This is a genomic window from Amphritea pacifica (assembly GCF_016924145.1).
GTDB lineage: Bacteria > Pseudomonadota > Gammaproteobacteria > Pseudomonadales > Balneatricaceae > Amphritea > Amphritea pacifica.
Genome location: NZ_JAFFZO010000012.1, coordinates 57,672 through 115,029, shown reverse-complemented (window position 1 = coordinate 115,029; position 57,358 = coordinate 57,672). Strand labels below are relative to the sequence as shown.

Sequence of the window (57,358 nt, the reverse complement as noted above, 5' to 3'; positions counted from 1 at the left end):
ACCCTGTGGTAGAGAACGGGATTCTGGTGGGTGTGGTTAAGCGGGGGCAGGTGATGGCGGCACTGAATCAGCAACTGAAGCGTTGCAGAGTGGCCTGAAAATACAGCGCTCCTCCCTGCATATTATCAGGGGAAGAGCGCAGTAAAGATTCGCAATATCAGGGGCAGGGGTTTGAGTACTGAATCCCAATCTGATCGATCTGTTCCAGAACCTCTGCGGACAGCGTCAGGTCGATAGAGTCGACATTGCTTTTAAGCTGCGCCATGGTGGTTGCACCAATAATATTGCTGCCCACAAATGGACGGCTGTTTACAAACGCCAGCGCCATCTGTGCCGGGTCGAGACCATGATCACGGGCCAGCTGCACATACGCCGCGGTGGCTTTGAGTCCCTGTTCAGTAAAATAACGCGAGAAGCGCGGAAACTGATTGATGCGCGCATCAGGGCCGGCACTGCCGTCCAGATATTTACCACTCAGGGTGCCAAAGGCCAGCGGCGAATAGGGCAGCAGGTCTACACCTTCGCGATGCAGCACCTCGGTCAGGCCTACTTCATCTTTGCGATTCAGCAGATTGTAAGGGTTCTGTACCGACACCACCCGGGGCAGTCCGAGAGACTCGGCATAACTGAGAAATTTCATCACCCCCCAGGGCACCTCATTGGACAATCCGACGTGGCGTATCAACCCTTCATCCACCAGCGCTTTTAATGCTTCCAGCGTCTCTAGCAACGGCGTACCATCCCGCTCTGGTTGATGACAGTAATTCAGCTCGCCAAAGAAGTTGGTCGCCCGATCAGGCCAGTGCAATTGATAGAGATCGATATAATCGGTTTGCAACCGTTGCAGACTGGCGGTCACCGCCGCCCGGATATTGTTCCCATCCAGACACAGGCCGGAACGAATATGCTGGGCCATCTCAGCAGGGCCAGCCACTTTAGTGGCAAGTATCACCTGATCCCGATTACCCCGGGCCTTTAACCAGCTACCGATGTACTGTTCCGTACGCCCCTGAGTTTCAGCCATAGGGGGAACCGGGTACATCTCAGCCGTATCAATAAAGTTGATTCCCTGGGCGACAGCGTAATCCAGCTGCTGATGCGCTTCTGCTTCGGTGTTCTGCTGCCCAAACGTCATCGTCCCCAAACAGATACGACTGACATTCAGATCGCTGCTACCCAGTAACTTATACTCCATACCCTTTCCCCTCTTTTCGCTGCCTGCTCAGGTAACTGGCAACAGTCGTACAAAATATGATTTAAGATAATCGGTTTCAGGGATCGCCGGATGCACCGGATGATCGCCGCCCTGATGCCCCTGATCAAAGATCTGTGCCTGACGATCCAGTGTGCGGCTTTCCGAACGGATGATATCCACCAGCCGCTCTCGCTGCAGATGCATCGAACAGGATGCCGATACCAGAATACCGTTCTTGGCGACCAGTCGCATCGCCAGCTGATTGATCCGCTTATACGCCTGCTCACCATTCCGAATATCTTTGCGCTTCTGAATAAAGGCTGGCGGATCAACGATCACCACATCAAACTTCTCTTCCTCTTCCAGCAGCATTTTACAGCCATCAAAGGCATCGCCCTGAATAGTGGTAAAACGTTCCTCACCGCCATTCAGAACCGCATTCTCCTGGGCAATATCCAGGGCAAACTCAGAGGCATCCAGACAGGTAACATGCTCCGCACCCGCCGCCAGTGCCTGCACGCCCCAGCCACCGATATAGCTGAACAGGTCCAGCACCCGTTTACCTTCAACATGCTGCTGCATCCGCGCCCGGTTAAGACGGTGATCATAGAACCAGCCGGTCTTCTGACCTTTGTGTACCGGCGCCAGGAAAGACACACCATTCTCTTCAAACGGCACCAGCTCCGGCACTTCACCAAAGGCGACTTCGGTATAACTTTCCAGCCCCTCGGTCAGGCGCATCTTGCCATCATTACGGAACAAAATACCCTGCGGTTTAAACACCTTTTCCAGTGCCGCTACGATGTCTTCTTTCAGCAATTCCATACCCGCAGTCGAAATCTGCACCACAAAGACATCGAAGAAGCGATCGATCACCAGGCCAGGCAAACCATCACTGTCACCAAACACCAGACGGTAGCAAGGGGTGTCAAAGCAGGCTTCCCGCAGTGACAGCGCAATATTCAGACGATGCACAATCAGCGAGCGATCCAGCGGGATCTTCACACTGCGACTCACCAGACGACCACAGATCAGCGAGTTAGGATTGACACAGGCCAGCCCCAGCGGCTTACCTGAAGAGCTCTCCACCACCACCTGCTCGCCCGGGGTAAACTGCTTCAACGGGGTAAGCTTAGTGTTCACTTCATTGCTGTAGATCCAGACATGGCCACCGCGAAGACGCTTATCAGCGCCGGGATTCAAACGTAGTTGTTGCAAGGAGAGTTACCTTCAGAATTGCAGTTATTGTGTCGGGCAACCACAGCAATATCCTGTGTCCCCAGAAAACAGAAAGCCCCGCAGGGGCAGGGCTTAAATATCTATGATCAGAGTTCTGATCAGCTTTCAGCTTCGCACAGTTCAGCGTAGCCATCCGCATCCAGCAGGTCATCGGTCTCGCTCTCATCGGAGAGACGGATCTGTACAAACCAGCCATCGCCATAAGGGTCGCTGTTGACCAGCTCCGGCGCATCTTCCAGCTCTTCATTGATGGCAATCACTTCACCACTCAGCGGCGCGTATACATCCGAAGCAGCCTTAACCGACTCGACTACACCCAGATCATCACCTGTAGCAAATTCAGCGCCGACTTCAGGCAGCTCAACAAATACTACATCACCCAGCAGATCCTGGGCATGATCGGTAATACCAATAGTAACCACGCCGTCACCTTCGTCACGGATCCATTCATGGCTGGCAACATACTTCAGATCACTTGGGATATCGCTCATTTTCTCTTTCCTACAGTGAGAGTTTATGAAAACACTTTCGCGCCATTGCGCACAAATGACGGTTTTACCACTTTTACTTCTACCAGTTTGCCACGCATATCAACATGACATGTATCAGCAATTTCAGCTGAAACCCGGGCCATTGCGATAGAACAACCCAGGGTCGGTGAGAAAGTACCGCTGGTGATCTCACCCGCTTCCTCACCATTAATCATCACTTTCTGATGGCTGCGGAGAACACCCCGGCTTTCAAGTACCAGCCCCACCAGCTTCTGTTTTACACCAGCACTGCGCTGATTTTCAAGCGCCTGACGACCGACAAAATCGCGATCGGCCGGTTCCCAGGCGATTGTCCAACCCATATTAGCCGACAGTGGAGAAATTTTCTCGTCCATATCAGAACCATACAGATTCATACCCGCTTCAAGGCGCAATGTATCACGCGCCCCTAGTCCGCAGGGGGCTACACCGGCATCCGCCAGCGCCTGCCAGAAGTCTGCAACATACTCCTCCGGCACCATCACCTCAAGCCCATCTTCACCAGTATAGCCAGTTCTGGCAAAAAACCAGCCTTCAGATTCAAGTCCCTGAAAAGGCTTCAGATTCTCGATCAGTTTGCCTCTGGATTCACTCACAACCGAGATCACCCGGGCCAGCGCATTGGGCCCCTGAATTGCCACCATCGCCAGTTCCGGACGCTCGGTCAGCGCGACATTGTCAAAGCCCGCAGTATGATCAGCCATCCAGCGCAGGTCCTTTTCCCGGGTGCCGCAGTTAACCACTACACGAAACCACTCTCCGGCGACGTCCGGGTCGGTCATCAGATAGACAATCAGATCATCAACCACACCGCCGGTCTCATTCAGCATACCGCTGTAGAGCGCTTTTCCGCGCTCCTTCAAGCGTATCACATCATTCGCCAGCAGATAGCGCAGATACTCTTTGGCATCGGCACCGGTGACATCAACCACCGTCATATGGGATACATCAAACATTCCCACATCGGTACGTACTTTATGGTGCTCCTCAACCTGAGAACCATAATTTATAGGCATATCCCAGCCACCAAAGTCGACCAGCTTAGCATTCATCTGCAGGTGTTTCTGGTAAAGCGCGGTTTGCTGTCCCATATTCTTAACTCTTTTATCCTGAGCGACTTTGTCGCCACTCTGTAACTGACACTATTAATTGTTATTCAGCATTAAAGCTAAGGGCTATATCTGAAAAGGGCAGACAATGTATATAGAATTATCTGACAGTGCAAATTTTGCTCTCAGATTCACCCGGATCAATTAGTCTATATAACGTTTTTCCGCTATCGATGAGACTCTGCGGCTGCGCGATCGCTGTTACCAGGCGCAATTAAACCGTTTAATCCCTGACAGGTCTGCGAGCCAGACGAGGCAGATTACCACTGAGCCCCATCGCCTGCTGAACGATATGATTTTTCACCGGCGCCAGCGTATTCAGCAGGCTCATACCGCTATTACGCAGCAACCGGGGTAACGGATTATGGGTGTTAAACAAACGCTTAAAGCCCTCCATAGTTGCGGCCATCTGCAGGTTTTCACTCTGCCGCGCGCGCTGGAAGCGGCGCAGATGATATTCAGAATTCCAGGCCACTCCGTCCGCCACACCATCGATAATCGTTTCTGCCAGTGCAGCGGCATCCATCAACCCCAGGTTGACCCCTTGTCCGGCCAGCGGATGGATCGTGTGTGCCGCATCGCCGATAGCGGCGAAACCTGCTTTAACATACTGTTTTGCGTGGCGCTGGCGCAGAGGAAAGACAAACCGCTGATCGGTCTGCTGCACCACTCCCAGACGCTCTTCAAAAGCGCGCCCCAAGGCCTGACAGAACTCGGCTTCATCCAGCTCCATCAGCGCTTTGGCATGATCTGGAGAGGTTGACCAGACAATCGAACTGAGGTGCGGGTCAGGTAGTGGCAAAAACGCCAGCGGGCCATCCTCCGTGAAACGCTGCCAGCAGGTCGCCTGATTAGACTTTTCCGTGGCGACAGTGGTGACGATGGCGTGATGTCCATAATCCCACTCCCACATGCCGATCCCCGCCAGCCGACGGGTATTCGACAGGGCACCATCGGCCGCCACCACACAGCGTGCCCGGATCACTTCACCATTGCTGAGTGTCAGCGTGCGCATGGCATCTGCGTCGGGTTCAGAGAGCTCCTGCAATCGCACAGCCACAAACAGTTCACAGTTTTCCTGCCCCTGCACCCGATTCAGCAGTGCGGCCTGGGTCACCCGGTTTTCCACAATATGTCCGAGACAGGGTTCGTGCAGCTCAGCACAATCAAAGCGGATCGCCCCGCTACCCTCGCCATCCCAGACATCCATTGCCCGATAGGGCATCAAGCGCATCTGTTCGATCTGCTGCCAGGCACCCGCCGCTGTTAATACCTGCTGCGAGGCTACAGTCAACGCGCTCACCCTGGGATCATAGCCGTTTGCCCGCTGACTGTGCTCCCACGCCAGCGCATTCGCCGGATCGATCTCCCGGCTTTCAAGAATACGGATACGCAGACCGCTGTCTGCCAGTAGAGCCGCGAGTGTCAGCCCCACCATACCGGCGCCGACAATCACCAGATCTGTTTCGTTATTTTGTGTCATTCGAGTCCTCTTACACCGCTAAGCAGCAGGCAGATGCTGGGTAAATTAGCGCAGATCCGGGGTGGGCTGATCAAGTCCCATGGCACTGCGGGCAAACACTGTTTTCGCCAGCGGGCAGATATCCAGCAACTGTAAACCGGCACTACGTCCCAGCGCCAGCAGAGGATGACTGTTGGAGAAAAGTTTCATGGTTTTGTCACTGAAACCGATGGTTTTTTGCTGATCCTGACGCACCTGCCGGGCAAACCGGGTCAGGTGGTTGATATCCCCCAAACCGATACCCGCTTCCCGGGCCCGGATCAGCTCAGCCGCCAGAGACACCACGCCCCGTAACGCCAGATTATATCCCTGACCGGCGATAGGATGCAGCGCATGAGCAGCATTGCCAAGCACGATCAATCCCTGCCGCACCTGCTCATCGGCGACACTGAGCTTCAGCGGGTAACTGTAGCGTTCTCCCACTTTAACAAACACGCCGGCCCGGTAACCAAACCGCTCATGCACCCGCTCAATAAACGCCCGGTCGTTCAGCGCCATCAGCTCCTCTATCTGGTCATCGGGTACGGTCCACACCAACCCCATCCGGTGACGAACTCCGGTTTGTCCACTCGCTGAATCTGCGGGCAGGTCTTCAAGAGGCAAAAGCGCCATCGGCCCGGTGTCGGTGAAACGTTCATAGGCGATATGATGGTGGCTGCTTTCCGGGCTGATATTGGTGACCAGAGCATGCTGATGATAGCCCTGCTGTTGATAACCGATGCCCAGTTGCTCGCGCAACCCTGAGCGGCCACCATCAGCCATCACCACTAATTCAGCTGTCAGCGCGTGTTCAGATCCCGCGGTACTCAGTGTCACCGCCATATTCTGCTGCTGGTAGCTTACTGCGGTTACCTCAGCAGGACAGAGCAGATCAATATGCGCAGCATCCGGCTGAGCTAAGCGGTTCATCAGTACCCGGCCCAACCAGTGGTTTTCTACCACATACCCCAGCGCCGCGACGTTCTCATCCCCGGCATTGAGTCGGGAAACACCAAATCGTCCCTTATCTGACACATGGATATCAGTGATGGGAGAGAGATGTTCACGCAGTTGCTCCCAGATACCGATCTGTTCGTAGATCAGACGACTGCCATAGGCCAGCGCCGTCGCCCGGGCATCATAACTGGGCTGGTATTCAGCACTGTCGGCATCAGGCATCGGGAACGCTTCAACCACAGCGATAGACAGTCCCAGCCGTTTCCCGGCGGGGATCAGCGACGCAGCAAGACTGGCCCCTACCATACCGCCACCAATGATCAAAATATCGTAATGCTGCTTCATAGTCGTCCGGGTTATTAAAACGTAAGGCCGCCAGCAACGGGCGTAAAAAGATGTTTGTACATAAGGCTTAACGAGCCATTAACTGCTCGATCTCAGCCACACTTTTTGGCACACCGGCACTGAGAATCTCGTAGCCATTTTCGGTCACCAGCACATCATCCTCAATACGGATACCGATACCACGCCATTTCTTATCCACCTGTTCGTTCTGTGGAGAAATATAGATGCCTGGCTCCACAGTCATCACCATACCCGGTTCCAGTGGACGCCAGTCGCCATTCACTTTGTAATCACCAACATCATGCACATCCATACCCAGCCAGTGGCCGATACGGTGCATATAAAACGTTTTATAGGCGCCACTTTCAATCAAACCCTCCAGATCACCTTTGAGCAGCCCAAGATCAATCAGTCCCTGGGTTAATATCTCAACCGACAGATCATGGATACGGATCCAGGGCACCCCGGGGTGAATCGCTTCGATACACGCCAACTGAGACTTCAGCACCAGCTCGTAGACCGCTTGCTGTTCCGGACTGAACTTCCCGGAAACAGGAAAGGTACGGGTAATATCACCGGCATAGTAGTCCAGCTCACAGCCCGCATCGATCAGCACCAGATCACCGTTTTTCAGCTTATCCCGATTCTCGGTATAGTGCAGCACGCAGGCATTATCACCGCCCCCCACAATGGAGGAATAAGCAGGCAGGCGACAGCCGTTCATCGCAAAATGATGCGTTATCTCCGCCTCCAGCTGATACTCAAGCAACCCCGGCTGACACGCCTTCATCGCCCGGACATGGGCTTCAGCTGAAATCCGTCCTGCAGCCCGCATCACTTCGACCTCTTCCGCTGATTTAAACAACCGCATCTCATGCAGAAGGTGGTCCAGCATAACGATTTCAGACGGAGCAACCGCTCCCAGACGGGCTTTCTTACGGATATCGTTAAGCCAGTTACGCACCTGACCATCAAGCACTTCACGGCTTCCCATAGAGTAATAAAGCCGAGCCCTGCCCTCCAGCAACTCAGCCATCCGCTCATCCATTTCGGCTACCGGATAGGCCTGATCGGCACCATACTGTTTGCACACCCCTTCAGGTCCGGCGCGATACCCGTTCCAGATCTCCATCTCAGGGTCCCGGTCACGACAAAAGATCACCACCTGCCCCTCACTCCGCCCCGGTATCAGCAGCAACAGAGCGTCCGGCTCATTAAAACCGGTCAGATAATAAAAATCGCTATCCTGACGGAAGGGATACTCAACGTCCCGGTTACGTGGCACATCTGCCGCTGCCGGAATAACCGCAACACTGCCCGGTGCCATCTGATCCATCAACTGCTGACGACGGGCGGCAAAACCTGACTGACTGATTCGCATCTCGGTAGTCACTCCTGTTAGTGAAGGGTTGCACCCGGTGCAACCTCCTCCGGTGACGGCGGAGCATTAAACTCGCCAAAGATCATCATCGATGAGATACGGACATATTCCTGCAGCTCCATCAGATCCGCCTCACTCTCTTCGTCCGCTTCGGGTTCCAGCTCAATCTGAGCGATCTGTTCCATATCGGCAAGCGCTTCTTTCAGCTCATCCGAGAGCGATTCATTGGTATGTCCACCCTGCAGACCAAAACCGGTCAGATACCCCTGACACCAGCATCCCAGCGCTTCGGCCCGTTCGGCCATGGACAGATCATCATCGGGTAACAACAACTGAAAGCCGAAATCGCCCTGCTCCAGCTGCGCCACCACGCCGTCATAGAGGTCGGTAAATGCGAGCTTAGAGGACTCATGGCGAAATTCTGTAATATCAGTCAGCTCAGCGGCCAGCTTCAGCCAGGTTTCGTGACTGAAGCGGGCACCAGCGGACAGATAGCCGCACAACAAACCGTGCAACTCAGCGGCACTACTGGTCATACTGTCTTCGGCGACCAGCACATCGCACATTTCATAATATTCGGGGAGATAATCTTCGGGGGACTGCGTTTCGGGCATGGCGGAGCTACTCTGTATCGACTTAACTTTTCTGGATTCATATCCTAGCACTTCAACTACGGTGGCACCACGAAACAGCACTCGATTACCAACCATTTTCCGCTTATCATACTGTCTCTGATAACTGAGTCTTATACCTATGTCTGCGCAAGCGTTCGATAAACTGGAACAACAGATCAATGAGCTGATCCGGCACTGCCAGCAACTTGAGCAGTCAAACCGGGATCTGCACCTGCAAATCGCGGCACTGAAAGAGGAGCGCAACCAGCGCCTTCAGATCACCGGGCAGACAGAGCAGAAAATCGAAGCGATGATCAGTCGCCTTAAAACACTGGAGCAGCAGGCATGAGCAGTTCCCCGCGAAATATCTCCGTCACGCTGCTGGGCAAAGAGTATGTGGTCGCCTGTCCGGCGGAAGCCGAAGAAGAGCTACTTAAAGCAGCTTCCTATCTGGATAAAAAGATGCAGGAGATACGTGCCGGAGGACGCATCATCGGCTCCGAAAAGGTTGCTGTGATGGCGGCACTGAATATCACCTATGAGCTGCAATCAAACCAGGCGGCAGAACGCAACGAGACCCACTCCCGACTCAATCAGTTGAGCCATCTGATTGAGCAGACACTGCCGGATGCACCCTGATCCTGCCATGAATATTTTTCATCTTTAATTAATAAGCTTACTTTTCATAAGGTTACTAGCCAGCCAATTTATCTGTTAGCACAGTTAAGTTTTATTTCAAGGCTGACATTCCGTTTCGGAGCGGTATAATGGAGCCAGCTCCCTGAGGTTATTGGTAGTCTGATTTAGTCCCTTGAGCCGATAATCACACTTTTGGAAGCTTCCTGGTTAACTGATGTGCATGTCCGCCAGACGGAAAGCCTAATGTTCTCCGGAGGCTGCCACCTTGAACCTTCGGGTTCAGGGCCGATATCAGCGCCGCAACCCTGGGGAGTCTTTTCTTTTTCTGCTGCACCCAACCTATGAATAAAGCCACAGATTTTAAACAGAATCTGCGTCGCCAGATGCGCCAAGCGCGGCGAAGCCTGACTCCCGCTCAGCAACGTCAGCATGCGCACGGATTACTCGCAACCTTACGACGGCTAACTCAGTTCCGCCGCAGTCGCACTATCGCGCTCTATCTTGCCAGCGATGGTGAGATCAGTGCCGAACAGGTAATCGATTACTGTCGCAAACAGGGTAAACAGTGCTTCCTTCCCGTGCTCCATCCGGTTCGTCATAACCGTCTCTGGTTTATTGAATATAAAAAAGAAACGCTCTTAACGGATAACATCTACGGTATCAAAGAGCCTTCAATTATACGGGCGCCACGCCGCCCGGCCTGGGCACTGGACCTGGTGCTTTTGCCGCTGGTGGCATTTGATAATGAGGGGGGGCGGCTCGGTATGGGAGGGGGTTACTACGACCGTACCTTTGCATTTAAACAGAGCTGGCGTAAAAACAGGGGAACCCGCCTGATCGGACTGGCTCATGACCTGCAGAAAGTGGACCAGCTGACAACCGAAAGCTGGGATATACCACTGGAAGGAGTGGCCACCGAACAGCGCTTCTATAACGCTGCCCAATAACCGGATTTAGTTATTAAACACCTGCCCGACTATCGAGGCAAACTCGATATCGGCATGACTGACACCTGTAAAAACGGTTCCCAGTACAAACACAGCGATTAACACGACAACCAGATCGGGGCCTTTTTTCATTTTTTTACTGCTCGGAAAGTTTATTTCACTAAGTCAAAAGCGCGCACATTCTTCCATAAAAACTAAAAAACACAAGCATTTTTACCATGTATTTTTAAGACGTTACATACGCTTTATCGACAAATGCTTTAAAAGCTTAAGAGAAGACAGCAATTCCATGACATAAGTTCCATCTTTTTCCAGAAATTCACAGAAAAAGTGGGAAAATCGACAAAACCACCGGCATTATCAGCATAGAGAGCAGTGTTTGCCCGGTTATGATTGCAGACATCAGTACGGCATCGCCCCCCAGTTGCCGGGCCAGAACATATGCAGAAGGTGCTGTTGGCAACGCACTAAAGAGTATCAATACCTGAGCGACCTCGGGAGAAACAACAAACAACCGGCAGATCAGCAACATCAGACAGGGAAACAGCACCAGTTTAATGATGCTGCTATAGATAACGGCGCCACCCGCCTTGCGCAGTGCAGTAAGATTCAGTCCGGCACCGACCGCCAACAGCGCCAGAGGTAAAGCGATACCACTCAGCAAGCCAGCTACTGAAGCCACCATCCACGGCAGACCAATACCCGACAGATTAAGAAAAATACCGACAAAGCAGGCAACTATCAGCGGGTTTTTCACCACCGCCAGCAAAGCACTGAGATATCCGGCGTCCTTTCGGGTGTAGAGACTAAAAATCAACACACAGAGCAGATTTAACAGCGGCACCATCACCGCAATAATCACCGCCGCAACCGCCACCCCGGTATCCCCAAACAGAGCGGCGCCCGAGGCCAGCCCCACATAGGTATTAAAACGCATCCCCCCCTGATAAACCGAGGTAAAACTGCTGTTCGCCAGCGGTCTGAAACGCTGAATACCGAGCAGTATCAGCGTGCCACTGAATAGCAGCAGAATTACCGCCAGGGCAACCTCAGCAACCGGAACAGCTCCGACATCCGCCAGGCTCAGTTTATAAACCAGCAGTGTCGGAAACAGCAGAAAATAGATCAGCTTTTCTGCAGGCTCCCAGAAACCATCGCCGGGAAAACCAGTCCGGCGAATAATATGTCCAATACATAACAATGCAAAAACCGGCCATAAAGCCGTGAGAATCCCGCTCATCTGTGTATATAATCCAATAGATCCCTGTCCTACAGCTGCGGTTAGATGGCAGGCAATAAGAGCGACCAATACGAAAGTAATCAATAATCTGTGGAATTATGGGATGATCCCCCCTGGTTGTCAGCACTTTTTGCACGCGGCAGCTATTCTTCTGAATAGAGATCAGGAGTGTAAATCCGGTAGTATCCCGATCCGCTCTACTCGCAAAGTTTGATACGCCTGTACGTCACAGGCAGGCATGACGGCCGATATCAACGGGGACAGTGATCCGGCCTGGTATAATAAAGGAGTAACTATAATGACATCCCTCGTACTGACCGTGATCGCCCCGGACAAGCCCGGACTAGTAGAACAGCTGTCCCAGACCATCGCCAGCAATGAAGGTAACTGGCTGGAAAGCAGCATGTCCCGCCTGGCGGGTAAATTTGCCGGCATACTGATTGTATCCGTTCCGGAAAACCACGCAGACTCGCTGATTGAGGCGCTGCAGCAGTTGCAATCTCAAGGCCTGAAGGTGGTCGCAGAACGCAGCACTGAAGCACACAGTCCCGGCGAGAGCAATAGCATCACGCTGGAACTGATCGGCCACGACAAGCCCGGTATTGTCCGGGAGATCTCGCAGGCACTTAATCGTTACAGCATCAATGTTGAGCGGTTATCCACCGAGCTGGTCAGTGGTTCAATGTCAGCCGAGCTGCTGTTCAAGGCAGACGCCGAGCTGACTGTTCCTGCGGGAGTCGATCTGGACGACCTACAGCAGTCACTCGAAGCGATTGCCAACGATCTGATGGTGGATATCACTCTGAACTGATGCCGGTGGCGGTTGCATAAATAAAGCCCGTCAGAATCTGACGGGCTTTTTTGTTGCTCAGACTGGCCCGCTTATCAACTGATCGCGAAGCGTGCCAGCAAGGACTGCTGCTGACGGGCGACATCCAACAGCTCCTGACTGCTTTCAGAGGCGACTACAGCCCCCTGCGATGTCTCCGCTGCCGTGGCATTGATCGACACCAGTGTCTGGCTCACCTCAGCCACCGCCTGCGCCTGCTCAGTCGCCGCTGTTTCAATGAAGGCGTTGAGGTCACGGATATGGGACACTGCTTGATTCATCGCCTGCAACACCTGCTGTGACCGACCCGCTTGTTCAACACAATTCTGGGTTTGCTCGAAGCTCTGGTTCATCACCTCGGACACCCGGGTGATGGCATTCTGCATGTTACCGACCATATCCTGAATATCCTGAACCGAATCACGGGTACGCCCGGCCAGGCCCCGCACCTCATCCGCTACCACAGCAAAACCTCTGCCCTGCTCCCCCGCACGGGCTGCCTCAATAGCAGCATTCAACGCCAGCAGATTTGTTTTTTCAGCGATATCCTGAATCGTGGTCAGAATCATAACGATCTGGTTACCAAACGCTGCCATCTCATTACTCACCCCCATCGCCTGATCAATACCCTTTGCCTGTGTTTCGATACTGGCAACGGTATCCAGCATCTGCTGACTGACATCCTGACTCAGAGCTTCGAACTCATGCACCGCCTGCAGTGTTGTCTTACTATGACCGGCCACTTCAGAAACACTGTGCTCCATCTCTACCGCAGCCGAAGAAGTTTGCTCCAGCTTCATCCCCTGAGCGCTCATCGCATCAGTCGTTTGCTGGCTAATCGAGGCATTGCGGTTAGCCACACTGGATAAACGGTCAGCCCCCGAAGCGACTTTCTGCAAGATATCCCTCAGCTCCTCAACGACAGAGTTCAGGTAACGGCTCAGGTCACCAAACTCATCTTCGCGCTTAACCTCAAATACAACACTCAGGTCGCCCTTGCGGAATGCACTCAGCCCCGAATGAATATGCGCCAGTGGTACCCGGATAGTCTGCATCAGTATGATCGCCACGATCAGACCAGACACGACGGACCCCACAGAGAGCGCTAATATGCCCACCTGACTGAAATTAACCAGTTGCTGTGCTTCGTTCCGGGCATTCCCGGCCAGCTCATTATTGGCTGTGATAAACGCACTGACCGCAGCACGCGCCTGCGAAATCAGGCTATCGGTTTTTGTCAGGCTTTGCGCAAGCTCAGCCTCAGCCTTAGCCCTCTGCTTGTAATAGTCAACCAGCCCACCCTCTTGATAAAGATGGTTATTGACTGAATTGATGGTGCGTTTTAACAGATGGATATTGGGAACGTCAGAGCCGATCGCCGCCAGCGCCTGCTTCAGCTTTCCCTGATTGTCTTTCAGCTCTTTCTCCAGCCTGGTAATATCATTGGTGCGCTGAAAATCCACCAGATGAAAACGGTGCATACTGAACGCCACCATCAGGTCATCCGCTTTGTCCAGCACTCTCTGATCCACCTGATTCTCGTACAGGGATTTTACCCACAGGTTGAGAGTATTCCCCAGCCCCTGAAAATCAATCTCTGCCTGTCGGGTCTGAAACTCCAGAATGAGCGACTGCTTCCGGTCAGCCATCACTTTCTCGGTCACGGCAAAAAACTCTCTGCTGACGGTCTGAACCTTATCGATACTGGCTTTCAACTCTGGGTCACCAGCCGCTTTTTCAGCCACAACAACCTGCGCATCATTAAACTGAGCGATCCTCGCCTTGACAGCCTTCTTTTTCTCGTTGAGTTCCTTAATCCGGTCCTGTGACAATGCCGCAAACAGTTCAGAGTTAACCTCTTCCAGATAGATCAGCTGCTGAAAGCTACCGGACAGTGAAGGGATCACATTGTCAGAAACATTAAAGAAGTGATTCGAAATAGTTTTACTGCCAAACAAACCACCCGCTCCGACTACGATGATAAACAGCACCATTAAAGAGAAGCCGGCTGTTAGTTTGTGGGTAATATTCAGTCTCATGCACGCTCCAGCATCCAGCCTTTTATGCAGGCCAGTGATGATTATAGTTATAGTGAGGTATCGAATCAGTGTGGCAATTTACCCGGTTGTGCATCAGAGGTCATCGCCGCTCTCCTCAGGTTGGGTAGTTAAAGCTATGGGTAACCGCCCGGAAAAGTCCGGGCGGTTATAGCGTCACAGGAATCGTGTCATATAGAGAAACGTGCCAGTAACGATTGCTGCTGACGGGCAACATCAAGCAGAGTCTGACTACTTTCAGCTGCACTCTCCGCCCCTTTTGTGGTTTCTGCCGCAGCGTTACTGATCGAGACCAGCGTCTGGCTGACCTCCGCCACCGCATCCGTCTGCTCAGTGGCTGCGGTTTCAATGAAGGCATTGAGTTCACGGATATGCGCCACCGCTTCATTCATCGACTGCAGTACCCCCTGAGAACGCCCCGCATGCTCAACACAGGCCTGGGTCTGCTGATAACTCTGATCCATCACTTCAGTAACCCGCAGAATAGCACTCTGCATATTCCCCACCATGTCCTGAATATCCTGCACCGAGTCCCGGGTACGCCCGGCCAATCCCCTCACCTCATCGGCAACCACCGCAAAACCCCTGCCCTGTTCTCCCGCCCGGGCCGCTTCAATCGCGGCATTGAGCGCCAGCAGATTAGTTTTTTCCGCAATATCCTTAATGGTTGTCAAAATCATCACGATCTGATTGCCAAATGTAGCCATCTCCTGACTGACTCCCATCGCCTGATCGATTCCCCGGGCCTGCTTTTCAATACTGTCGACAGTGTCACGCATCTGCTGGCTGACATCATGACTGAGGTTTTCAAACTCATGGACCGCATTCAATGTCGTCTTACTGTGCCCGGCCACCTCAGAAACACTATGCTCCATCTCCACAGCGGCCGAGGAGGTCTGCTCCAGTTGCATACTCTGCAGGTTCATAGACTCCGTTGTCTGCTGGCTGATAGAGGCATTCTTATTGGCCACCGTAGACAACCGCTCAGCGCCATCTGCAACCTGTTGTAATATCGACTTCAGACTCGACACCACCTCATTGAGATAGCCGCTCAGATCACCAAACTCATCCTGACGGCTCACGTCAAAGGTGACATTCAAATTACCTTCGCGCACAGCACTCAGCGTCTTGCGGATATGCGCCAGAGGCAGGCGGATAGTCTGCACCAGCACAATCGCGACGATCAGGGCAAATATCACCGCGCCCAGCGACAAGCCGATGATCAGTAACCGGCCGGTAAACACTTCCTGACTGGCCTGTTCCTGGGCATCATTAAGAATCTGATTATTCTTCGTTATAAAATCTTCAACGGATGCGCGAGTCTCAGCGATCAGTTGATAAGTCTGCTCCAGACGGGCACTCTGCGCCTTTTGCGCCGCACTCATCACGCGCAGATAAGCGATCAGCCCATCCTCTCCGTAAAACTGCTGCTCAAAGACATTAATATCATCCTGCGCTGAGCGGAACGGCCCGCCTAAGCGGATAATTTTCTCATAATCCTTGCGAATATCCCCTTTTCTGGTGGCCAGTACTTTTTCCAACCGCCCCATCGCCTGGGTACGGCTGAAGTTCATCAGACGGGAACGGAAAATGCCTATGGTCTTGGCCAGTTCCTTACCCGCCGCGGCAATCGGCGTTCCGCTATAATCAACCTGAAGCCTGCTCAATGAGGTAGAAATCGCATTATCGGCCTTACGCAGCTTTATATCCGCATCAATGATATGCCGCTCGTTGTCGAGAATATTCCTCTGTTCAAGCAGCACGGTATCGGCCAGGGAGAAGTACTGATCAACCCGTGCAGCCACCTGATTTAGTGACTCGCTCAGCACCTCATCCTGTGCCACCCGTTCAGCTAATGCCTGCTGATCGACCCTGAACTGTTCCAGTTGCTGTTTAAATGATTCACGTTGCAGATTAAGCTCTCTGACACGCTTTTCCGACAGCGCCGCAAACAGCTCATTGTTCGCTTCCTCAAGCCGCACCAATTGTCGTAAACCATCGGTCAGCGAGGGCACTACATTCTGGGTAACATTCTCAAACTTCTGCGAGATCAGCTGTATCGCGCCTACCCCTCCAGCCCCCACAACCATGATAAAAACGACCATCAGGACAAAGCCAACAATCATTTTATGGGTGATATTCAGTCTCATGTGAACTCCGCCAGCCCGTTAATATTCCATTATTTATTATTTGCCTGTTAACTCGTGAAAATATAGTTCAGGGTCAACCCGATATCCGACTAATCTACCCTGTTATACAACTAAAGGCCTATCTGTATATCCCACGCTGGGTAATAAAACTACAAAAAACCCGCCAGGGCTCACCTTAGCGGGTTCGACAATACGGTATTTTTACTATTTGCTACGTTGTGACAGCATCTGTTCAGCCCGGTCGCAGGCCTGGCGTACCTGATTCGGAGCGGTACCGCCTATATGATCACGGGCACTGACAGAGCCATCCAGTGTCAGCACATCGAAGACATCTTCGCTGATCTGACCGGAGAACTGTTGCAGCTCTTCCAGGGTCATTTCTCCCAGATCCTTGTTCTGCTGAATACCGTAAGCCACCGCTTTGCCGACAATTTCATGGGCATCACGGAATGGAATCCCCTTGCGTACCACGTAGTCAGCCAGATCGGTAGCGGTGGAGAACCCCCGCAACGCTGCTTCACGCATATTGTCTCGTTTTGCTTCAATAGCCGGCACCATATCGGCAAAAGCCCGCAGACAACCTTTGACCGTATCGATCGCATCAAACAGTGGCTCTTTATCTTCCTGATTATCCTTGTTGTAAGCCAGTGGCTGAGACTTCATCAGTGTTAACAAAGACATCAGATGGCCATAGACACGACCACTCTTACCGCGCACCAGCTCGGGCACATCCGGGTTTTTCTTTTGCGGCATAATGGAGGAGCCGGTGCAAAAGCGGTCCGGCAGATTGATAAAGTTAAACTGCGCCGACGCCCACATCACCAGCTCTTCAGAGTAGCGGGTCATATGCATCATCAGCACACTGGAAGCCGCACAAAACTCGATAGCAAAGTCACGATCAGAGACAGAATCCAGGGAGTTCTCCGTCGGAGCGGTAAAACCCAGCAGTTCAGTGGTCATATGACGGTCAATAGGATAGGTCGTCCCAGCCAGTGCCGCCGCACCGAGCGGCAGAATATTAACCCGCTTACGACAATCGACAAACCGCTCATAATCCCGACTGAGCATTTCAAACCAGGCCATCAGGTGGTGCCCAAAGGTCACTGGCTGAGCCGTTTGCAGATGGGTAAATCCGGGCATCACAGTATCCGCTTCCTGCCGGGCAAGGCCTACAATCCCCTGCTGCAGACGACTGATCTCAGCCAGCACATTATCGATCTCATCACGTACATAGAGGCGGATATCGGTGGCAACCTGATCGTTGCGGGAGCGGCCGGTATGCAGTTTCTTACCGGTGATGCCGATCTTTTTGGTCAGCGCCGCTTCAATATTCATATGCACATCTTCCAGCTCGATCGACCACTCGAAGTTGCCATTATCAATATCGGTCTCAATCTCACTGAGTCCCTGAAGAATATCGGCACATTCGGCTTCGGTCAGCACCCCCACCTTAGTGAGCATTTTTGCATGGGCGACTGACCCCTGAATATCCTGCTTGTACATCCGCTGATCAAACTGCACCGACGCCGTAAAACGGGCAACAAAGGCATCCGTTGGCTCATTAAAACGGCCACCCCATTGCTGGTTAGTTTTTTCTTCACTCATGCTGAAACCTCAAATCTGTCATCCGCGCCGATGGCTGGCGGATCTTGTCCTGAATCAATGGCGGGCATTATACAGCAACCTGCCCCCCTCCCGCATGTCCGATCAGCTGTTACCTGCCCGCTTATCTGTTAAAATCGGTAATTATTTTGCGTAGTTGACCGGGCAAATGCCCTCCAGGATTCTGTATGACCGATAAAGTAGTCCGTATCGCCACCCGTCAAAGCCCCCTCGCCCTGTGGCAGGCGGAGTATGTTAAAGCTGAGTTGGAGAAGTTTCATCCCGGCATCAAGGTAGAACTCATGGGGTTTACCACCAAAGGGGATGTACTGCTGGACTCCCCCCTATCGAAGATTGGCGGCAAGGGGCTTTTCGTTAAAGAGCTGGAAGTTGCAATGCTGGCCAATGAAGCCGATATCGCCGTACACTCCATGAAGGATGTACCCATGGAGTTTCCTGAAGGTCTGGGGCTGGCAGTCATCTGCCCGCGGGAAAAGCCCACCGATGCGTTTGTTTCTAACCACTACAAAACAGTGGATGAACTGCCTCAGGGGGCAGTCGTCGGCACCTCCTCGCTGCGCCGGGAAGCACAACTGAAAGCCGCCCGTCCCGATCTGCAGATCAAAACCCTGCGGGGCAACGTCAACACCCGTCTGCGCAAGCTGGACGAAGGCCAGTACGACGCAATTATCCTGGCAACTGCAGGTCTGCTGCGCCTTGAGATGGCCGACCGGATCGCCAGCGAGATCACCCCGGAAGAGAGCCTTCCGGCCGGAGGCCAGGGCGCCGTGGGCATCGAGTGTCGCAGCGATGATGCAACCACTATCGAACTGCTCAAACCGCTGCATGATCAGCAAACCGCCTACCGCGTCACCGCCGAGCGGGCCATGAACCGTCGTCTGGAAGGCGGCTGTCAGGTACCTATCGCCTGTTATGCCACCCTCAATGAAGCCGGTGATGAACTGTACCTGCGCGGTCTGGTAGCCAGCACCGATGGAACTCAGGTCCTGCGGGATGAGTTACGCAACAGCCCGGATAATGCTGAAGCGATGGGGATCGAACTGGCAGAACGCCTGCTGGCAGCCGGTGCCGATAAGATTCTGGCAGACGTTTATCAGCAGAATGGCTAACCCCCGGATACTGGTCACCCGCCCCGCGCACCAGGCCGCCGGGCAGGCCGAGTTGCTCACCAGTCTTGGGCTTGACCCAGTTCAGTTGCCATTGCTGGAAATCACCCCGGTGAACGAATCTGATCCGGGCTTCGCTCTTTTAAAAAGCCGGATTATGGATCTGGATCTCTACCACTCGGTGATCTTTATCAGCGCCAATGCAGTCACCGCCGGGATGGATCTGATCGACCAGTACTGGCCGCAGCTACCGATAGGCATTCAATGGCTGGCTATCGGCCGTCAAACAGCAATTAAGCTGGAAACCTATGGTATTACCGCCCTTCAGTCAGCCGCAGGCTATGACTCCGAGGCGCTGCTATCCCTGCCACAACTGCAGCAGGTTGACGAACACCGGGTCTTAATTATGCGCGGCGCCGGGGGACGGGAAACCCTGGCGCAACAACTCAGCCAGCGCGGTGCCCGGGTTGATTATGCTGATCTCTACCGGCGCAGTCTCCCCCCCTATACCTCCAGACAGATCAGCAGTACTATCGGAGAAAAACCCTTTGCTGCGGTGTTACTGACCAGCGGAGAAGCACTCAACAATCTGACAAAACTCATATCTGAGCACGGTCTCAAGACGCTGCAGCGTACAACATTGGTGGTACCCAGTGAGCGAGTTGCCCGAATTGCAAACGAGTTAGGCTATACTCGGGTTATTACCGCCAGCGGGCCGGATAATCAGGCCATGGCAGAAACAGTTTTATCGACTATCGATATGGATGACAGAACATGAAAAAAAGCGGGAATAACAATCCAGCCACTTCAGAAAAACCAGAAGAAGTGATTGAGGGAGAGCTGATCGAAAAGGAGAACGCCCCCGCCAATAAGCCTGATACTGCAGAGTCGCAAGCTGAAGAGCCATCAGAGACAAAGAAAACTGCTGCAGAGAAGCCAGAGAAACCGACTGCGGGTAAGCCAAAACAGGAAGCGCCACACGCAACTGAAGCACCGGTGAAAGAACCTCCGGTAAAAGAGCAGCCAAAACAGAAAGCCAGCTGGGCCGGCCGCATCGCGCTGTTGCTGGCACTGATCGCCCTGGCCGGGGTCGGCTATCTCTACTGGCTGCAACTGCAGGAAAAAAACCAGCTGCAGCAGACCCGGCAAGATGCCGCTGCTGAACTGAGCGGTACTCTGGAGAAAAGCCAGCAGCAGTTTAATCAGCAACTCGGGGCACTGAATCAGAAATTGTCAGCCCTGCAGAGTAAATCAACCCAGGATCAGGCCAATATCAACGAGCTTCAGGACCGCCTGACCCGCAGTATTCAACAGGTCACCGCAGCACAAAAGAATGACCGGGCTGACTGGCTGCTGGCCGAAGTCGAATATCTGTTGCGACTGGCCAACCAGCGGGTGCTGATGGAGCAAACACCAAACGGCGCACTGCAACTGTTGCGCTCCGCCGATAAGATTCTCAGCGAAACCGACGATGTCACCATCTACGATATTCGCAAAGCAGTCGCCGCCGATATTGCTGCACTGGAAGCGGTGCCTCAACTGGATACCGAAGGCGTGTTCCTGCGTCTGGGAGCACTCAGCACACAGGTGGATCAGTTGCAGGTGATTCCGCTGACCGAACAACACAAACTGCCGGAGCTGCTGGATCAGGTGAACAGCGAGGAGTTTGCCGCCAGCTGGAGTGCCGATATCAAGCAGGCCTGGGCAACACTGTCCGATAAAGCCAGCAAACTGATCGTTATTCAGGATCGCAGCGAGCCAGTCGAACCGCTGCTGTCCCCGCAGCAAAGTTACTATCTGCAGCAAAACCTGCACCTGATGCTGGAGCAGGCACAACTGTCGCTGCTGCAACGGAAACCGAAAAGCTACCTCAACAGCCTGACAAAGGCGCAGCAGTGGGTGGGGACTTACTTTGAACAGAACCACAGTAATACCCAGGCCCTGCTGAAAGCCCTGAAAGACCTGGAACAGGTTGAAGTGGCTCCGCAGATGCCGGATATCTCCGGATCACTGAAAGCCCTGAAGAGCTACCTCAAAGAGATGCGCAAGCTGAAAGAGGGGGCTGCCTGATGAAACGCATATTTATCCTGCTGCTGGCCTTTATGTTTGCCGGTACCTGGATCGGTCAGAAGATGATCCAGGATTCCGGCTATACCCTGTTTGCCTACGGCCAGACCACCGTTGAGATGAGCCTGTGGGTCTTTCTGGTACTGATCGTCGCACTGTTTTTCGCCCTGCACTGGGGCATCAACCTGTTCAAGCGCTCTCTCAAATCAGGTGCACATCTGCGTCTCTGGAGCGGCAGTCGTAAAAGCCGCATCGCCCATGACAAAACCCTTAAAGGCCTGATCGCCCTATCAGAAGGTAACTGGTGGAAGGCACAGCGTTTGCTCTCCATCTCTGCGGATAATGCCGACCTGCCACTCATCAACTATCTGGCGGCTGCCCATGCAGCTCAGGAACAGGGCGATGAAAAAGCCTGTGACGAACTGCTGCAAAAAGCCAGAGCCTCCACACCGGAAGCAGAGATCACGGTTGGCATCAATCAGGCGCAGACCCAGTTAGCCCGGGGACAACTGGAGCCCAGTCTGGCTACCCTGCTCAGCCTGCGTCAAAAAGCGCCGAAAAACACCTACGTGATGAAGCTGCTACGCAAGGTTTACATTCAACTGAACGACTGGCAGTCACTGCAGGCACTGATCCCGGAGCTGCGCAAAAACAAAGCGCTGAAACCTGAAAAGCTGCTGCAAACCGAACAGCTGTGCTACCAGAAACTGCTGGAGCTGAGTATCGTCCTGCCGGACAGCGCCTCCTCCGACGAGAAGCGCAAAGCCCTGGCAGAAACCTGGCATAACATGCCCGGTCAATTGACCCAGGACGATCAACTGGCCCGCCACTATACCCGTCTGCTGGTGAGCATCGGCGCAGAAGCCAAAGCGGAACCGGTGATCCGTGACCTGATCAAGCGCAACTGGGACAACGAGCTGGTCAACCTTTATGGCCGCATCGAAGGGGACAACCCGAAGAAACAGCTGGAGACTGCCCGCAGCTGGCTCAAAGATGACCCGCTCAACCCCGATCTGCTGCTAACCCTGGGACGCCTGTCACAACGTAACCAGCACTGGGGCAAAGCGATCACCTACTTCGAGCAAAGCCTGGAGCAAAGCCCCAGAGCCGAAACCCTGAGCGAACTGGCAAGACTGCTGAAAAACCTCGGCGAAACCGACAAAATGCGCCAGCTAATGGAAAAGCATCTGGGGGTTATCGGCGGGGGATTACCTGCACTACCACTACCGCAGAAAGGGACGAAGCTGACGGCGTTATGAGTCGCTAGAACGCAGCAAAAAAGCACTGTTTAAAGGCAGTAGCTAGACGTCGCTTCGCGACTTGCTAGTTGTTAGTTGTTAGTAGCTAGAAAAAGCGGAAAGAAAAAAGCATAAAGAGAAGAGAGCCATTGGCTCTCTTTTTTGTTTTGAGACGTTCATTTCAATGAAAAATTAGGCTTTTTGATTTATTTGAATCACAAGACTTATGCTTGAAAGCAGATAAGGTCAGAGAAGCAGTCACTACAGTTCATTATTCTGTAGAATATAACTTCTAAACTAGCTGTTAGGTTCTAGAGGGAAGAATGAACTCAAAACTTACAGAATATCAGTTAAGCAAGCTCAAACCTTTGGAATTGAAGCTTAAAAGAGCTGTTCACTCTGGTGATACGGATAAGGCGATTGAATTAGCAACACAAATTCAAAGACTATTCCCTAATGAATGGAGAAAGCACCATAGATTGCTACGTGCAAAACTTTGGGCTTTCGAATCTTGCTTAGATGCCAACAGAATTTCTTATGCTCAAAGAGGATTTATTGGAATAAGAAAATTATCGGCTTCTAATACTCGCTTATATTTAGAAGCCTCAAGCCTATTGGCAGTGTGCCATTTAAGATCTAAAGATACTTCCACAGCCAAAACTTTAATCAAAGAAGTTATAGAGAAAATCAATAATATAAGCTCTGAAAGAACAAAGCATCAATTCCAAAAGCGCCTGATTGAGCGAATTGAAGAGGAATGTATTCTAACCGAGCTGATTGGTACAAATGACTTAGCAATGAATATTGAAGAGATTCAAGCAAAAGCAGTATTACTAATTCAGCGTAACTCTGACACTGAAATCTTTCAATTTATAGGTAACTCTATCCCAACAGCAAGCATTGACCTTTTGAGAGATGTAAGAGCCTATTCGCTAAATCAACTCCCTCCCCCAGATAGAAAGCTTCTACCTTCACCTGATAAAGCTGAAGAACCACAAAAAATTGGCAAAACGGCCTTTGGAATAATCAAACGTATTGCTTGGAAAACTTTCTGTAATCCAGATAGTACTATTTACAAGCTTTGGAAAAACCGAGTCCCAAAAGTGTTTAACGAAGGATATTTCTCTGCTGCTGTGGTCACCACGATGGGGGATTTCAAAATCGGAATTCCTCTATTAGCCAGTGGTATTTCAGCGCTTATAATGAAATACACAGCCGAAGAGTTTTGCGAGTTATCAAAACCAAAAGGACTTATGATTGATCGTGGAAAAGAGTAAAACAAGCAACCAAAAGCAAAATAAGGAACAATAGGACTGCTTAATTGATTATTTCGATAAAGACGCAGTGTATAGCTATAGCCGCCGCGAGGGCGCGCCTCCCACAGTAGCAAAGATAAAACCAATATGTCTCTTTGCTGTATGCTTTTTCTAACAAGTCGCGTAGCGACGTCTAGCAAGCAACGCGCTCTTCGTTGCGGTCTAACCACTAGCAACTATTTCCCTCACCCGCTTCTGCAGCTCCGGCACCAACTCCGCTTCGAACCACGGGTTGCGTTTCAGCCAGATGTTATTTCTGGGGCTGGGATGAGGCATGGGGAACACTGCCGGGGACTGGCCCTGACAACAATAATCCCGCCAGCGGGAAACGATCTCTGTGACTGATCCCTTCTCTTGCAGATGCCAGGCCTGGGCATACTGGCCGATCACCAGTATCAGTTGCAGGTTGGGCAGACGGTCCAGCAGTTGCTGGCGCCATTGGGGTGCGCACTCTTTGCGTGGCGGCAGGTCACCCGACTTACCCGTGCCGGGAAAACAGAATCCCATCGGCAGGATCGCCAATTGTTTCGGATCGTAGAAGATTTCAGCACTGATCCCCATCCACTCCCGTAAACGTTCACCACTGGGGTCGTTGAAGGGGATGCCGGTTTCATGCACCCGCCGGCCAGGGGCCTGAGCAGCGACTAAAATCCTTGCGCCGGGATCAAACTGGAATACCGGACGCACGCCATCCGGCAGATGGGGCAGACAGAGATCGCAGGCTTTGATACGGGCAATCAGTTGCTCATCAGTCAGTGTTTCTGATTTCACTTCTGGACTCCCTTTTTCGGGCTGAAAGCATAATATTGCGCGGTGTGACGGAGCGATCACAGAAGGTACCCAGCTCAACATGATAGCCATGGGACTCAAGATCGCAGGCCAGATCCAACACCAGCCAGAGCTCAATCGCCCGGCGAAAACAGTTGCGCAGCAGTGATAAACGCATCACGGCATCATAACGCCGCCAGCCAAGTGCTTCCGCTGCTGCCCATTGTGTTTCTACAGGCAGTTGAAACTGTTCGCGCTCAGCGAGCTTATGACAAAACTCGCTATAACTGAGCTGTAGCCAGGGTTTTGATACCGGTTTCATGGGTCGATACTGGTCACTGCCCTGCACCCGGTTGCGTAGTTCAATATAGCCCAGTTTCCAGGCCATCTCCCGGTCACGGCTGAGCACTTCCCGCTGACCGGCGGTCACGGTTTCGGTGACCGCCAGACGCAGGTCATCCCGGCTCAGCTGCAGTGATAAGCCCGCGGTTCTCGGCCGGTATCGATGTTCAACGCCAAACGCATAACAACAGGGCACCAGATCCAGCGCATCCAGATGCTGATCAATCGCAACCCGTTCCAGTGTGCGATGCAGCTCACCGCACGCATGCAGAGCGATAGCGTGATGGCCCGCAGCTTTCAACTGAAGATCCGGCTGTAACAGATCGATCACCCTGAACTGTTGAGGAATATTCAGGCGCCGGGCCTGCTGTTCACCCATACGACACAGTTCAGCGTTCCATTCCAGGGTGGTCACCGGTTGTTGCCAGCTCCGCCCCAGCAGGCGACCCAGATGCCCTTTGCCGCCGCACCATTCGAGCAGTGGTGATTGCACCGGCCCGATCCCCCGGGCAAACGCTTCGATCTGCGTCCGTTTGCGTCCGGGCATACCATCAAAAAAGCGGTTCTCCGGGGGGCAGTATTCAGCTGACGAACGCTCAGGTAAGCGGCATAACTGCCGCAGGGATGCGATCTGCGGCAGGTAGTGGCCGATCCAGTCCTGCAGCGCTTCGGAGTCATGATTAAGGCAGGCCAGTTGCCGTTCATCCAGTGCCAGCAACGCTTCTGTCAGCTCAGGATAGTGATTACACCACTCGGGCCGGTGCAGCTTAAATGGCTGCGGCCGCCACAGGTGTGCCGTGGCAACAAGTTGCTGATCAAGCTGCTGTAATCGCGAGTGCCAGTATGTGGGTGATGTTGTCATGGCGCTATTCTAATCGCCTGTGGTGTTCCGACATAGCGCTTTGAACTGATTTATCCACAGCCTTGTGTAACGATCTGTTCATCTTTTTTAAAGGCCTCTGTCATTTACAACCGCCATACTGCCCACAAACTGATTGATGGACAGTGATATGCAGAATATCCGTACCATGTTTATCTCAGACGTGCATCTGGGAACCCCGGATTGTCAGGCGAAACTTCTGAGCGAAGCCCTGACCCAACTCGCGCCGAAAAAGCTTTATCTGGTGGGCGATATTATCGATCTTGCTGCGATGCGCAAAAAAGCGATTTTGCCCCAGGATCAGCAGTTGCTGATCGGCCAGTTCTGGCAGATGGCAAAAGATGGCTGTGAGATTATCTATATTCCCGGCAACCATGATGCGCCGATGCGTAAAATCTGTGGTTTGAAACTGGGCAAGCTACAGATTCGACGTAAGGCGATCCACAAAACCCGTGATGGCCGCCGTTTTCTGGTGTCCCATGGTGATGAGTTCGATGGCCATGTGCGCATCCATCCACTCATGCTGTTACTGGGAGATCAGGGCCATCAGTTGCTGCTCTGGCTGAATCGCAGTTATAACAAACTGCGTCAATGGCTGAATATGCCCTATCGCTCGCTGGCAGCGATGATAAAACAGCGTTTCAGTACTGCTCAGCGCTATATTGAACACTTTCAGCAAGCCGCCTGCACCGAAGCCAGTCGTCAGTCTCTGGACGGCTATATCGGCGGTCATATACATCAGGCGGGCTTTACCCACCTGAAAGGCGCGCTCTACTGCAATGATGGCGACTGGGTCGAGCACTGTACCGCTCTGGTTGAAACCGAGAGTGGCAAACTGCAGCTTCTGGAATGGCCAACCATGAAGGTGGTTACCGAACCATCCCCACCGTTGCGGCTCTCGGGTGAACTGGCACACACATAATCAGCGGTTTATAACTACTCGATAAACAGATGAAAGTATTCGGAAAAGTTGTATTCAAGATCTCTGATCCGATCAATGGTGCGCTGATCGAGTACCTCGCCATGCCCCAATAATAAAACGCCATCGTGACTGATCAGATCCCGGGTCAGCGTCATGCCCGGTTTCAGATCCATACTCGAAACCCGCTTATCGTTATAGAGGTCAGTGATCGGTTTAAGATCATTCATCACCTTTTCCAGCGCATTCACGACATTCTGGTTGTACCGCTCAGGCGCTCTGTTCCGCATAAATGCCAGCGTTTCTGTGGCGCTCAGTTGGCGATGATCGTAGCGCCCGGAGGTGAGTTCAGTATAGTCATTCAATACAGTTAGTATCTGCGCAGCAGGCTCAATCTGCGCACTTTTAAGCCCCAGAGGGTAACCACTGCCATCGAGATACTCTTTATGTTGTCGCACCAGCGTCGCCGCCCGGTCGAGGGGCCTGACGATAGTCATGGCGGTGTACGCATTATCCGGGTGACGCTGAAATTCGCGCTGCTCCTCCGGGCGTAAGTTCAGATAGGGGGTTGCTAGCAGATGGTCACTGAAACTCAGCTTGCCCACATTTCTCAGCATCCAGGCCATTATCAGGTGTTTTTTATCCGCCTCATCCAGGCCGCACTTTTCCGCCAGCAGACTCACCATCTGGTTTAACCGCTGGTTCAAGCCACTGACTTTTTGCCCCATCCGCCGTAATGTCAGGTTGGAAAACATCCGCACCATCTGGCGGTAACCATCGGCCAGTTGCTGATTCGCTTCATCTAGCTGCTTGCGCGACTGACTAATTTTTTCTCCATCCGCTTGTACCCGCTCAACCAGTTTCTTTTGCCGCAAAATAAACCGCTCCCGCTGCGTATCAAAATCCCGATGCAGATCCCGGCGAAGATACAAAAGTTCCTGTTTTAACCTGGCGACCCGCAGCGCCTGACGCATCCGATAACCGAGGATCTGCGGATCTGATGGAAACTGAATATAGTGATGTACCAGACCATCGGCAGCCACCTGCCCCGCTGGCTCATACTGACAATCAACGGTCAACAGAAAGCCTTCCAACTGGGGGTTCAGCTCCATTAGCTGCTGCAACCGGCTATGGGCCAGCGGTTCGTCCGTACGCTGATCCAGCACTACAATATGAACCATCTGAGACTCAATCAGAGAGATTGCCTGGTCCATTCCCCCGGCAACCAGCAGGGCGGTCGGAACACTGTCCAGAACAGTATCGAGCACACTTTTCAGTTGTTTTACATCGTCGCTATCCAAAGCGATAAACAGAATGACTGTCTCATCCATATCCATCTGGTATCCTCAGTTTCTATTCCGGAAGCGCCGCTAAAGGCGCTGGTAGCTCATATCTTAACGCCGATACGTTATAGCAACACCGGTTGCATCTGCGGCTTAACGGTTTACGCCCAGTTATCAGTATTGTAGCTATGACAGAAACGAAAAGGATAATCATAATGGGTACTCCTGCACTCCGGCCCACTTTTGACACCACGGACACCTGGGTCTGCGCCTGTCGAAATATCCGCCGACAAGCATTTATCGATATCCTGAAGCAGCAGCAACTCACCACTATCGAAGCGGTGCGACAAGCGACCGCTATCAACACCGCCTGCGGACTCTGTTATGAAACGGTGCAGGCACAGCCCGATGAGCTAAACAGCAGGTGTGATCAATAGCGGATCAATATGTTATGCTCAGTGGATGAACGACTATACCCCCATACTATGCGCCCTGCATGACAGTTATGAACTGGCCTGTATGCGTAACCTCGTTGATCTGGTGATCTGGCAGAACAGTGACGGTCATATCCTGAGGCAAAAGCTGCGCTATCTGACCATCGATACCTGTAACGGTGAAGAGTTTCTGATCGCCGCCGATGAACACGGCACACAGCGGCGTATCCGTCTGGATATGATTCAATCTCGACCGCCGGGCAGCTAACCAACTTTAAGCCCGCCGCGCCAGCTGTCCCGGGCGGCAAACACCGTAAACAGCTGCACCATCTCCTGATCCGAATGTTCCCGCCAGACACAGGCTACGGTGCGAGTCAGACCAAAATCAGAGATCGGAATACTCACTGTTCCCGGCTCGGTCACGGTTTCCGCCATAATTGCCGCCGCCAGATTATTGCGCACCATGGTCAGCGCCCACGAATCATTGTCGGTGCGGCAGGTGATCCGCGGTTGAGCCTGTTCGGCGAGAAAAACCCGTTTGCCCTCATGCAACACTTCACAGTTTTTGCGCAGCACCATCGGCAAACCATGCAGATCGGCCAGGCGAACACTGGCACGGTTAGCCAGGTCATGCTGCCGGGACACCATCAGTTGAAAGCGTTCCTGATAAAGCGGCAACTGGGTTTGTGAAAAATCATCGCCGCCCATCGACGTCAGCAACATATCCACCCTGCCCTGTCCCAGCTTATTTGCCAGTTCTACTTTGCTGCCGGTCTGCAGATGCAGCTCTGTTTCCGGGTAGGTGGTATGAAACTCATGCAGCAGGTTATTGATCGGCGGGGTGTTCAGGGTATCCAGCATACCGATTCTTAACTGCCGTGGCCGGGGCGTATTCATCAGCTCACTTTTAGCCGCGCTGCACTCCGCCAGAATCGAGAAGGCCCGGTCTCTGAAACGTGATCCGGCGGGGGTCAGGGTGACCTGTTTATGGCTTCGGTGCAGCAGTTCAACGCCCAGCTCCTCCTCCAGGGTTTTTATCGCCGCGGACAGGGCTGGCTGAGTAACAAACATCTTCTCTGCCGCTTTGGTAAAGCTGCCGGTTTCCTGCACCGCGAGAAAGTAACGAATCTGGCGAATTTCCATAAACCGGTTGCTCCTATCAGTAGAACTTAAAGCAGATCTTTAAGCAGATCCTCAAGCACATCATCAGTCCAGCTTAACCCGGTTAATAGCCGCTGAGAAATCATAATGCCTCATGAGATCTATAACTTAAATTTATAGAGTGAATAATAATTAAAGATTTTACTTATCCGGCAGATTAAATCTAAATAGACCTGTCGCGCTAGTGGTAGCACAGCATAATTGATCATAACGCCGGCACAACGCCGATGGATAGACAGGCATATATAAGATGAGTAGTGAGATTCTGCAACGTTTTCCAATCAGCATGGAGATCCCGATCGCCTGGGGCGATATGGATGCCTTCCAACATGTCAATAATCTGGTGTATCTGCGCTGGTTTGAAAGTGCCCGGATCGACTATTTTCGCAGCTGTGACTTTACCGCCGTGATGCAGGAAACCGATGTCGGCCCGATTCTGCGTGACAGCCGCATTCGCTATCGAATCCCGCTGACGTTTCCCGGCAGCGTCATCTCAGCTTGTCGGGTGACCCGGCTGGAACATGACCGCTATACCATGGAACACCTGATCTGGAGCCCGGAACATAACGCGGTTGCCGCAGAGGGGGAAGGCACTATCGTTTGCGTTAACTACCGTAAAAATAGTAAAGCTGAGGTTCCGCCGCTCTATCGACAGCGGATTATTGAGCTGGAACCCATCACCCCGGAGATTTTTGACTAACGGCCAGCTGCGCCCGTTAGACCGTTCAGCCCATGAAGCAACGCCTGCTGTTGCTTCATCACTTTCGCTGGCCCTTTCGGGGGCCAGATTTTTTTATCTTTCGATAGCCATTACCCGGCAGCTTGTAGTTGCTCTGCGGTGCATTCTGCCAGCCTTGCGATCCGGTCTGAACCTATATCCGGGTGATGCCGGGCAGAGGACTGTAGCACAATCTCAACGGTTGGCAGATCCGGCAGACCAACGCTCGCAGGCACCCGGTACAGATCCGCAGGTACGCAACAGGATGACAGCGTCGTGACCACCTCTCCCCGCCGCACCAGTTCAATCAGCAGCGCACAGTTGCCACTGATACAGCTCACCTCAAAAGGACGCCCCTGTTTGATCAGGCCATCCACCGCGGTACTGTGAAATTTACAATCAGGCTCGACCAGTGCCAGCCGGATGGTCCGGTCTGGCGCAATAAAATCGGCTGTCGGGGCAACCCAGACGCCCTTGTCCTGCAATAACAGATACCCCTCTTCCCGGTCCGGGCGGCGGGTGAGAATAGTCAGATCCAGTTCGCCCTTATCGATCAGCTCCCGCAGTTGCGCCGATGACCCGGTTCGCACCTGCACCTGCAGCCCGGGTAGCTGTGCCTGAATCTCGGATAGCAGTTGCGGCAACACCCCGGTGACATAGTCATCCGGACAACCTAACAACAACGGACGGGCTTCTCCTTCGGCCCCCAGCACCCCCAGCGCTTCATCGTGCAGTTTCATTATCCGTCGGGCATAGCTCACCAGTTTCAGCCCTTCATCGGTCAGTTGCAGCTCCCGCCCCTCTTTCAGGAACAGTCGCTTATTGAGCTGCTCCTCCAGCCGTTTCATCTGCATACTCACAGCTGACTGGGTACGAAACACCTGTGCCGCCGCCCGGGTGAAGCTGCCGGTATCTACGGCCGCAATAAAAGTACGGAGCAATTCATGATCAAGCATCAGCAGTATTCATACCTGTTATCAGATTTATTCGTTTGAGCGAACATCTATTTAGCGCCAGACTCAGGTCTAAATCAATCGACGCAACAAACTTATTAAACAACACAATAAAAGGATTTTGCTATGCAACTGGTTATCGGTAATCACAACTATTCCAGCTGGTCCCTGCGGGCCTGGCTGCTGCTGCGACAGTTCGGGCTGGACTTTGAAACTGTGCGTATCGCCCTGTTTACCCCCGGCGCAGCGGAACAGATAAAACGCTATAACCCGGCGGGGAAAGTCCCGGTACTGCTGGATAACGGCCTGATCATCTGGGACTCGCTGTCGATCTGCGAATATATCAGTGAACAGCACCTTGACGGTAAAGGCTGGCCCGCTGATCCTGCATTGCGCGCCCACGCCCGTAGCAGTTGCGCCGAGATGCACACCGGCTTTATGGCGCTGCGCCATGCGATGCCGATGAACTGCCGCCGTACTGTGGAAAACGTTGTGATCTCAGCCGAAGTACAACAGGACATCGACCGTATTCTGCAGCTGTGGAGCGGTGCGCTCAACCTGAGTGCATCAGAACAATTCCTTTATGGAGAGTTCTCCATCGCCGACGCCTTCTATGCCCCGGTGGTGTACCGTCTGACCGGCTACGGCGTCAGCCTGCCTGAGCAACTACAAGCCTACTGCGACCGGGTACTGGCACTGCCCGCCTGTCAGGAATGGCTGAAGCTGGCACAACAGGAAAGTGAAGTGATTGAAGAGGAAGAGGTGTAATCGCCTCTGACTGTGCCTGACAGCACTGGTATTTCTGCCCTGAAAATGGCACATTATCAACCGGAGAGCGGGAAGCTCTCCGGTTTCTTTTCAAGTGACTCAACAGGGACGAATAATGAGTACTCAATCTGCATGCAATATCCAGAAAACACCTGATCAGACAGGCCACGCTGATAAAGGCAGCTCAAATTCAGGTCAAGACACCTGCACCCCTCGACTGTATGAGGTTGTTCACATAACCGGCGAAAGAAATCAATTCTATGCACTGACCCACCAGGCAACCGAAGAGCTTAATACTGCCTGGGGAAAAGTTCAGGACTTGATGGTCGAGTTTTCTAATCTGGTTAAAAGTGAAACCGAAGATAAAAGCTCTCCTCAATCGCAGGCAGCGCTACTGAAAAAAAGACTTGCCTGGTTAGGAAAAGCATCTGATGCGGGCTTACTGGCGCCGCAGCCGGAACGTCCCCCCGAACATGCTGTATTTGGTACACCATACGAGGTCGAGCGCAACACTAATATTGAAAGCTGTACCGCTGAACTGGGTCAGCTTAGCGCAAAGCGTAACGAACTGCGCAGCAGGATGTCATCAAATGGACAGATGTCCAGAAATAATTCAAGCTACCCCCTCACCCAATTAAAACTGGCTGAACTGGAGGTACTGGAATCTAAAATGCAGCAACTCCAAACGTTGCAGCAGGAAGACCTCTGCCACCCAACCAGTATTCTTGATGAGATTTACAGTGTCGACACACTGGTTAAAGCTGGCGGCAATGCCAGTGGAAACTTTACCATTGTTGAGTTTCAGCGATTCAGCGCTCCGGATCAACTCTACTATCTGCCCCTCGATGTTATCCAGGGGCTGAATAAGCACACAAACGGCTGGATCCCGGTAAAACTCTCCTCCGCGTCCCTGCAAAGCTTTTCAACTATCAATGAAGACACTATCTCACTCTTTGCAGAGTTAATGATTGATGACTTCAAGAAACAGTTAAAGCCGGATTTCGATGTCAGCGAACTAGCCAACCTGCCCTGGTTTATCAACACCAAAGGAAACTCCTGGGAGAGCCCGACTTACAATCCCCTGAATGCGCTTCATCTGGAACTGTTCCCGAAAAAGGTCATCGAAGGTGAATTCGGGAAAGGGGGACCCGCCTTTGCCTTCTCTGCAGAGGCCCAGGCGCTTCGTTTTGCCGCCGGGGCAAACCTTGGCAAGGTTGAGTTCAAACCCTCGCAAGGAAAAATTAAACTCAGCGCCAGCGCTGAAGCTAAGTACTCGTTGTTTGAAGGTGAAGCCAGTGCAGAACTGATCCTGCCGAATAAAGAAGGACAACAGATCTATGTCAGCTTCCGTGGCGCGGATAAACAAGAGCGCTTGATGGAATTTGGCTATATGCGCTTCGATGCCAAGCTGCTGTTAAGCGTATTTGCTGGTGTTAGGGGTAATATGAATGCCAAGCTGGATATAGATGCGCAGAAACTAGTAAAGTCGTCCAGAGCAAACAGCAACGCCATCACCACACAAACCAGCCGGGAGATAGAACAGAGCGCCGGCGCAGGGCTTCTGCTTATTCCTAAAGCCAAAGTTGAAACAAAAAAAATCGGTCACTGGACCGAAAAGGTAAAATCAAATGGTAAAGCTAAGGACTCCGGCGCCTGTGTTGCCTTAAGCGCGGAAGGCTTTGCCGGAGCAGAAGGCGGAGCAGCGCTAACGTTGCACGCCTTATGGAAAGCCCCCGAAAGCCATCAGCCTTCAACCGTCGAAAAAGAGGGGCTTATTCCTGAAATATCCAGCACAGAGTTTGTCGAACTGGCGAAAACCGGTTATCAGGGCTCTCTCAAAGCAGGCGTTAGTGCGGGTGGTCACCTGAAAATTAACTGGGAGGGCGGTAAGTTTATTCTCTATATCCACGCCTCTGCCGCCTGGGGGTTCGGATTTTCCGGTGGGTTCGAGGTCGCCGTAGATAAAGAGAACATCCTCAAAGTTTTTTATATCGTACTCGAAGCATTACAACAATCAGACTATCGGGATCTGACGTTTGTGGATGAAGATACATTCCTGATTATGGCTCGAGGGCTATATAAAATTCACACTTTAAAAAATAGAATAACGAAGAAAACAATCGAATATTTATTTGAGAATGCCTCTACAGCAGGAAAAGAAATTGATGATTGGTGGCAAAGAAGAAAATCGACTAAATTAGAATCTGAAGCCTTAGCCAGAAATATTAAACATGGAACATTTATTATTAATCCCAATAAACTTCCTCCAGAGACTATTGGCCCAATGCTCTATTGTCTAAGCTATAATTGGATATTCAGTCGCGAAGAGAACCAAGAAACCGCGATCATGATAATTCTTAACCAGATACATTCCTGGCGAAATTTTATGCAGATTCTAAAACGCATGAGCGAGCACGGCGAGAAGGTAGATATGTATCAGAGTATGAATAAACTTTGTGCTATTCTCGATCTAGATCAATACCGTGAGTTTGTAACCTGGGTAAGCCACTTAAAAGTAATAACACCACAACGGCTTGAAGAAAATCCGAAAAACCCGTTTACTCCAAGAAAACACCCATATAAAAAACTGAATGAAAGAAACGGAGAAGTTGTCGCAAAAATAAAAGACGCGTGGGGAGTATCAGTTTCCTGATACCCCTTTAGCATTCAGCTTAATATACGCCTGAACTGAACACCTGAAACTATCGCGTGGACCATAACTATTATATTTTTTTAATGTTTCTATCCCAGCTTTTCGCCTAATAAGTATGTTCCCATTAATCTCTCCAGTGTGATTACCACGCATTAATTTATATGCCTGCAAGGTAGAGCTGTCTAACTCTAGCTCAACCCCTTCTATTGGCCCCTTAGGGTTTTTTTCTGGACTATAAGAGTAATACTCTGGGTCATACCAGTCATTAACCCACTCAGCAGCATTACTTTGCATCCCATATATTCCCAAAGGATTTGGCGGCATCATTCTTACAGGGTATGTTTGCTTCTCCCTACCATCAACTTCCGCATATGGGTCTGTATTTCTGGGGGACTCCAAAAAGCCATTATCCGTAGCATAATAAATATTTTGCCCTCGGTTACGGGCGGCAAACTCCCACTGCGCTTCAGTGGGCAGATCAAAAGCATACCCTGTAACTTTACCTAACCACACGCAATAATTTTTAGCATCATCCCAGGTTCTGGTACCAGCTGGAAGATCGGGCCTGAAGGCCTCATGATCAGGCTGCTCTTCTCTCCAATCAGCACCCGTTAAAGGTTCTTTATGCGCTAAAAAATAAACATCCATATCCTTCACCCGGGTCTCATACTTCGACAGCGAGTAACTATCCAGCTCCACCGGATGGGCTGGGCTGGTATCCGCCCAGTGGCTGGCATTACACATATTCTCTGTCTCGCGCCAGACGGGCCGTTCAGGGTCAGCATCACAGGGCATACCAAAATCCCCCATCATAAACTTACCCCCCTCAATAAATACCATATCCTCAACTGCCCGCACCGCGGTATCCAGCACTTTTGCCTGCAGTTGACTATCAGCATCAGGATGTAGTGTTTGGATATTGGCCCGTATCTGAGCAATCTTTTCTGCAGACACAACATCACTGGTAACAACGATATCAGCTTCGCCGTTACAGCCACTGAGAATCAGCACACTGGTAAGAGAGATAAAGGATACAGACTGAAATAGTCGGGTCAGAGTGGGCATAGATTCATCCTTGTTGCCAGGGTCCATAACGCCCAAAATCATACCTGAACGGGTCTGAGGACTCCAGCTCTGAAGAACTCAATAACTGACCATTATAAATATTCTTAATCAGATACACTCATGGCGTCACTTTATGCAGATACTGGAGCAGATGAGTGAAAAAGGCGATTCAGTTGACATATACCAAAGCATGCGCGACGTTGTTCAATCCTGGATGACACCCAATACCTGGAATTCATCACCTGGACAGATAACTTAAAGGTAATCAAACCTCAACAAACGCAGAAAACCCCAAAAAGAACATCCAACCCTAGAAAAACTCCATATAAATAACTGAATGAAAAAACGGAGAAGTTGTCGCAAAAATAAAAAGACGCGTGGGGAGTATCAGTTTCCTGATACCCCTTTAGCATCCAGCTTAATATACGACTGAACTGAACACCTGAAACTATCGCGTGGACCATAACTATTATATTTTTTTAATGTTTCTATCCCAGCTTTCCGCCTAATAAGTATGTTCCCATTAATCTCTCCAGTGTGATTACCACGCATTAATTTATATGCCTGCAAGGTAGAGCTGTCTATCTCCTCTAGCTCAACCCCCTCTATTGGCCCCATCGGGTTTTTCTCTGGACTATAGGTGTAATACTCCGGATCGTACCAATCGTTTACCCATTCTGCGGCATTGTCCTGCAGCCCATATATTCCCAAAGGATTTGGAGGCATAGCATCTACAGGGAAAGTATCAGTTTCTTTTCCATCAACCTCGGCCAGAGGATCGGTATTCCGTGGCGACTCTAAAAAACCATTATCCGTCGCATAGTAGACATTCTGCCCCCTATTACGGGCAGCAAACTCCCACTGCGCTTCAGTGGGCAGATCAAATGCATACCCAGTTAACTGACCAAGCCAGGAACAATAATCTTTAGCATCCTGCCATCCCCTTGTACTGGCAGGATTATCCGGTTGAAACTGAAAATTTGCGGGTTCTTCCTCTCGAAGCTCTGGTTTAGGCAGAGGCTCATTGTGAACCAGCAGGTAGCGATCCATATCCTTAACCCGGGTCTCATACTTTGAAAGCGAGTAGCTATCCAGCTCCACCGGATGGGCTGGGCTGGTATCCGCCCAGCGGCTGGCGTTGCACATATTCTCAGTCTCACGCCAGACGGGCCGTTCAGGGTCAGCATCACAGGGCATACCAAAATCCCCCATCATAAACTTACCGCCCTCGATAAACACCATATCCTCGATTGCCCGCACCGCGGTATCCAGCACTTTAGCCTGCAGTTCACTATCGGCATCGGGATGTAGTTTTTGGATATTGGTGCGGATCTCAGCAATCTTTTCTGCAGACACAACATCACTGGTAACAACGATATCAGCTTCGCTGTTACAGCCACTGAGAATCAGCACACTGGTAAGAGAGATAAAGGATACAGACTGAAACAGTCGGGTCAGAGTGGGCATAGATTCATCCTTGTTGCCAGGGTCCATAACGCCCAAAATCATACCTGAACGGGTCTGAGGACTCCAGCTCTGAAGAACTCAATAACTGACCATTATAAATATTCTTAATCAGATACACTCATGGCGTCACTTTATGCAGATACTGGAGCAGTTGAGTGAATACGGTGAAGAAGTAGATATGTATCAGAGCATGAACCGGCTTTGTGCGATTCTTGATTTTGATCAATACCGCGAATTTATAGCCTGGGTCAATGAACTTAAAGTAATTAAGCCTAAACAACTAGCCGAAAATATTTCAACGCCTTTTATTCCGAAAAGAAGGCCAGATACAAAATTTCACGACAAAGCCTTTGTCAGCAATATTGAGGCCGTTTGGGGTATATCAATTAGCTAAGCATAAACTAATTCAACTTTAAGTGAGACTGGATAGAACATCTAAAGCTAAACGATGACACATAGGTGTTATATCCTCTTATTTCATCATTTCCAACTTGTCTTCGAATCAAGATATTATTGTTAATCTCCCCTACTAAGTTACCTCTCAGCAGATGAAACTCCTGCTCATTCTGTCCATCCATTTCAAGTAAAAGAGAATCACCTGGTCCCTTAGGATTAGCTATTTGGCTATAAGAATAATATTCAGGATCATACACATCATTAACCCATTCAGCGGCATTATTCTGCAGCCCATAAATCCCCAGTGGATTAGGCGGCAACATATCCACCGGATAGGTATGCCCTAACTTACCTGAGTCCTTATCATAGGGTCGGGTATTTCTTCCATTTTCCAAAAAACCATTATCCGTCGCATAGTAAATATTCTGCCCTCGGTTACGGGCGGCAAACTCCCACTGGGCTTCCGTGGGCAGATCGAAAGCATACCCCGTTAACTGACCCAACCAGGTGCAGTAATCTTTAGCATCCTGCCACCCCCGTGTACTGGCAGGATTATCGGATTGAAACTGAAAGTTTTCTGGCTCTACCTCTCTTAACTCTGGCTTAGGTAGAGGCTCATTATGAGCCAGAAGATAACGATCCATATCCTTAACCCGGGTCTCATACTTTGAAAGCGAGTAGCTATTCAGCTCCACCGGATGGGCCGGGCTGGTATCCGCCCAGCGGCTGGCGTTGCACATATTCTCAGTCTCACGCCAGACGGGCCGTTCAGGGTCAGCATCACAGGGCATACCAAAATCCCCCATCATAAACTTACCCCCCTCAATAAATACCATATCCTCAACTGCCCGCACCGCGGTATCCAGCACTTTAGCCTGCAGTTCACTATCGGCATCGGGATGTAGTGTTTGGATATTGGCCCGTATCTGAGCAATCTTTTCTGCAGACACAACATCACTGGTAACAACGATATCAGCTTCGCCGTTACAGCCACTGAGAATCAGCACACTGGTAAGAGAGATAAAGGATACAGACTGAAATAGTCGGGTCAGAGTGGGCATAGATTCATCCTTGTTGCCGGGTCCATGTAACACGACAAAAATCATACACCAACAGTGATGTCTCAGCCCAGTTGAGAATCGATCCTCCGGCTTTTACTGCCACTAGCGTTTTAGATGAAAGTAGAAATCACTCTGAACCTGAAGAACTGAGGCCCTGCCCTATTACCTCGGTCAAAGAACCTGCCGGCATCAGTGAAATAGAAGCTGCATCTAAGGTATAGCCTTTGATTGATTAATAGGTTAGGATTTGCCCCGAAAAAGGAATTTCAGATAGGCCCAAACTGGTGGCTGTATTGTGCTGAAGGAGTAGCACTGTTTCGATCAGAGCTGTAATACTCTGCATACTTTTCTCCTCTTCTTCACCCTCTGATGTTTCCTTTCTCTGTACCGCCCAGGCGGAATGAGCTGATGCGATCCAGGTGATGCCGCATCAACCCCCATAGTGAGAAATAAAGGGATGTTCTATGAACTCTGAAATCGCTGTAACAGGGATAGCGACAAGCGGCTTCGCTGAAGTCCTGCAACAGAATAAAACTGAATTAGCAAAGATTGAGCAATTCCGAAAATCGGCTATCTCAGTTCTTCCGCGCAATCTTATATTTGCCGGTATGACGCTGGGTGTTTTTTTTCTGATAGGGATGTTTGCCCTGCAAATCATCACCGGAGTGTTTGCGCTGATTCTGTCCGTTAGCGCTGCAGTCGGTGGCTTCTACGGGTTGCGCTTTCTTAAGGCGATGGACCCGGTTATCCGTCAGAAAACGAAAAATTTCAGAATAAAGAAGATGATGGAGGAAGCCCGCCGTAATGCCACAGAACAACTTGATAATCAGGTACTGGTTAACGCTCAACGATTAGAACAGGCCCGTGCCGCCCGGGACCAGATGGGTTCAGCGATTCGGAAAATGGAAAGTCAGATTGATGAACGAAACCAGGGCAAACCGATTTATGAACGCAAAAAAAAGTTATTGGCACAGGTCACTGAAGCCTATCAACAGATACTTGAAAAGCTGGATCGAGCGGCAGCCGTCAACCGTCAATTTGAGCAGAAAGTTAAAGAGTATAAAGACATGGAAGCCTTTGCTGCCCAGGCAAGTCAGGCGATGTCATTTATAAAACATACCGGTAATGATCAGTTAGAAGAGATGCTCTCACTGGAAGCATTCAGCCAGATCGAAACAGACTTTAATACCGCTTTAGTCGAGATTGAAAACAGTGCCCGGGATATGGCAGTAGATATGGCCGACTAGGCAGAAAAGGAGACAAAAATGAGCGAACAGGAAACCACCTCCACCCGAATTATGAGATGGACACTAACCGGACTTCTGGGACTGGCTGTCATTATTGGTCTGCTAACCTTTTTTATCGACAATCCAGACACACAGAGTGGGGATGCAGAACCCGTCTCTCAGGAATCAAACCCCTTTCAATAACCTATTAATCAAAACAAGGATGTAGATATGAATCTATTTAAAGCGCTTGGCTGCTTAACTCTGCTGGGACTGACCACGATGGCCTCGGCTACGGACGTAAAAGTCGGCACCGGTTCTGAGAGCGGTAACTACTACTCTATGGTGAAAGATATTAAAGCGTATTGTGATGACGCGCTGGAAAATGATGCGCATCTTTTGCCAGTGAAGTCAGACGGGTCTGTAGAGAACCTGCTGGGCATGAATAGCAAACAGTTCTCTATGGGCGTGGTTCAGGAAGATGTATTGCAATATTTCGCCAAAACAGAGCCCCGCAAGGTTAACGGCAATCGCATGAAGGTTATCGACGGGATGCATATGGAATCCCTTCACCTTCTGATACCAAAAGGCTATCAGCCAGAGGGGGATGATGCCGGCTGGAAAGCGATGTGGAGCGGGCTGATTAAAGATGAAAAGCCAAAACCAATTTCGCTTAATCTGTTAAAAGGCCAGACCGTCGGTTCCTGGGGCGGTAGCGTTATCAGCGCCAAAGCGTTGAGCTACTTTATGGGTTTAAACCTGAATGTTGTTGAGATTCCGGCAGATAAACGTAGTAATCCAAACATGCCATTAGTGCTGGTTGGCGGACACCCTTACAAACCGGTAGAGCAGTACCTTGCCAGCGGTAAATACCACCTGGTCGCAATAGATTTTGCACAACTGGCAGGAAAGGCTCCATTTTACATTCAATCCAGTGTCAGCTACCGGGTTGACGGAAAAATTCAATCGGTACCGACTTTCGGCGTTCGCGCACTCCTGATTGGCAAATCTTTCCGTAAGGAAGAGCGAAATGCCAACATGGTCAATCTGGCTAACTGCATTAATGACAGCCTGATTGATCTGGCCGATGATCCTAACACGAACCCCAACTGGGCTTCAGTGTATGAGCTGGAAGAGGCAGGCGAACAAACCAACTGGAACTATTTCTCTCTGAGTAAATAACCCAACAAAAAAACGCCCCTCTCTAAAAGACAGGGGCGTTTTTTACAACTAACAATCGGCGTTACAAACCGTACTTATCCGCCATTCCTTCCAGAGAGATCGGTACGATCTTATCCGCATGACCGGCAGTACCGAACGCTTCGTAGCGGGCAATACAGATCTCGCTCATCGCATCCATGGTCACTTTAAGGAATTTACGCGGATCGAACTCAGAAGGGTTTTGCGCCATGAAGCGACGTACCGCACCGGTAGATGCCAGACGCAGGTCAGTGTCGATATTGACCTTACGCACACCGTGTTTAATACCCTCAACGATCTGTTCAACCGGCACACCGTAGGTCTCAGGAATCTCACCACCAAACTCGTTGATGATCGCCAGCCACTCCTGTGGAACAGAGGAGGAACCGTGCATAACTAAGTGAGTGTTCGGTATGCGGTCATGGATCGCTTTAATGCGGTCAATCGCCAGAATATCGCCGGTTGGCGGACGGGTGAACTTGTAAGCACCGTGGGAGGTACCACAGGCAATCGCCAGCGCATCAACACCTGTTTTAGCCACGAAGTCCGATGCTTCTTCCGGATCGGTCAGCATCTGGTCGTGGGACAGTGTACCTTCAGCGCCAACACCATCCTCTTCACCAGCCTGTCCGGTTTCCAGAGACCCCAGACAACCCAGTTCACCTTCAACAGAAACACCACACGCATGGGCCATCTCTACGGTACGACGGGTAACATCAACGTTGTATTCATAATCAGAGGGGGTTTTACCATCCTCTTTCAGGGAGCCGTCCATCATGACGGAGGAGAAGCCCATCGCGATGGAACGCTGACAGATCGCTGGAGAGGTGCCGTGATCCTGGTGCATACACACCGGAATATGCGGAAACTCAGCAATCGCCGCCAGAATCATATGCCGCAGGAAGTTAGAGCCCGCATATTTACGTGCACCAGCAGACGCCTGAACAATTACCGGCGAGTTGGTCTTGTCAGCCGCTTCCATGATGGCGCGCATCTGTTCCAGGTTATTCACGTTAAACGCTGGGATGCCGTAGTCATGCTCTGCGGCATGATCCAGCAGTTGACGCATACTGATAAGAGCCATATCTTCACCTTTTAAAAAATTAAGCCGGGTTGCGGCTGTAAATTCTAACGTAAGCAGCTGAATAGATCAGCTGCTCCACTCTATATTCCCACTATTAAAGCGTTATGAGCGCAATAGTTTTAATCAGGCGCGGGATTCCAGCATCGCTACCGCTGGCAATACCTTACCTTCGACAAACTCCAGGAAAGCCCCACCGCCGGTTGAGATGTAAGACACCTGGTCAGCGATACCGTACTTATCCACCGCCGCCAGGGTGTCACCGCCACCGGCAATCGAGAAACCTTTGTTCTCAGCAATCGCCAGCGACAGTGCTTTAGTGCCTTCACCAAACTGATCAAACTCAAACACACCGACCGGACCGTTCCAGATAATGGTACCGGCTTCTTTCAGCAGTTCGGCCAGGTTCGCAGCAGACTGCGGACCAATATCCAGAATCATATCATCTTCAGCCACATCATCGACCAGCTTAACGGTCGCAGCGGCGGTTTCAGCAAACTCAGTTGCAACCACAACATCCACCGGCAGGGGAATATTCACCTTATCCATCAGCGCTTTTGCGGTGGGAATCAGATCATGTTCACACAACGACTTACCCACCGGCTTACCCGCAGCAGCGAGGAAGGTATTAGCAATACCGCCCCCCACAATCAGTTGATCAACCTTATCAGACAACGATTCCAGTACCGTCAGTTTAGTAGACACTTTCGATCCGCCAACAATAGCAGCCATTGGTCGGGCCGGTTTATCCAGCGCCTTTTCCAGCGCCTCCAGCTCACCCGCCAGCAAAGGGCCTGCACAGGCTACCGGGGCAAACTTAGCAACACCATGAGTCGACGCCTGAGCGCGGTGAGCGGTACCAAACGCATCCATCACATAGATATCGCACAGGGCGGCCATCTGCTTAGACAACGCCTCATCATCTTTCTTCTCACCGACATTGAAACGTACGTTTTCCAGCAGTACGACACCGCCTTCTGCCAGATCAAAGCCCCCCGTCAGCCAGTCGCTGATCAGCGGAACTTCACGTCCCAGCAGGCCTGCCAGATGAGCAGCCACCGGTGCCAGTGAGCTGGCTGCATCATACTCACCCTCAGTTGGGCGGCCCAGGTGAGACATCAGCATCACCTTAGCACCCGCGTCCAGAGCGTGCTTAATGGTTGGCAGTGATGCACGAATACGGGCATCGCTGGTGACCTTGCCATCCTTGACCGGCACATTGAGGTCTTCACGGATCAGGACGCGTTTGCCCTTGAGATCCAGTTCGGTCATTTTCAATACGCTCATAATATTTCCTGCTTTCTAATCTAAAAAAGTAGAGTACCGTCTTCGCAGACCATACCTTAAAATTACTTCAGTTTTTCAGTCGGACCGGCAGTTAAGCCATGCCTGAGCGACATCCAGCATCCGGTTGGCAAAACCCCACTCATTATCGAACCAACACATCAGTTTTATCATATTGCCGCCACTGACACGGGTCTGAGTACCATCGACAACACCGGAACGGGAATCCCGATTGAAGTCTACCGAAGCGTGTGCTTCTTCGGTATAACCTAAAAGTCCTCTTAACGGACCTTCTGCAGCACGACGGATGATCTGATTAACCTGCGCTGCACTGGTCTCCTCTGAGACATTCAGAGAGATATCCAGCAGAGATACGTTAATGGTCGGCACCCGTACATGCAGCGACTCAAAGCGGCCCGCCAGTTCCGGCAGCAAACGGTCGATACCGCGATGCAGCCCGGTATTCACCGGGATAATAGACTGCATCGCACTGCGGGTAAGCCGCAGATCGGTCTGATGATAGCTGTCGATCACCGGCTGATCATTCATCGCTGAGTGAATGGTGGTGGTTAAGCCACTGATAATCCCCAGCTCCCGGTGCAACAGATCCAGAATCGGCACAATGCAGTTGGTCGAGCAGGACCCTGCAGCAACAATAGTCTGCTCTGCGGCCAGCAACTGCTGATTAAATCCATAGATAACCGTGGCATCAACATCACTGCCAGCGGGTTGGGAGAAAAGGAGTTTTCTGGCACCACTGTCAAGATGCTGCTGGGCGGTCGGGCGGTCACTGAATGAACCGGAACACTCCAGCACCAGATCAATATCCAGCGTTTGCCAGGGCATAGCAGAAGAGGAGGCTTCGTTAAGCACCCGGATCCTGTCGCCATTGATCAGCAACTCAGTACCATTATGCGATACAGGCAGCGGGAAACGCCCGTGAGTGGTGTCATAGCGGGTCAGATAGGTGACCGTCTCAATGTCAGACAGCTCATTGATCGCCACCACCTGCAGCTGTTCGCGGTAGCCACACTCATAGATAGCCCGCAGGACACTTTGTCCGATGCGGCCATAACCATTTATTGCAACCCGGTACGCCATACCACCTCGTTAAACAAAAAAGCCAACTGAATCAGCTGGCCTTTTTTATCAGCCTGCACTCAGAGAACAGACTTTACTTTTTCAACTACATTTTCGACAGTAAAGCCGAACAGTTTAAACAGATCACCCGCGGGTGCTGACTCACCAAAAGTGGTCATCCCCACAATAGCACCGTTCAGACCCACATACTTGTACCAGAAATCCGCCTGCGCCGCTTCCACCGCAACCCGGGCAGTAACAGCAGACGGCAGCACCGCTTCACGGTACTCAGCATCCTGCTTATCAAACAGATCAGTGGATGGCATAGAGACTACGCGTACCTGCTTGCCTTCGGCTTCCAGGGCTGCTGCAGAGTCCATCGCCAGACCCACTTCAGACCCGGTAGCGATAAGGATGGCATCCGGAGTGCCAGACGTATCACGCAGAATATATCCACCGCGGGCGATATTCGCCAGTTGCTCATCGGTACGTGCCTGATGAGGCAGGTTCTGACGGGAGAAGATCATCGCTGTCGGACCATCGGCACGCTCAAGCGCAGATTTCCAGGCTACCGCAGACTCAACCGCATCCGCGGGACGCCAGCAGCTCATATTCGGCGTATGACGCAGGTTAGCGATCTGCTCAATCGGCTGATGGGTCGGGCCATCTTCACCCAGGCCAATCGAGTCGTGGGTGTACACATGGATCGCACGCAGCTTCATCAGCGCCGCCATCCGCAGCGCGTTACGAGCATATTCCATAAACACCAGGAAGGTCGCACCGTAGGGCACAAAACCGCCATGCAGAGCGATACCGTTCATGATGGCAGACATACCAAACTCACGCACACCGTAGAACAGGTAGTTGCCGGAGGCATCATCTTTAGTCACGCCCTTGCAGCCGGACCACAAAGTCAGGTTCGAACCGGCCAGATCAGCAGAACCGCCCATCAGTTCAGGCAGCAGCGGGCCATAGGCATTCAGAGCATTCTGAGAGGCTTTACGGGAAGCGATGGTTTCCCCTTTATCCTGCAGCTCTTTGATGTAAGCATCAGCTTTATCGGAGAAGTCCGCTGGCAGCTCACCGCTGTAACGACGGATCAGCTCACGGGCTTCAGCAGGGTAAGCTTTGCTGTATTCGGCAAAACGCTCTTCCCACTCACTTTCCAGCACCGCACCGGACTCCAGTGCATTCCACTGGGCAGCGATATCTTCAGGGATCACAAAGGCATCATGTTCCCAGCCCAGCTGTTTGCGGGCCAGTGCGATCTCTTCGTCGCCCAGAGGTGCGCCGTGGCAATCCTCTTTACCCTGCTTGTTAGGGGAACCAAAACCGATAATGGTTTTGCAGCAGATCAGGGTTGGCTGATCTTCGTTGTCCTGCGCCGCTTCGATGGCTGCTTTAATCTGCTCCGCATCGTGACCATCCACATTTGGAATCACCTGCCAGCCGTAGGCTTCAAAGCGTTTAGGGGTATCGTCAGTAAACCAGCCCTCAACTTCACCATCGATAGAGATGCCGTTATCGTCGTAGAACGCGATCAGTTTACCCAGTCCCAGAGTACCGGCCAGTGAGCAGGCCTCGTGGGAGATACCCTCCATCAGACAGCCATCACCGAGGAAAACATAGGTGTGATGGTCGATGATCTCGTGACCTTCACGGTTAAACTGCGACGCCAGGGATTTCTCAGCGATGGCAAAGCCGACTGCGTTAGTGATCCCCTGCCCCAGAGGGCCGGTGGTGGTTTCGACACCCGGCGCATAACCATACTCCGGGTGTCCCGCTGTTTTGGAGTGCAGTTGACGGAAGTTCTTGATGTCATCAATCGACAGATCATAACCGGTCAGGTGCAGCAGGCTGTAGATCAGCATTGAACCATGACCGTTCGACAGAACAAAGCGATCGCGGTCCAGCCAATGCGGGTTTGCCGGATTATGTTTCAGGAAATCGTTCCATAATACTTCAGCGATATCCGCCATACCCATCGGTGCACCAGGGTGACCGGATTTAGCCTTTTGGACAGCATCCATACTGAGGGCACGAATTGCATTGGCAAGTTCTCTACGCGAGGACATTCATTCACTCCAGGGCCGAACAAGCCCAAGTTGAGATTAAAAAGTGTTTGCGGCGGCTGTGTTATCTCTTGTGAAGATAACGAAGACCGGCACCGATAAAAAAATAGGCGGCTATTTTCTCGTAACCGTCCCCCAGCTTCAAACCTATTTCAGATAAATTTAATGAAAATGAGTGGTTTTCATCTAAAAAAGTAAAAAAATCATCCAAAACCGGAAGACCGCCCATGCAATCATGGCGCAAGACGATTAAAATAACTGACATTCTTATACCCGGGCCGACGGTCCGATACCATATTTATCTCCCTTAGCTAGGATTGAAGACGCGTAATGAGCGAATACAGCCTGTTTACCTCGGAGTCAGTCTCCGAAGGTCATCCTGATAAGATCGCCGATCAGATCTCTGATGCGGTTCTTGATGCAATAATTGCTGAAGACAAATACGCCCGTGTAGCCTGTGAAACCATGGTTAAAACCGGTGTCGCGATTGTTTCCGGCGAGATCACTACCTCTGCATGGGTCGATCTGGAAGCGCTGGTTCGTGGCGTTATCTGCGATATCGGCTACACCTCCTCTGATGTCGGTTACGATGGCGCCACCTGTGGCGTGCTGAACATCATCGGCAAGCAGTCGCCTGACATCAATCAGGGAGTTGACCGCGCCAAGCCTGAAGATCAGGGCGCCGGAGACCAGGGGCTGATGTTTGGTTATGCCAGCAACGAAACCGATGTGCTGATGCCGGCACCGATCTGCTACGCCCACCGTCTGGTTGAGCGTCAGGCAGAAGCGCGCAAATCCGGTCTGTTGCCATGGTTGCGTCCGGATGCCAAGAGCCAGGTCACCTTCCGTTATGAAAACGGCCAGCCGGTCGGTATCGATGCGGTGGTTCTGTCAACACAGCACAACCCGGAAGTCTCTATGGCTGACCTGCAGGAAGCGGTGATGGAGCTGATCATCAAACACACCCTGCCTGCAGAGTGGATCGACAAGAGCACTAAATTCCACATCAACCCAACCGGCAACTTTGTGATCGGTGGTCCTGTGGGCGACTGTGGTCTGACCGGTCGTAAGATCATCGTTGATACCTACGGCGGCATGGCTCGTCATGGTGGCGGCGCGTTCTCAGGCAAAGATCCTTCCAAGGTTGACCGTTCTGCTGCTTATGCGGGTCGTTATGTCGCGAAGAACATCGTGGCTGCAGGCCTGGCCGATAAGTGTGAGATCCAGGTATCTTACGCCATCGGTGTTGCTGAACCGACCTCGGTATCGATCAATACGTTTGGTACCGGCAAGATCTCCGACGCTAAGATCATCGAACTGGTCAACAACCACTTCGACCTGCGTCCGCACGCGATCACCCGGATGCTGGATCTGCTGCACCCGATGTATCGCCCGACAGCCGCTTACGGCCACTTCGGCAAAAACCCCTACGAGATGACGGTGGGTAACGATACCTTTACCGCCTATACCTGGGAAAAAACCGATAAAGCTGACGAACTGCGCGCTGCTGCGGGTCTTTAAGCTCTTTTCAGGCTTAGCTATACAACAAAGGCCGGATGCGAATCCGGCCTTTTTTATTGCCTGTCCGCAACAATATATCAAAGCGTAATAATCCCTCTAACTGATCCTTTTATGCCGTGGCATAATACCCCCTTCAACTTTCAGCCTGATTGATATTTATAATGAGAATTCCCCGCTTCTACGAACCTCAGCCGATCACTGAGGATAGCGAAATCAACCTCAGCGACAGCGTGGTTCAGCATGTGTCCCGGGCCTTGAGAATGCGTCCCGGCGACCCACTCATCCTGTTCAATGGCGATGGCCTTGAGTATTCTGCAGAACTGACGGAAGTGGCTAAACGCAATGCCTCGGCACGCATCACCGGCACCACTCAACCGGCACGCATTTCACCCCTCAGCGTCACTATCGGCCAGGCTGTCTCCCGTGGTGAACGGATGGACTATGCGGTGCAGAAAGCCACGGAGCTGGGAATGAATCAGATGGTGCCACTGTTTACCGAGCGCTGCGAAGTGCGACTAAACAGTGAACGTCAGGATAAGCGCCGTCAACACTGGCAGCAGGTTGCTATCAGCGCCTGCGAACAGAGCCTGCGCTGCGATCTGCCCGAGATAGATGAACCCCAATCCCTGAGTGACTGGCTGGACAGGGTTGATGCGGATCTGAAACTGGTTCTGCATCACCATACCGAACAACCGCTGGAAGACTTCGATAAACCCAAATCGGTCGCCCTGCTGATCGGCCCTGAGGGGGGCCTGAGTGAAACTGAAGTGGAGCTGGCACTGTCAAAGGGGTTTAAACCGGTGGCCTTTGGTCCGCGGGTGTTCCGCACCGAAACCGCGCCTGTCGCGGCCCTTTCGGTTCTGCAATACCTCTGGGGGGACCTCGGATAAGCAGGTTCGCAAACAGGGCTATAACAGTAACACTGGTGATGACCAGACCGGGCAGGTAGAATCCCCTTAATCAAAAGATTAACAAGGCAATTCGATGACAGTAAAAGTCGGTATTGTGATGGACCCGATTGAGTCCATCAGCTACAAAAAAGACAGCTCACTGGCGATGCTCTGGGCGGCTCAGCGTAAGGGCTGGGAGATCTGGTACATGGAGCAGAAAGATCTCTATCTGCGCGATGGCAAAGTGCTTGCGAAGATGGCACCGATGACGGTCGATATGAATCCGGATCAGTGGTTCGAGCGGGGCGAATATCAGGTTGAGGAGGTCAGTACTCTGGATGTGGTGCTGATGCGTAAAGACCCACCCTTTGATAACGAATTCAGCTACACCACGCACCTGCTTGAGCTGGCCGCAGCACAGGGTAAAACCCTGATGGTTAACCGCCCTCAGGCGCTGCGCGACTATAACGAGAAGATCTTCGCCACCCACTTCCCACAGTGCTGCCCTCCGGTGCTGGTGACGCGTCGCGATGATCTGCTGCGGGAGTTTCATACCGAGTTTAAAGATGTCATTTTCAAACCCCTGGACGGTATGGGGGGAACCTCAATCTTCCGCATTCAGGAACAGGGGGTCAACCTCGGCGTCATCATTGAAACCCTGACTAAATTTGGCACAGAAACCATCATGGCGCAGAAATACCTGCCGGAGATCGTTGATGGTGACAAACGGATTCTGATGATTGATGGCGAACCGGTTCCCTATGGCCTCTCCCGCATCCCCACCAACGGTGAAACCCGGGGCAACCTGGCCGCGGGCGGACGTGGTGAAGGCCGCCCATTAACCGAGCGCGAACAATGGATCGCCGCTCAGGTCGGGCCAACCCTGAAAGCGCAGGGCATTCTGTTTGCCGGACTGGATGTGATCGGTGATTACCTCACCGAAGTCAATGTCACCAGCCCCACCTGTATCCGCGAACTGGACAATCAGTTTGGTCTGGATATCGGTATGCAACTGATGGATGTGATCGAAGCAAAGCTAAATCAGGGTAATGCATAAGCGCGATGTTATTCCCAGCCCTAACAGGAACACACTATGAGTAAGGCTGCTGTCGCGGTTTCCGCAGCTGACCGGCTCGGCTTCACTCTGTTTCTGGCGGTAGCCGTGCATGCTGCGGCCATACTGGGGATCGGTTTTGCCGTGGCACCGAAGACGCCACCCGCGCAAACCCTGGAGATAACCCTGGCTCAGTTTAAGAGCGATAAGCCTCCGGAAGAGGCCGATTTTATCGCTCAGGCGGACCAACAGGGCAGTGGCCAGCTGGAAGAGAAAGCGCTGCCGGCAACCCGGGAGAAAGCCGATTTTCAGCATCGGGATATACAGGAAACCGCACCGCAGCAACCGCTTACACCGCCGACCGATAGTGCCGCCACACCCACACCGGCCACCACACCAGAGCCAGCACCCATTGCCGAGGTAGCCGACCAGCAAAACACCACCGCAGCAGAACAAGAGGTTGTTATTACCCAGGCCAAGCAGGAAAAGCGGGTAACTAACGCTCCGAAAAAACACCAGCAGTCCACTCCCCCGCCCCCCGCTCCGGGTAGCTCTCAGTCACTGCTGTCTCGCAGCCTTGAGATCGCCAGTCTGGAAGCTCAGCTGGAGTTTCAACGGCAGGAATATGCAAAGCGGCCACGCATAAAACGGCTGACCTCTGCCGCCACCAAAAGCCACAGTGATGCAGTCTACCTGGCCAACTGGCGGCGTAAAATCGAATCGGTGGGTAATCTCAACTATCCTGAAGAGGCCCAACAAAATCAACTCTATGGCAGTTTACGCATGATGGTCAGTGTTTTACCCGACGGCAGTGTAAAGGAGATCAGCATTCTGCACTCCTCCGGCAACCAGATTCTCGACGATGCTGCAGTACGCATTGTGCAGCTGGCTGCTCCCTTTCAGAAGTTCCCTGTCGAGATGCGCAAAAATACCGATCTGCTGGAGATAATCCGCACCTGGAAGTTTGAGAAAAGCAGCCGGATATACTAATAGTAAGAATGCTACGCGCAAAATAAGGATATACAGTGCCGTATCTCGCTATTTCGCGTCACAAGGGCAGGTAATAATTATGACCTCAGACTCTCCCTCAATATACCTCCCTGGCAGCCTTCAGGGGCATTTCCTGATATCGATGCCCCATATGGATGACCCTAACTTTGCCCAAACGGTTATCTATATCTGTGAACATAACGAGTCTGGCGCGATGGGAATCGTTGTTAACCGTCCGATTGAGATGGACCTGGGACAGCTACTGCAACACCTGGAGTTCAGCTATAACAGCGACCTCAACGATCTGATCTACGCCGGTGGACCGGTACAGAATGACCGGGGGTTTATTCTCCACCGGCATACCACCAATCAGTGGGAATCCTGTTACGATGTTACCGATGAACTGACCCTGACGACCTCGCTGGATATTCTGCAGGCGATCAGTGAACACAGCGGGCCTGAGCAGTTTCTGGTGGCGCTGGGCTATGCGGGCTGGGGACCCGGGCAACTGGAGCAGGAACTGTCTGATAATGTATGGTTAAGTTGCCCGGCTAATTTAGATATAATGTTCCGCACCCCGGCTGAAGAGCGACTTCAGGCCGCTGCCGCGACGATGGGGATCAACCTTGATCTGCTAACGTCACAAAGCGGCCACGCCTGATCCTGTTCATCAGCCCTAACCCACTCAAAGAAGCGGAATGATCACACTTTCAGGTCAAATTATAGGCTTTGATTTTGGCACCACACGGATCGGAATCGCCGCAGGTCAGGCCATTACAGGCACGGCCACCCCATTACCTCCGGTCAGCGCCCGGGATGGCGTTCCCGACTGGCCGGTGATCGAAAAGGTGATCTCAGAGTGGCAACCTGCCGCCATTGTCGTTGGTATCCCTCTGAATATGGATGGTTCCATCAGCGACATGTCCCGCCGGGCGCGAAAATTTGCCAACCGTCTCAAAGAACGCTGCCAGCTCCCCTGTTACCTGATCGATGAACGCCTTTCCACCCGGGAAGCCAAGCAGATCAGTCTTTCCCGGGGCGGCAGCAGTAATTTTAAAGAAAACTCTGTTGACGGCATCGCCGCACAACTGATTCTGGAAAGCTGGTTTGCATCAGACCAGTTGATACCCAGTGAAACCCGACTGGAGGACCTCTATGGTATCGGGCGTAATTAAAGTGGATCACCTGCTCACCAAAATGGCGGAAGACCTGACCACACTGATAAAAGTAAGACAGCTGGACAACCCGATGGTCATTGGCATCCATACCGGCGGCGTCTGGCTGGCAGAACACCTGCATCAGCAGTTGGGTATCGAGAGCCCCCTGGGCACCCTGGATATCTCCTTCTACCGTGATGATTTCAGCCGTGCGGGCCTCAACCCTAAAGTTCAGCCCTCAGCGCTGCCCAGTGCTACCGAAGACCGCCATATTATTCTGGTGGATGATGTGATCATGAGCGGACGAACCATCCGGGCAGCGATGAACGAGCTGTTTGACTATGGCCGCCCGGCTTCCATAACCCTGGTCACGCTGCTGGATCTGAACCGTCGCGAGCTACCGATTCAGGCGGATGTTACCGGCGACACACTGCAACTCGCCGATGACGAGCAGGTCAAACTGACCGGACCGGTGCCTCTGGCACTGGAGATCCGTAAAAAAGACAACCCCTAACCTACCGCCGGAATCTGACATGTTTGAACAACAAGATCCCAACCTGATCCAGCTCAATAGCGCCGGTCAGCTGAAACACTTCCTGACCACCGAAGGGCTGAGCCGGGAGATGCTGACAGAGATCCTCGATACGGCAGATTCATTTGTCGATATGAGTGCACAGCAGGTAAAAAAGGTACCGCTGCTACGGGGTAAAACGGTGGTTAACCTGTTTTTTGAGGCCAGCACCCGCACCGCCAGCACCTTTGAACTGGCGGCAAAGCGACTGTCCGCAGATGTCCTCAACCTGAATATCAAAACCTCATCTACTTCTAAGGGCGAAACCCTGAAAGACACCCTGATGACCATGGAAGCGATGCACTCGGATATGTTTATCGTGCGTCACTCAGACAGCGGCGCGGCACACTATATTGCCAGCAATGTCACGCCCCATGTAGCCGTCATCAATGCCGGCGACGGGCGCCATGCTCACCCCACCCAGGCGATGCTGGATATGCTCACCATCCGCCAGCACAAGGGGGGATTCGAACACCTCACGGTGGCGATTGTCGGCGATATCCTTCACTCCAGGGTGGCCCGGTCACAGATCCACGCCCTGCGCACCCTGGGTGCCAGAGAGATCCGGGTGATCGGCCCCACAACACTGCTGCCGCGCCATATAGAAGCGCTGGGCGTCACGGTTTACACCGACATGTGCCAGGGTCTGAAAGATGTCGATGTGGTGATGATGCTGCGACTACAGAAAGAGCGGATGCAAAGCGCCCTGCTGCCCAGCGAATCGGAGTTTTACAGTTTATACGGTCTTACCGAAGAAAAACTGAAGCTCACCCATCCTGACTCCATTGTGATGCATCCCGGACCAATTAACCGCGGCGTAGAGATCGAGACCTCGGTCGCCGATGGTCCGAAATCGATGATTCTGAAACAGGTGACCAACGGTATTGCCGTGCGCATGGCGGTGATGTCAATGGCGATGGGTGGCCAGATGACTGACCATCAGGCTGAGCGGGAGAGCGAATAAGGTGAATACGATGAATATTGCAATCAGGAACGGCCGTGTCATCGACCCCGCCAACCACCTGGACCAGATCACTGATCTGTTTATCTGCGCCGGTAAGATCGCTGCCGTTGGCGAGCCACCGGCAGCGTTTATGGCCGACCAGGAGATCGATGCCACGAACCTGGTGGTCAGCCCCGGTCTGATCGATCTGTGCGCCAACCTGCGTGAGCCCGGCTACAGTCGCAAAGGCACCATCGCCAGTGAAACCGCCGCCGCCGCCGCGGGAGGCATCACCACCCTGTGCATGCCACCACTGACCAGACCGATTGCCGATAACACCGCAGTGATCGATCTGATTGAGGACCTGGCAAAACAGGCTGGCAACGCCCGGGTTCTGCCGATGGGCGCCCTGACCCAGGAGCTGAAAGGCGAACAGCTGAGTCCGATGTATGGACTGAGTAAAGCCGGCTGTATCGGCTTCACCAACGCCCGGGAACCGATCCACAGCTCGCTGACACTGGCGCGCTGCCTCGAGTATGCGGCGACCCATGACCTGCTGGTTATTTTCCAGCCACAGGATGCCGATCTGGCCGCTGGCGGTACCATGCACGACGACACCACCTGCACCCGTCTGGGACTCAGTGGTATTCCGGAAAGTGCTGAAACCATTGAAGTTGCCCGCTGCCTGCTGCTGATCGAACAGACCGGCGTGAGAGCCCACTTTGGTCAGTTGTCCTGCGAACGTTCCGTCAAAATGGTGATGGATGCCCGTGAAAGAGGACTTCCGGTGACCGCTGATATCGCGATTCAGAATCTGCTGTTAACCGATGAAAATGTCAGTGGCTTTGACCCTAACTTCCACCTGATTCCGCCACTACGCAGCCAGCTCGACCGGGCAGGTTTACGCCATGCGCTGGTTGCCGATGGCTTTCAGGCGATCTGTTCGGACCACCAGCCCCATGAACTGGCCGCCAAGCAGGCTCCTTTTGCCGCTACCGAGCCGGGGATGACGGGGCTGGAAACACTGTTGTCACTGTCACTGATGCTGGTGCAGCAGGAACTGATCTCGCTACCGCAGATGCTGGCGAAACTGACCACCGGCCCGGCCCGGGTCCTCAACGTCGATCTGGGAACGCTCACCCCCGGCAGCAGCGCCGATATCTGTATCTTTGATCCAGAACAGGAGTGGGTACTGACTCAGGAAAACCGTCGTTCAGCCGGTGCGAATACACCGTTTATGGGCTTCCCGCTCAAAGGGGTGGTGCGCTATACCCTGTTCGAAGGCAATGTGGTGTTTCAGCAATAGCAACCCGATAACCCATCGCTGATCGGGTATTAAACATCTCACCACCATCAGCAGAAACAAAAAAACGGCGCATCAGATGCGCCGTTTTTTTTACTGTGACGAAACCTACATCCCTTTAACGTCCAGTGAACCTTCATTTTGCAGAAAATCATCATCATCCTGCAGGAAGAAGCCGGAGTCGTCCGATGCATCATTGATATCCGGATTGGTTTCCGAATTAAGTTTAATCATCAGACGCAGGTCGTTCGGTGAGTCCGCATGGGCGATCGCCACATCGTAGGTGATAGTCCCCTCTTTATACTCATTGTAGAGCGCCTGATCGAAGGTCTGCATCCCCAGGTTAGTGGACTTTTTGATCACCTCTTTCAGTTCATGCACCTCGCCTTTACGGATCAGGTCCTGCATCAGAGGGGTATTAATCAGCACTTCCACCACCGCCCGGCGACCTTTGCCATCCTTTGTCGGTAGCAGTTGCTGCGCCACGATCGCTTTCAGGTTAAGCGACAGATCCATCCAGATCTGGGCATGGTGTTCAGGGGGGAAGAAACTGATGATCCGGTCCAGTGCCTGGTTAGCGTTGTTGGCGTGCAGCGTTGCCATACAGAGGTGGCCGGTCTCAGCAAAGGTCAGACCATAGCCCATCGTATCGGCACTGCGAATCTCCCCCATCAGAATCACATCCGGGGCCTGACGCAGGGTATTTTTCAGGGCCACCTCAAAGGAGTCGGTATCCAGGCCCACTTCCCGCTGGGTGATCACACTCTGCTTATGCTCATGGATATATTCGATCGGGTCCTCAATGGTGATGATATGCCCGGCAGTATTGGCATTGCGGTAATCGATCATCGACGCCAGTGACGTTGATTTACCAGTACTGGTACCGCCGACAAACAGGATAAGCCCCCGTTTGGTCATCGCCAGATCCTTAAGCACCGGCGGCAGATTCAGCTCCTCCATCGTTGGGATATAGGTGTTGATACGCCGTAGCACCATACCGGGAGAGTTACGCTGAAAAAACGCACTCACCCGGAAACGACCGATCCCCGGAGCACTGATAGCAAAGTTACATTCGCGGGTGCCCTCAAACTCAGCCAGTTGCTTATCGTTCATGGTGCTATAGGTCAGCGAACGTGCCTGAGCGGGTTTCAGAGCTTCTTTGGTTAATGGCTTAATCGTGCCATCAACCTTGATGCTGGGACGGGCTCCGGCGGTGATAAACAGATCGGATGCTTGTCGGTCAGTCATAACCTTGAGTAGCTGGGTAATATCCAAAATATCCGCTCCGTCTTAGAAATTCTTAGGATTCAGTGCTTTAGCACGGGCTGATTCACGGGTAATCAAACCTTTCTGCATCAGGTCGGTGAGCGACTGGTCCAAGGTCACCATCCCAAATGCCGCACCGGTCTGAATGGCAGAGTACATCTGCGCCACCTTATCTTCACGTATCAGGTTACGAATTGCTGGCGTGCCCACCATAATCTCATGGGCTGCCACCCGCCCGCCTTTCGGCTTCTTCAGCAGAGTCTGGGAGATAACCCCCTGCAGAGATTCTGACAGCATCGAACGCACCATCGATTTTTCTGCTGCCGGGAATACGTCGATAATACGGTCAATCGTTTTCGCCGCGGAGGTGGTGTGCAGTGTACCAAACACCAGGTGACCGGTTTCTGCAGCGGTCAGCGCAAGACGGATAGTTTCCAGATCCCGCATCTCACCCACCAGAATAATATCCGGGTCCTCACGCAGGGCGGAACGCAACGCCTCCTCAAACCCAAGCGTATCCCGGTGCACCTCACGCTGGTTAACCAGACACTTCTTGCTCTGATGGACAAATTCTATCGGGTCCTCAATCGTGAGTATGTGCTCGTTGCGGGTCTCATTGATGTAATCCACCATCGCCGCCAGGGTGGTACTCTTACCCGAGCCGGTCGGGCCGGTTACCAGCACCAGGCCTCGGGCATTATTGGAAAGATTGCGGAACACCTGTCCCATGCCCAGATCATCCATCGTCAGAACTTTGCTGGGGATGGTC

57 protein-coding genes and 1 other RNA gene (2 of these 58 only partly in view) are annotated in these 57,358 nt (G+C 52.2%); 30 read left to right on the top strand and 28 right to left on the bottom strand.

The window, feature by feature from the left end; translation table 11 throughout:
- Positions 1-98, top strand: the 3' end of a protein-coding gene (locus JW499_RS08660; RefSeq protein WP_091360457.1) for a CBS domain-containing protein. Its footprint begins 307 nt before the window's first position; 98 of the gene's 405 nt are visible here — the last part of the coding sequence; the start codon falls outside the window, past its left edge; the stop codon is at positions 96-98.
- Between the two features lie 59 nt (positions 99-157).
- On the opposite strand, the gene JW499_RS08655 is transcribed toward JW499_RS08660, so the two are convergent.
- From JW499_RS08655 to JW499_RS08620, 8 genes are all read right to left on the bottom strand, one after another.
- Positions 158-1,195: an NADP(H)-dependent aldo-keto reductase gene (locus JW499_RS08655; RefSeq protein ID WP_205210223.1), complete on the bottom strand. Its 1,038-nt coding sequence runs from the start codon at positions 1,193-1,195 to the stop codon at positions 158-160.
- 27 nt (positions 1,196-1,222) lie between these two features.
- A complete protein-coding gene (locus JW499_RS08650) occupies positions 1,223-2,413 on the bottom strand; it encodes a class I SAM-dependent rRNA methyltransferase (protein WP_205210222.1) in 1,191 nt (396 codons plus the stop codon).
- Between the two features lie 119 nt (positions 2,414-2,532).
- Positions 2,533-2,925 (bottom strand): glycine cleavage system protein GcvH, encoded by a 393-nt coding sequence (gcvH, locus tag JW499_RS08645; RefSeq protein ID WP_091360452.1) that lies wholly within the window; start codon positions 2,923-2,925, stop codon positions 2,533-2,535.
- 23 nt (positions 2,926-2,948) lie between these two features.
- Positions 2,949-4,055, bottom strand: coding sequence for a glycine cleavage system aminomethyltransferase GcvT (gene gcvT, locus JW499_RS08640; RefSeq protein WP_205210221.1), 1,107 nt, complete (start codon positions 4,053-4,055; stop codon positions 2,949-2,951).
- A 241-nt stretch (positions 4,056-4,296) separates the two neighbouring features.
- A complete protein-coding gene (locus tag JW499_RS08635) occupies positions 4,297-5,556 on the bottom strand; it encodes a UbiH/UbiF/VisC/COQ6 family ubiquinone biosynthesis hydroxylase (protein ID WP_205210220.1) in 1,260 nt (419 codons plus the stop codon).
- Between the two features lie 45 nt (positions 5,557-5,601).
- Positions 5,602-6,876, bottom strand: a complete 1,275-nt coding sequence (gene ubiH, locus JW499_RS08630) for a 2-octaprenyl-6-methoxyphenyl hydroxylase (RefSeq protein WP_205210219.1) — start codon at positions 6,874-6,876, stop codon at positions 5,602-5,604.
- A gap of 67 nt (positions 6,877-6,943) precedes the next feature.
- Positions 6,944-8,257 (bottom strand): Xaa-Pro aminopeptidase, encoded by a 1,314-nt coding sequence (gene pepP / locus JW499_RS08625; protein ID WP_205210218.1) that lies wholly within the window; start codon positions 8,255-8,257, stop codon positions 6,944-6,946.
- A 17-nt stretch (positions 8,258-8,274) separates the two neighbouring features.
- Complete coding sequence (locus JW499_RS08620) at positions 8,275-8,967, bottom strand: UPF0149 family protein (protein WP_205210217.1); 693 nt, start codon at positions 8,965-8,967, stop codon at positions 8,275-8,277.
- Between the two features lie 43 nt (positions 8,968-9,010).
- On the opposite strand from JW499_RS08620, the gene JW499_RS08615 reads away from it, so the two are divergent.
- The 4 genes from JW499_RS08615 (at position 9,011) to JW499_RS08600 (ending at position 10,457) form a co-directional block, all read left to right on the top strand.
- A complete protein-coding gene (locus tag JW499_RS08615; protein ID WP_091360442.1) occupies positions 9,011-9,220 on the top strand; it encodes a hypothetical protein in 210 nt (69 codons plus the stop codon).
- On the top strand, positions 9,217-9,510 hold the full coding sequence (locus JW499_RS08610) for a cell division protein ZapA (protein WP_205210216.1): 294 nt from the start codon (positions 9,217-9,219) through the stop codon (positions 9,508-9,510). Before JW499_RS08615 ends, JW499_RS08610 begins: the two co-directional genes overlap by 4 nt.
- A 136-nt stretch (positions 9,511-9,646) precedes the next feature.
- Positions 9,647-9,826, top strand: a non-coding RNA gene (ssrS, locus tag JW499_RS08605) — 6S RNA.
- A gap of 25 nt (positions 9,827-9,851) precedes the next feature.
- A complete protein-coding gene (locus JW499_RS08600; protein ID WP_205210215.1) occupies positions 9,852-10,457 on the top strand; it encodes a 5-formyltetrahydrofolate cyclo-ligase in 606 nt (201 codons plus the stop codon).
- A 6-nt stretch (positions 10,458-10,463) separates the two neighbouring features.
- On the opposite strand, the gene JW499_RS22655 is transcribed toward JW499_RS08600, so the two are convergent.
- Together JW499_RS22655 and JW499_RS08595 are read right to left on the bottom strand one after the other, a co-directional pair.
- Complete coding sequence (locus tag JW499_RS22655) at positions 10,464-10,589, bottom strand: hypothetical protein (RefSeq protein ID WP_261832957.1); 126 nt, start codon at positions 10,587-10,589, stop codon at positions 10,464-10,466.
- A 187-nt stretch (positions 10,590-10,776) separates the two neighbouring features.
- Complete coding sequence (locus tag JW499_RS08595; RefSeq protein ID WP_205210214.1) at positions 10,777-11,697, bottom strand: AEC family transporter; 921 nt, start codon at positions 11,695-11,697, stop codon at positions 10,777-10,779.
- Between the two features lie 298 nt (positions 11,698-11,995).
- On the opposite strand from JW499_RS08595, the gene JW499_RS08590 reads away from it, so the two are divergent.
- Positions 11,996-12,508 (top strand): glycine cleavage system transcriptional repressor, encoded by a 513-nt coding sequence (locus JW499_RS08590; protein WP_232846299.1) that lies wholly within the window; start codon positions 11,996-11,998, stop codon positions 12,506-12,508.
- A 74-nt stretch (positions 12,509-12,582) separates the two neighbouring features.
- Here the strand turns inward: JW499_RS08590 and JW499_RS08585 are convergent, their stop codons facing one another.
- From JW499_RS08585 to argH, 3 genes are all read right to left on the bottom strand, one after another.
- Positions 12,583-14,565: a HAMP domain-containing methyl-accepting chemotaxis protein gene (locus JW499_RS08585; protein ID WP_205210213.1), complete on the bottom strand. Its 1,983-nt coding sequence runs from the start codon at positions 14,563-14,565 to the stop codon at positions 12,583-12,585.
- Between the two features lie 188 nt (positions 14,566-14,753).
- Positions 14,754-16,733 (bottom strand): methyl-accepting chemotaxis protein, encoded by a 1,980-nt coding sequence (locus JW499_RS08580; protein WP_205210212.1) that lies wholly within the window; start codon positions 16,731-16,733, stop codon positions 14,754-14,756.
- A 204-nt stretch (positions 16,734-16,937) separates the two neighbouring features.
- Complete coding sequence (gene argH / locus JW499_RS08575) at positions 16,938-18,338, bottom strand: argininosuccinate lyase (RefSeq protein ID WP_205210211.1); 1,401 nt, start codon at positions 18,336-18,338, stop codon at positions 16,938-16,940.
- Positions 18,339-18,523: 185 nt separating this feature from the next.
- On the opposite strand from argH, the gene hemC reads away from it, so the two are divergent.
- The 5 genes from hemC (at position 18,524) to JW499_RS08550 (ending at position 24,044) form a co-directional block, all read left to right on the top strand.
- Entirely contained in the window at positions 18,524-19,465 is a 942-nt protein-coding gene (gene hemC, locus JW499_RS08570) for a hydroxymethylbilane synthase (protein ID WP_205210210.1), read from the top strand.
- The gene (locus tag JW499_RS08565; protein WP_205210209.1) at positions 19,458-20,240 is read left to right on the top strand and encodes a uroporphyrinogen-III synthase; all 783 of its coding nucleotides are present in this window, start codon (positions 19,458-19,460) and stop codon (positions 20,238-20,240) included. Before hemC ends, JW499_RS08565 begins: the two co-directional genes overlap by 8 nt.
- A complete protein-coding gene (locus JW499_RS08560; RefSeq protein ID WP_205210208.1) occupies positions 20,237-21,532 on the top strand; it encodes a uroporphyrinogen-III C-methyltransferase in 1,296 nt (431 codons plus the stop codon). The genes JW499_RS08565 and JW499_RS08560 overlap by 4 nt, the downstream gene beginning before the upstream one ends.
- A complete protein-coding gene (locus tag JW499_RS08555; protein WP_205210207.1) occupies positions 21,532-22,788 on the top strand; it encodes a heme biosynthesis HemY N-terminal domain-containing protein in 1,257 nt (418 codons plus the stop codon). The genes JW499_RS08560 and JW499_RS08555 overlap by 1 nt, the downstream gene beginning before the upstream one ends.
- 302 nt (positions 22,789-23,090) lie before the next feature.
- Positions 23,091-24,044 (top strand): hypothetical protein, encoded by a 954-nt coding sequence (locus JW499_RS08550; protein WP_205210206.1) that lies wholly within the window; start codon positions 23,091-23,093, stop codon positions 24,042-24,044.
- Positions 24,045-24,245: 201 nt separating this feature from the next.
- Here JW499_RS08550 and JW499_RS08545 read toward each other — a convergent pair whose 3' ends face one another.
- Together JW499_RS08545 and JW499_RS08540 are read right to left on the bottom strand one after the other, a co-directional pair.
- The gene (locus JW499_RS08545; RefSeq protein ID WP_332874004.1) at positions 24,246-24,854 is read right to left on the bottom strand and encodes a uracil-DNA glycosylase family protein; all 609 of its coding nucleotides are present in this window, start codon (positions 24,852-24,854) and stop codon (positions 24,246-24,248) included.
- Complete coding sequence (locus JW499_RS08540; RefSeq protein WP_205210204.1) at positions 24,832-26,055, bottom strand: methyltransferase; 1,224 nt, start codon at positions 26,053-26,055, stop codon at positions 24,832-24,834. The genes JW499_RS08545 and JW499_RS08540 overlap by 23 nt, the downstream gene beginning before the upstream one ends.
- 148 nt (positions 26,056-26,203) lie before the next feature.
- Between JW499_RS08540 and JW499_RS08535 the strand changes: the two genes are divergently transcribed.
- Positions 26,204-26,995: a UDP-2,3-diacylglucosamine diphosphatase gene (locus tag JW499_RS08535; protein ID WP_232846298.1), complete on the top strand. Its 792-nt coding sequence runs from the start codon at positions 26,204-26,206 to the stop codon at positions 26,993-26,995.
- A gap of 14 nt (positions 26,996-27,009) precedes the next feature.
- Here JW499_RS08535 and JW499_RS08530 read toward each other — a convergent pair whose 3' ends face one another.
- A complete protein-coding gene (locus JW499_RS08530; RefSeq protein ID WP_205210202.1) occupies positions 27,010-28,329 on the bottom strand; it encodes an HD-GYP domain-containing protein in 1,320 nt (439 codons plus the stop codon).
- 161 nt (positions 28,330-28,490) lie between these two features.
- Between JW499_RS08530 and JW499_RS08525 the strand changes: the two genes are divergently transcribed.
- Together JW499_RS08525 and JW499_RS08520 are read left to right on the top strand one after the other, a co-directional pair.
- Entirely contained in the window at positions 28,491-28,712 is a 222-nt protein-coding gene (locus JW499_RS08525) for a (2Fe-2S)-binding protein (protein ID WP_205210201.1), read from the top strand.
- Between the two features lie 25 nt (positions 28,713-28,737).
- Positions 28,738-28,977, top strand: coding sequence for a hypothetical protein (locus tag JW499_RS08520; RefSeq protein WP_205210200.1), 240 nt, complete (start codon positions 28,738-28,740; stop codon positions 28,975-28,977).
- On the opposite strand, the gene JW499_RS08515 is transcribed toward JW499_RS08520, so the two are convergent.
- Complete coding sequence (locus JW499_RS08515; RefSeq protein WP_205210199.1) at positions 28,974-29,852, bottom strand: LysR family transcriptional regulator; 879 nt, start codon at positions 29,850-29,852, stop codon at positions 28,974-28,976. The two genes, JW499_RS08520 and JW499_RS08515, sit on opposite strands and share 4 nt — an antisense overlap.
- Before the next feature lie 268 nt (positions 29,853-30,120).
- Here JW499_RS08515 and JW499_RS08510 point away from each other — a divergent pair, with 268 nt between their 5' ends.
- Positions 30,121-30,570, top strand: coding sequence for an acyl-CoA thioesterase (locus JW499_RS08510; RefSeq protein ID WP_205210198.1), 450 nt, complete (start codon positions 30,121-30,123; stop codon positions 30,568-30,570).
- A gap of 110 nt (positions 30,571-30,680) precedes the next feature.
- On the opposite strand, the gene JW499_RS08505 is transcribed toward JW499_RS08510, so the two are convergent.
- The gene (locus tag JW499_RS08505; protein ID WP_205210197.1) at positions 30,681-31,544 is read right to left on the bottom strand and encodes a LysR family transcriptional regulator; all 864 of its coding nucleotides are present in this window, start codon (positions 31,542-31,544) and stop codon (positions 30,681-30,683) included.
- A 123-nt stretch (positions 31,545-31,667) separates the two neighbouring features.
- Here JW499_RS08505 and JW499_RS08500 point away from each other — a divergent pair, with 123 nt between their 5' ends.
- Together JW499_RS08500 and JW499_RS08495 are read left to right on the top strand one after the other, a co-directional pair.
- On the top strand, positions 31,668-32,309 hold the full coding sequence (locus JW499_RS08500) for a glutathione S-transferase family protein (protein ID WP_205210196.1): 642 nt from the start codon (positions 31,668-31,670) through the stop codon (positions 32,307-32,309).
- A 115-nt stretch (positions 32,310-32,424) separates the two neighbouring features.
- On the top strand, positions 32,425-34,962 hold the full coding sequence (locus JW499_RS08495; protein ID WP_205210195.1) for a hypothetical protein: 2,538 nt from the start codon (positions 32,425-32,427) through the stop codon (positions 34,960-34,962).
- On the opposite strand, the gene JW499_RS08490 is transcribed toward JW499_RS08495, so the two are convergent.
- Positions 34,951-36,027, bottom strand: a complete 1,077-nt coding sequence (locus JW499_RS08490; RefSeq protein WP_205210194.1) for a formylglycine-generating enzyme family protein — start codon at positions 36,025-36,027, stop codon at positions 34,951-34,953. The two genes, JW499_RS08495 and JW499_RS08490, sit on opposite strands and share 12 nt — an antisense overlap.
- A gap of 387 nt (positions 36,028-36,414) precedes the next feature.
- Entirely contained in the window at positions 36,415-37,494 is a 1,080-nt protein-coding gene (locus tag JW499_RS08485; protein WP_205210193.1) for a formylglycine-generating enzyme family protein, read from the bottom strand.
- Between the two features lie 133 nt (positions 37,495-37,627).
- Here JW499_RS08485 and JW499_RS08480 point away from each other — a divergent pair, with 133 nt between their 5' ends.
- Positions 37,628-37,888, top strand: coding sequence for a hypothetical protein (locus tag JW499_RS08480; protein WP_205210192.1), 261 nt, complete (start codon positions 37,628-37,630; stop codon positions 37,886-37,888).
- 7 nt (positions 37,889-37,895) lie between these two features.
- Here JW499_RS08480 and JW499_RS08475 read toward each other — a convergent pair whose 3' ends face one another.
- Positions 37,896-38,951: a formylglycine-generating enzyme family protein gene (locus JW499_RS08475; protein WP_205210191.1), complete on the bottom strand. Its 1,056-nt coding sequence runs from the start codon at positions 38,949-38,951 to the stop codon at positions 37,896-37,898.
- Between the two features lie 464 nt (positions 38,952-39,415).
- On the opposite strand from JW499_RS08475, the gene JW499_RS08470 reads away from it, so the two are divergent.
- Genes JW499_RS08470 through JW499_RS08460 form a run of 3 tightly spaced genes read left to right on the top strand, consistent with a single transcriptional unit; the run spans position 39,416 to position 41,359 of the window.
- Positions 39,416-40,198: a hypothetical protein gene (locus tag JW499_RS08470; protein ID WP_091360398.1), complete on the top strand. Its 783-nt coding sequence runs from the start codon at positions 39,416-39,418 to the stop codon at positions 40,196-40,198.
- Between the two features lie 18 nt (positions 40,199-40,216).
- The gene (locus tag JW499_RS08465; protein WP_205210190.1) at positions 40,217-40,381 is read left to right on the top strand and encodes a hypothetical protein; all 165 of its coding nucleotides are present in this window, start codon (positions 40,217-40,219) and stop codon (positions 40,379-40,381) included.
- 27 nt (positions 40,382-40,408) lie between these two features.
- The gene (locus JW499_RS08460) at positions 40,409-41,359 is read left to right on the top strand and encodes a TAXI family TRAP transporter solute-binding subunit (protein WP_205210189.1); all 951 of its coding nucleotides are present in this window, start codon (positions 40,409-40,411) and stop codon (positions 41,357-41,359) included.
- Between the two features lie 61 nt (positions 41,360-41,420).
- Here JW499_RS08460 and fba read toward each other — a convergent pair whose 3' ends face one another.
- The 5 genes from fba to JW499_RS08435 form a co-directional block, all read right to left on the bottom strand.
- The gene (fba, locus tag JW499_RS08455; RefSeq protein ID WP_205210188.1) at positions 41,421-42,461 is read right to left on the bottom strand and encodes a class II fructose-bisphosphate aldolase; all 1,041 of its coding nucleotides are present in this window, start codon (positions 42,459-42,461) and stop codon (positions 41,421-41,423) included.
- A gap of 123 nt (positions 42,462-42,584) precedes the next feature.
- Positions 42,585-43,745: a phosphoglycerate kinase gene (locus JW499_RS08450; protein ID WP_205210187.1), complete on the bottom strand. Its 1,161-nt coding sequence runs from the start codon at positions 43,743-43,745 to the stop codon at positions 42,585-42,587.
- 75 nt (positions 43,746-43,820) lie between these two features.
- Complete coding sequence (locus JW499_RS08445; protein WP_205210186.1) at positions 43,821-44,843, bottom strand: type I glyceraldehyde-3-phosphate dehydrogenase; 1,023 nt, start codon at positions 44,841-44,843, stop codon at positions 43,821-43,823.
- A 59-nt stretch (positions 44,844-44,902) separates the two neighbouring features.
- Positions 44,903-46,897 (bottom strand): transketolase, encoded by a 1,995-nt coding sequence (tkt, locus tag JW499_RS08440; protein ID WP_205210185.1) that lies wholly within the window; start codon positions 46,895-46,897, stop codon positions 44,903-44,905.
- Between the two features lie 61 nt (positions 46,898-46,958).
- Entirely contained in the window at positions 46,959-47,159 is a 201-nt protein-coding gene (locus tag JW499_RS08435; RefSeq protein WP_205210184.1) for a hypothetical protein, read from the bottom strand.
- Positions 47,160-47,224: 65 nt separating this feature from the next.
- On the opposite strand from JW499_RS08435, the gene metK reads away from it, so the two are divergent.
- The 9 genes from metK to JW499_RS08390 all read left to right on the top strand — a co-directional run bounded on the left by metK (position 47,225) and on the right by JW499_RS08390 (position 55,326).
- Entirely contained in the window at positions 47,225-48,415 is a 1,191-nt protein-coding gene (gene metK / locus JW499_RS08430; protein ID WP_205210183.1) for a methionine adenosyltransferase, read from the top strand.
- Between the two features lie 161 nt (positions 48,416-48,576).
- Complete coding sequence (locus JW499_RS08425) at positions 48,577-49,305, top strand: 16S rRNA (uracil(1498)-N(3))-methyltransferase (RefSeq protein WP_205210182.1); 729 nt, start codon at positions 48,577-48,579, stop codon at positions 49,303-49,305.
- Positions 49,306-49,399: 94 nt separating this feature from the next.
- Positions 49,400-50,362, top strand: a complete 963-nt coding sequence (gshB, locus tag JW499_RS08420) for a glutathione synthase (RefSeq protein WP_205210181.1) — start codon at positions 49,400-49,402, stop codon at positions 50,360-50,362.
- Between the two features lie 36 nt (positions 50,363-50,398).
- The gene (locus tag JW499_RS08415) at positions 50,399-51,349 is read left to right on the top strand and encodes an energy transducer TonB (RefSeq protein WP_205210180.1); all 951 of its coding nucleotides are present in this window, start codon (positions 50,399-50,401) and stop codon (positions 51,347-51,349) included.
- A 79-nt stretch (positions 51,350-51,428) separates the two neighbouring features.
- The gene (locus tag JW499_RS08410) at positions 51,429-52,010 is read left to right on the top strand and encodes a YqgE/AlgH family protein (protein WP_205210179.1); all 582 of its coding nucleotides are present in this window, start codon (positions 51,429-51,431) and stop codon (positions 52,008-52,010) included.
- Between the two features lie 37 nt (positions 52,011-52,047).
- Positions 52,048-52,524 (top strand): Holliday junction resolvase RuvX, encoded by a 477-nt coding sequence (ruvX, locus tag JW499_RS08405; protein WP_205210178.1) that lies wholly within the window; start codon positions 52,048-52,050, stop codon positions 52,522-52,524.
- On the top strand, positions 52,505-53,020 hold the full coding sequence (gene pyrR / locus JW499_RS08400) for a bifunctional pyr operon transcriptional regulator/uracil phosphoribosyltransferase PyrR (RefSeq protein ID WP_205210177.1): 516 nt from the start codon (positions 52,505-52,507) through the stop codon (positions 53,018-53,020). Before ruvX ends, pyrR begins: the two co-directional genes overlap by 20 nt.
- Positions 53,021-53,039: 19 nt before the next feature.
- A complete protein-coding gene (locus JW499_RS08395) occupies positions 53,040-54,041 on the top strand; it encodes an aspartate carbamoyltransferase catalytic subunit (RefSeq protein ID WP_091360376.1) in 1,002 nt (333 codons plus the stop codon).
- 10 nt (positions 54,042-54,051) lie between these two features.
- Positions 54,052-55,326 (top strand): dihydroorotase, encoded by a 1,275-nt coding sequence (locus JW499_RS08390; protein WP_205210176.1) that lies wholly within the window; start codon positions 54,052-54,054, stop codon positions 55,324-55,326.
- A gap of 105 nt (positions 55,327-55,431) precedes the next feature.
- On the opposite strand, the gene JW499_RS08385 is transcribed toward JW499_RS08390, so the two are convergent.
- Both JW499_RS08385 and JW499_RS08380 read right to left on the bottom strand, forming a co-directional pair.
- The gene (locus tag JW499_RS08385; RefSeq protein WP_091360372.1) at positions 55,432-56,598 is read right to left on the bottom strand and encodes a PilT/PilU family type 4a pilus ATPase; all 1,167 of its coding nucleotides are present in this window, start codon (positions 56,596-56,598) and stop codon (positions 55,432-55,434) included.
- Between the two features lie 15 nt (positions 56,599-56,613).
- A protein-coding gene (locus JW499_RS08380) for a type IV pilus twitching motility protein PilT (RefSeq protein ID WP_091360370.1) crosses the window boundary here: on the bottom strand, positions 56,614-57,358 show its 3' portion. The gene runs 290 nt beyond the window's last position; 745 of the gene's 1,035 nt are visible here — the last part of the coding sequence; its start codon lies off the right edge, out of view — the gene reads right to left on this strand; its stop codon occupies positions 56,614-56,616.

Excerpts from the sequence above, each read along its gene's own strand:
- JW499_RS08655 (WP_205210223.1), bottom strand. The coding sequence starts at position 1,195 with ATGGAGTATAAGTTACTGGGTAGCAGCGATCTGAATGTCAGTCGTATC.
- gcvH (WP_091360452.1), bottom strand. The coding sequence starts at position 2,925 with ATGAGCGATATCCCAAGTGATCTGAAGTATGTTGCCAGCCATGAATGG.
- gcvT (WP_205210221.1), bottom strand. The coding sequence starts at position 4,055 with ATGGGACAGCAAACCGCGCTTTACCAGAAACACCTGCAGATGAATGCT.
- JW499_RS08635 (WP_205210220.1), bottom strand. The coding sequence starts at position 5,556 with ATGACACAAAATAACGAAACAGATCTGGTGATTGTCGGCGCCGGTATG.
- ubiH (WP_205210219.1), bottom strand. The coding sequence starts at position 6,876 with ATGAAGCAGCATTACGATATTTTGATCATTGGTGGCGGTATGGTAGGG.
- pepP (WP_205210218.1), bottom strand. The coding sequence starts at position 8,257 with ATGCGAATCAGTCAGTCAGGTTTTGCCGCCCGTCGTCAGCAGTTGATG.
- JW499_RS08620 (WP_205210217.1), bottom strand. The coding sequence starts at position 8,967 with ATGGTTGGTAATCGAGTGCTGTTTCGTGGTGCCACCGTAGTTGAAGTG.
- JW499_RS08615 (WP_091360442.1), top strand. The coding sequence starts at position 9,011 with ATGTCTGCGCAAGCGTTCGATAAACTGGAACAACAGATCAATGAGCTG.
- JW499_RS08610 (WP_205210216.1), top strand. The coding sequence starts at position 9,217 with ATGAGCAGTTCCCCGCGAAATATCTCCGTCACGCTGCTGGGCAAAGAG.
- JW499_RS08600 (WP_205210215.1), top strand. The coding sequence starts at position 9,852 with ATGAATAAAGCCACAGATTTTAAACAGAATCTGCGTCGCCAGATGCGC.
- JW499_RS22655 (WP_261832957.1), bottom strand. The coding sequence starts at position 10,589 with ATGAAAAAAGGCCCCGATCTGGTTGTCGTGTTAATCGCTGTGTTTGTA.
- JW499_RS08595 (WP_205210214.1), bottom strand. The coding sequence starts at position 11,697 with ATGAGCGGGATTCTCACGGCTTTATGGCCGGTTTTTGCATTGTTATGT.
- JW499_RS08590 (WP_232846299.1), top strand. The coding sequence starts at position 11,996 with ATGACATCCCTCGTACTGACCGTGATCGCCCCGGACAAGCCCGGACTA.
- JW499_RS08585 (WP_205210213.1), bottom strand. The coding sequence starts at position 14,565 with ATGAGACTGAATATTACCCACAAACTAACAGCCGGCTTCTCTTTAATG.
- JW499_RS08580 (WP_205210212.1), bottom strand. The coding sequence starts at position 16,733 with ATGAGACTGAATATCACCCATAAAATGATTGTTGGCTTTGTCCTGATG.
- argH (WP_205210211.1), bottom strand. The coding sequence starts at position 18,338 with ATGAGTGAAGAAAAAACTAACCAGCAATGGGGTGGCCGTTTTAATGAG.
- hemC (WP_205210210.1), top strand. The coding sequence starts at position 18,524 with ATGACCGATAAAGTAGTCCGTATCGCCACCCGTCAAAGCCCCCTCGCC.
- JW499_RS08565 (WP_205210209.1), top strand. The coding sequence starts at position 19,458 with ATGGCTAACCCCCGGATACTGGTCACCCGCCCCGCGCACCAGGCCGCC.
- JW499_RS08560 (WP_205210208.1), top strand. The coding sequence starts at position 20,237 with ATGAAAAAAAGCGGGAATAACAATCCAGCCACTTCAGAAAAACCAGAA.
- JW499_RS08555 (WP_205210207.1), top strand. The coding sequence starts at position 21,532 with ATGAAACGCATATTTATCCTGCTGCTGGCCTTTATGTTTGCCGGTACC.
- JW499_RS08550 (WP_205210206.1), top strand. The coding sequence starts at position 23,091 with ATGAACTCAAAACTTACAGAATATCAGTTAAGCAAGCTCAAACCTTTG.
- JW499_RS08540 (WP_205210204.1), bottom strand. The coding sequence starts at position 26,055 with ATGACAACATCACCCACATACTGGCACTCGCGATTACAGCAGCTTGAT.
- JW499_RS08535 (WP_232846298.1), top strand. The coding sequence starts at position 26,204 with ATGCAGAATATCCGTACCATGTTTATCTCAGACGTGCATCTGGGAACC.
- JW499_RS08530 (WP_205210202.1), bottom strand. The coding sequence starts at position 28,329 with ATGGATATGGATGAGACAGTCATTCTGTTTATCGCTTTGGATAGCGAC.
- JW499_RS08525 (WP_205210201.1), top strand. The coding sequence starts at position 28,491 with ATGGGTACTCCTGCACTCCGGCCCACTTTTGACACCACGGACACCTGG.
- JW499_RS08520 (WP_205210200.1), top strand. The coding sequence starts at position 28,738 with ATGAACGACTATACCCCCATACTATGCGCCCTGCATGACAGTTATGAA.
- JW499_RS08515 (WP_205210199.1), bottom strand. The coding sequence starts at position 29,852 with ATGGAAATTCGCCAGATTCGTTACTTTCTCGCGGTGCAGGAAACCGGC.
- JW499_RS08510 (WP_205210198.1), top strand. The coding sequence starts at position 30,121 with ATGAGTAGTGAGATTCTGCAACGTTTTCCAATCAGCATGGAGATCCCG.
- JW499_RS08505 (WP_205210197.1), bottom strand. The coding sequence starts at position 31,544 with ATGCTTGATCATGAATTGCTCCGTACTTTTATTGCGGCCGTAGATACC.
- JW499_RS08500 (WP_205210196.1), top strand. The coding sequence starts at position 31,668 with ATGCAACTGGTTATCGGTAATCACAACTATTCCAGCTGGTCCCTGCGG.
- JW499_RS08495 (WP_205210195.1), top strand. The coding sequence starts at position 32,425 with ATGAGTACTCAATCTGCATGCAATATCCAGAAAACACCTGATCAGACA.
- JW499_RS08490 (WP_205210194.1), bottom strand. The coding sequence starts at position 36,027 with ATGCCCACTCTGACCCGACTATTTCAGTCTGTATCCTTTATCTCTCTT.
- JW499_RS08485 (WP_205210193.1), bottom strand. The coding sequence starts at position 37,494 with ATGCCCACTCTGACCCGACTGTTTCAGTCTGTATCCTTTATCTCTCTT.
- JW499_RS08480 (WP_205210192.1), top strand. The coding sequence starts at position 37,628 with ATGCAGATACTGGAGCAGTTGAGTGAATACGGTGAAGAAGTAGATATG.
- JW499_RS08475 (WP_205210191.1), bottom strand. The coding sequence starts at position 38,951 with ATGCCCACTCTGACCCGACTATTTCAGTCTGTATCCTTTATCTCTCTT.
- JW499_RS08470 (WP_091360398.1), top strand. The coding sequence starts at position 39,416 with ATGAACTCTGAAATCGCTGTAACAGGGATAGCGACAAGCGGCTTCGCT.
- JW499_RS08465 (WP_205210190.1), top strand. The coding sequence starts at position 40,217 with ATGAGCGAACAGGAAACCACCTCCACCCGAATTATGAGATGGACACTA.
- JW499_RS08460 (WP_205210189.1), top strand. The coding sequence starts at position 40,409 with ATGAATCTATTTAAAGCGCTTGGCTGCTTAACTCTGCTGGGACTGACC.
- fba (WP_205210188.1), bottom strand. The coding sequence starts at position 42,461 with ATGGCTCTTATCAGTATGCGTCAACTGCTGGATCATGCCGCAGAGCAT.
- JW499_RS08450 (WP_205210187.1), bottom strand. The coding sequence starts at position 43,745 with ATGAGCGTATTGAAAATGACCGAACTGGATCTCAAGGGCAAACGCGTC.
- JW499_RS08445 (WP_205210186.1), bottom strand. The coding sequence starts at position 44,843 with ATGGCGTACCGGGTTGCAATAAATGGTTATGGCCGCATCGGACAAAGT.
- tkt (WP_205210185.1), bottom strand. The coding sequence starts at position 46,897 with ATGTCCTCGCGTAGAGAACTTGCCAATGCAATTCGTGCCCTCAGTATG.
- JW499_RS08435 (WP_205210184.1), bottom strand. The coding sequence starts at position 47,159 with ATGTCAGTTATTTTAATCGTCTTGCGCCATGATTGCATGGGCGGTCTT.
- metK (WP_205210183.1), top strand. The coding sequence starts at position 47,225 with ATGAGCGAATACAGCCTGTTTACCTCGGAGTCAGTCTCCGAAGGTCAT.
- JW499_RS08425 (WP_205210182.1), top strand. The coding sequence starts at position 48,577 with ATGAGAATTCCCCGCTTCTACGAACCTCAGCCGATCACTGAGGATAGC.
- gshB (WP_205210181.1), top strand. The coding sequence starts at position 49,400 with ATGACAGTAAAAGTCGGTATTGTGATGGACCCGATTGAGTCCATCAGC.
- JW499_RS08415 (WP_205210180.1), top strand. The coding sequence starts at position 50,399 with ATGAGTAAGGCTGCTGTCGCGGTTTCCGCAGCTGACCGGCTCGGCTTC.
- JW499_RS08410 (WP_205210179.1), top strand. The coding sequence starts at position 51,429 with ATGACCTCAGACTCTCCCTCAATATACCTCCCTGGCAGCCTTCAGGGG.
- ruvX (WP_205210178.1), top strand. The coding sequence starts at position 52,048 with ATGATCACACTTTCAGGTCAAATTATAGGCTTTGATTTTGGCACCACA.
- pyrR (WP_205210177.1), top strand. The coding sequence starts at position 52,505 with ATGGTATCGGGCGTAATTAAAGTGGATCACCTGCTCACCAAAATGGCG.
- JW499_RS08395 (WP_091360376.1), top strand. The coding sequence starts at position 53,040 with ATGTTTGAACAACAAGATCCCAACCTGATCCAGCTCAATAGCGCCGGT.
- JW499_RS08390 (WP_205210176.1), top strand. The coding sequence starts at position 54,052 with ATGAATATTGCAATCAGGAACGGCCGTGTCATCGACCCCGCCAACCAC.